The organism is Streptomyces sp. NPDC086554, assembly GCF_040686095.1.
Classification (GTDB): Bacteria; Actinomycetota; Actinomycetes; order Streptomycetales; family Streptomycetaceae; genus Streptomyces.
On sequence record NZ_JBFBJK010000030.1, the window covers coordinates 1 to 55,785 of the forward strand.

Genomic DNA, 55,785 nt, shown 5'->3' on the forward strand with positions numbered 1-55,785 from the left:
CGGGCGGGTACGGATAGAGGGATAAGATGTTGGCGAAGGCTACCAGCTCCAAAAGCACACCCGGGTGGCCCCCCCCCCCCCCCCCCCCCACCCCCCCCCCCCCCCCCCCCCCCCCCCCGCCCCCCCCCCCCCCCGGGGGGGCCCCCGGCTCTCCCTACGGCGACGGCCTCCCAGGAGAACGACGACGCGGGCGCCGTATGGCACCTCCCTGCTCGGCCTTCGGGTCGGACCTCGCGGGATGATCGAGGCGTGCGCGCGAGGGCAACCCTTGCCCAACTCCACGTGTCAGACAGGTGAACCCGCTGAAGCTGCGCATCACCTGTACCGAACTCCCCTTGCTCACGAACGAGTTGGAGCCCTCATGCCCCTGCGCACACGCACACGCCCCCGTGCCCTCGCCGTCGCCGCCACCGCGACCGCCCTGGCCGCCACCGGCCTCACCCTCCCCTTCGCGGCAGGCGCGAGCGCCGCGCCCACGCCTGCCGCCGCGCCCCTCACCAGCGACTTCAACGGCGACGGGTACGACGACCTGTTCGTCGGCGTGCCCAGCGGAACCGTCGACGGCAAGGCCAAGGCCGGTTACGTGAGCGTCGTGTTCGGCGGGGAGTACGGGCCGGGACCGCACAGCGTGCGGCGCATCACCCAGGCCACCGTCGAGGTGCCCGGCACCCCGGAGGCCGGTGACCGCTTCGGCGGGTCCGTCGTCGCCGCGCATGTGGACGACGACAAGTACGCGGACCTCGTCATCGGCGCCCCCGGCGAGGATTTGTCCGACAGCGGCTCCGCTGCGGGCGACGCCAAGACCGACGCCGGGTCCGTCACCGTCCTCTACGGCACCGGCGACGGCTTCGCCACGGCCAACACCGCCGCCCGCGGCGCGAAGTCCGGCGACGTGTTCGGAAACGCCCTGGCCGCCGCCGACTTCACCGGTGACACGGACGTCGATCTGGCGATCGGCGGCAAGGACCAGGTCGTCGCCAACTTCAACCCGTTCGCCGCCGACACCCGGCCCCTCATGGCCGACCGCATGGGCGGCCGCGCCCCGGTCCTGACGACCGGCGACTTCAACACCGACGGGCTTCCCGACCTCGCCCTCGGCTACTACACGCAGAACCAGCCCTACACCCAGTCCCACCTGCGCCTCTACGGCTGGAACAAGGACGAGGGCTCCATGGGCAACTTCTGGAACAACTCCAACGGCGCCGCGAACGCCCTCGCATCCGGCGACTTCAACGGCGACGGCTACGACGACCTCGCCGTCGGCAACTGCCGCGAGATCGCCGACGAGAACATCGACGACCCGTGCGGTCCGGAGAAGCTCACCAAGGGCGGCGGCATCCACATCCGCTTCGGCGGCGCCAACGGCAGCTTCGGCTGGGAGCAGCAGACGTTCAACCAGGACACCGCGGGCATGCCCGGCGTCGCCGAGACCGGTGACGGCTTCGGCGACGCGCTCGCCGTGGCGGACATCGACGCCGACGGCCACGACGACCTGATCGCGGGCGCCCCCGGCGAGGCCATCGGCAGCGCGGCGAAAGCGGGCAGCGTCACCGTCCTCAAGGGCGGCGAGATGGGCCTGCTCGACCCGGCGGGCGCGGCGAACGCGGGAACGGTCGCGTACCAGCAGAACTCCCCCGGCATCCTGGGCGTCGCCCAGGCGGGCGACCTCTTCGGCGGGGCGCTGGCCTTCGGTGATCACAACGGTGACGGCGTCCGGGACCTGTCCGTCGCCGCGCCCGGCGAGAACTCCTCCGCGGGCGGCGTCTGGGACCTGCCCGGCGCCAAGGCCGGCGGCTCGGTCGTCACGCCGAACTCCCTTGGCCTGCCCGCCTCTTCCAACCCCTTGGCGTACGGAGCGGTGCTCGGGAAGTAGCCGGTCACCGGCGCCACCGGGGACCCTGGGGTAAACCCCTCAGGGTCCCCCTAAGGGTTGTCACAGGTCAGCGGCAAAGCCGCTCTCCTCCTGGGGAGGGACGCCCCGGTCCCTTCAGACCAGGTACGTTCGATGCGTGGCTGGATTCAGGATCGGACGCGGCCGGGACAACCGCGCCCCGCAAGCGCGACCGCAACAACGACCGCGGCAGGAGCCGTACGGGCAGCAGGCCCCCCAGGGCCAGCAGCCGCCGTACGGCTACCCGCAGGCGCCCCCGGGCCCTCAGCAGTACGGGCGTCAGCCCTACGGGCAGGGGCCGGGCGGACCTGGTGGGCCTGGCGGGCACGGCGGGCAGCAGTGGCCGCAGGCGGGCGGCAATCACGGGGAACCGGAGTACTTCGGCGGACCGGATGACCCCGCTCACGGCGGACCAGGGGGACAGGGCGGCTACGACCCGTACGCCGCGAACAACCCGGGTCACACCCAGGCCTTCTCCATCGGCGAGGACCCCTACACCCAGGGCGACACCTACCGCGCGGGCCAGGCGAGCGCCCCGCCGATGGGCCCGCGGCTGCACTGGAAGGACCTGCTGCGCGGCATCGTGCTGAGCCCGGGCCCGACCTTCCTGCAGATGCGGGACTACGCGATGTGGGCCCCGGCCATCATCGTCACCTTCATCTACGGCCTGCTTGCGATCTTCGGCTTCGACGCGGCCCGCGAGGACGCGATCAACGCGACGCTCTCGTCCGCCGTCCCGTTCGTCCTGACGACCGGCGTCGCGATCACGATCAGCGCCTTCATCCTGGGCGTGGTCACGCACACCCTCGCCCGCCAGCTCGGAGGCGACGGCGCCTGGCAGCCGACGGTCGGCCTCTCCATGCTGATCATGTCGATCACGGACGCGCCCCGCGTGGTGGTCGCGATGTTCCTCGGCGGCGGCCAGCCCTTCGTACAACTCCTCGGCTGGGTGACCTGGCTCGCGGCGGGCGCGCTGCTCACGACGATGGTGAGCAAGTCGCACGATCTGCCGTGGCCGAAGGCACTGGGCGCGGCGTCGATCCAGCTCCTGGCGATCCTGGCGATCATCAAGCTGGGCACGTTCTAGCGGAGACAGAAACACGAGGAAGGGCCCCGGCGGACGACCGTCCACCGGGGCCCTTCTACATGTCTTACATGTCTCTGAATCGAGCCTCAGGCGCTCAGGCGCTCAGGCGCTCAGGCGTCGAGAACCTGCCCCGCACGCTTCACGACGGGCGGCTCGACACTCCACGGGAAGTTGATCCACTCATCGGTCCGCTTCCACACGTACTCGCACTTCACGAGGGAGTGCGACTTCTCATAGACAACGGCGGACCGCACTTCAGCCACGTGATCGAGGCAGAAGTCATGGACGAGCTTCAGCGTCTTCCCGGTGTCGGCGACATCATCAGCGATCAAGACCTTCTTGTCGGTGAAGTCGATCGCGTTCGGGACGGGCGCGAGCATGACGGGCATTTCCAGGGTGGTCCCGACCCCCGTGTAGAACTCCACATTCACCAGGTGGATGTTCTTGCAGTCGAGCGCGTACGCGAGCCCGCCCGCGACGAAGACGCCCCCGCGGGCGATGGAAAGCACGACATCCGGCTGGTACCCGTCGTCGGCAATCGCCTGCGCGAGCTCGCGGACAGCGCCGCCGAACTTCTCGTACGTAAGGTCCTCGCGCACGTCACTCACGCCGTCACTCATGCTGGATGTCACACCTGTGTCCGATGGAAATTGAGGAAGGAGCGGGAGGCGGTCGGCCCGCGCTGCCCCTGATAACGCGACCCGTACCGCTCAGAGCCGTAGGGCGACTCGGCGGGCGAGGTCAGCCGGAACATGCACAGCTGCCCGATCTTCATGCCCGGCCAGAGCTTGATCGGCAGCGTCGCGAGGTTCGACAGCTCAAGGGTCACGTGCCCGCTGAACCCCGGGTCGATGAACCCGGCGGTGGAGTGCGTGACGAGCCCAAGGCGCCCGAGGCTGGACTTCCCTTCGAGCCGGCTGGCGAGGTCGTCCGGCAAGCTGATGACCTCGTACGTGGACGCAAGCACGAACTCCCCCGGGTGCAGGATGAACGGCTCGTCGCCCTCGGGTTCCACGAGCCGCGTCAGGTCGGCCTGCTCGACGGAGGGGTCGATGTGTGGATACCGGTGGTTCTCGAACACCCGGAAGTAGCGGTCGAGCCGCACATCGATGCTCGAGGGCTGCACCATGGATTCGTCGTACGGATCGATCCGTACCCGTCCGGCGTCGATCTCGGCCCGGATGTCCTTGTCTGAGAGAAGCACGCACCGAGGATACGCAGAGCGCACGGGCCCGCCCCAATCGGACGGACCCGCGCGCCTCACTGCTGCCGCCTGCGACCGTCTCCGGTCGCGCCCCGCTACCGCCTCTGGGCCGTGACCGGCACGGCATGCCGCAGCCGGGCACATCGTGGACAGCGGATGAGACGGCCGGGCCCGAGCCGGTCGGCCTTCTGCATCGGGAACGAAGCGGTGCTGAACACGTGCCCTTCGGCACAACGGACGACGGTGCGCTCCATCAAGTCCTCGAGTCCCTTCCCCAAAGCCGTAGTTGAGCTCGCAGCTTCTCGCACGGTGCACGCACGGTGCACGCACGGTGCTCGTGCGCGAGCTGACGACGAAGGGCCACATTACGGGACGAAAGGGGCGCCCCTCCAGGCGGCACTCCGGCCCCCCACGGTACGCCCCAACTCCCGCGCCCCACAGCGCCATCCGCCCCCGGACGACACCCGGGCCCCGGGGAGAAAACACCCGGGGCCCGGCATGAGGTAGAGTGAGCGACGCTACGACACCGTCTCCGACGGCGTCTTTCGCGGGTGTAGTTTAGTGGTAGAACATCAGCTTCCCAAGCTGAGAGTGCGAGTTCGATTCTCGTCACCCGCTCCACAGTTGAGACCCAGGTCACCCGACCTGGGTCTCTTTTTTGTCCTCACCGTGCACAAGGAGCAACTTCACGTGCACCCGCCGTTACCCGGGTCCTGCTGCCTGACCTGTGCATCCGACTTTCCGGCTCAAGGCAACCCTTTGCGGTGCCTGTGACCACAAGGAGTCGGATCCGGCCGCTCCGGCAGCTGGATCCACCTTCCACCGGTGAACGGCACGCAAGGAGAACACCTCCCCCATGAAGAACCCCACGAACGGCGAGCGCCGCGGGCGTCACCGCCGTCGCTGGACCGCGACCGGTCTGCTGCTCGGCGTCCCCGCCCTCGTCGTGCCGTATCTCCTGTTCGCGCAGGAGGACTCGCAGGCCGCGACAGTCGACGGCAATGCCTACTACCGGCTGGTCTCCGTGCGCAGCGGCAAGGTGATGGACGTCAATGCCTTCTCCACCGCCGACGGCACCCGCATCCAGCAGTGGACCCACCAGAACACCGCCAACCAGCAGTGGAAGCTGAGACCCGCCGGGAACGGCTACCACGAGCTGGTGAACCGCAACAGCGGCAAGGTGCTGGGCATAGCGGGCGATTCGACTGCTCAGGCAGCTGCCGCCGAGCAGCAGACCGACAGCTCCGCCATCTCCCAGGAGTGGCGGATCGACGAGGTGGGCGGTTCCGGCGCCGTCACCTTCACCAACCGCAGGAGCGGCCAGGTCCTGGACGTCTCCAAAGGCTCAACGGCCGACGGCGCGGCAGTCGTCCAGCGTCCCGGCGAGGGCGGCAGCAACCAGCGGTGGAAGCTGGTGAAAACGGCCGAGCCGCAGGCGGCCGGGACCGGCGGGGCGCGGGCGACGGCCGCGGCCGGACCGTATGCGTGGAAGAACGCCCAGGTGGTGGGCGGCGGCTACGTCACCGGGCTGACGTTCAACCCGCGCGCGAAGGGTCTGCTGTACGCGCGCACCGACATGGGCGGTGCGTACCGCTGGGACGTCGCGGCCGAGCAGTGGATCCCCTTGACCGATCGGTTCGGCGAGAAGGACTGGAACCTGCTGGGCATCGATTCGCTGGCCACCGACCGCGTCGACCCCGACCGGCTGTACCTCGCGGCGGGCACCTACACCAACGACTGGGCGGGCAACGGCGCGGTCCTGCGTTCCACCGACCGGGGCCGTACCTTCCAGCGCACCGATCTGCCCTTCAAGCTGGGTGCCAACGAGGACGGCCGCGGCACGGGCGAACGGCTCGCGATCAACCCCGCGGACAACGGCACCCTGCTGCTCGGCACCCGCAAGAACGGCCTGTGGCGCAGCACCGACAAGGGCGTGACATGGCGTCAGGTCACTTCGTTCCCCGTCAAGGACGGCGGGAGCAGCGGCGCGGCCATCTCCTTCGTGACGTACGGCCCGGCCGGAAGCAAGACGATCTATGTCGGCGTCGCCGACAAGTCCACCTCCCTGTACCGCTCCACCGACGGCGGCAGCTCCTGGCAGGCCGTCTCCGGACAGCCCAACGGCCAGATGCCGCAGCACGGCGTGCTCTCCGGTGACGGCTCGCTGTACCTGACGTACGCCAACTCCGTCGGCCCCAGCGGCGCGACGGCGGGTTCGGTGTGGAAGTACACGCCGGCCGGCGGGGCGTGGAAGAACATCTCCCCGTCCAAGGGCAGCTACGGGTTCTCCGGTCTGGCCGTCGACCCGCGGAAGCCGTCCACGGTGATGGTCACCACCCTCGACCGCTGGTGGCCCGAGGACGAGCTCTACCGGAGCACCGACGGGGGCACGAGCTGGAAGGCGCAAGCCGCGAAGTCGGTGCGGAAGGCCTCCGCCGCTCCTTACGTCGGTACCGGCACCGGGCACTGGATGACCGCCCTGGCCATCGACCCCTTCAACTCCGGGCACGTGCTGTACGGCACCGGCAGCGGCATCTGGCGCAGCAAGGACGCCGATGCCACCGACAGCGGCGGCACCAGCCACTGGGCCGTGGGGGCCCGCGGCCTCGAGGAGACCGCGCTGCAGGACGCGATCGCCCCGCCCGGCGGCGCCACCGTCATCTCCGCCATGGGCGACCTGGGCGGTTTCCGCCACGACTCCCTGACCAAAGTGCCCGCCGGGCGGCTGAAGAACCCGATGATGATCACCAGCACCGACATCGATTTCGCCCAGTCCAAGCCCTCGGTGATGGTCCGCGTCGGCCGTGGCGGCGCGGAGGACGGCGCCTACTCCGCCGACGGCGGCAGCAGCTGGAAGGGCTTCGAGGCAGAACCGGTGGGCAGCGCCGACAGCGGCCGTGTCGCGCTCGCGGCGGACGGCTCCGCCATCGTCTGGACCGAGGCCGGTCAGGCGCCGTACCGCTCGACCGACAAGGGGGCGAGCTGGTCGAAGGTCGGCGGCCTTGGCACCGGCGCCGTGGTCGTCGCCGACCGCTCCTCGGCCAAGACCTTCTACTCACTGGCCGACGGCACCCTGCACGCCAGCACCGACGGCGGCGCGACCTTCACCGCCCGCGCCACCGGCCTGCCCGCCGGCCGGCTCACTGCCGTCCCCGGCATCGCAGGCGACCTGTGGATCGCCGGCGGCGACAAGGGGCTGCTGCACTCGACCGACGGCGGGCGCACCTTCACCACCCTCAAGACGGTGCGGTCCGCCTCCGCCCTCGGCTTCGGCAAGGCCGCGCCGGGCGCCGCCTACCAGGCCCTGTACATGATCGGTACCGTCAAGGACGTCACCGGAGTCTTCCGCTCCACCGACAAGGGCGCCACGTGGGTCCGCGTCAACGACGCCGCCCACCAGTGGGGCAGCATCGGCGCCTCCGGCGTCATCACCGGCGACCCCGACACCTACGGGCGCGTCTACGTCGGCACCAACGGACGCGGTCTCCAGTACGGCGACCCGTCCTGACCCCAGCGGGCAGCGGTCCGGCCGACAGGTCAGACGACGCGACAGGAGGTATCGCTGAATACTGCGTTGTCGCCGACCGTGACCGTGAGAGTCGCGCAGAACGAATCATTCCCGCCCGACTTGTGACTGTCGGTTCCCACGCGACACCCACCTGAGCTGGTGCAGATCTTCGATGCGTGATCGACCAGGTTCCCCTTCTCGTCTTCGAGTTGGAGCTCCATCAAGTACCCCGCCAAGGAGCCGCGGTAAGACCCGCTCGCCCAGTAGAGATCTTTCCGGTCGGCCTTGTCGACAAAAACGCTGAAGCAGGACGGATGTTCAGGCTGACTGCCATGGCAATCTGCCGCTTGGGCGGACTGAGTCGTCATGGGAGTGACGAGAAGCGCGAGAGCGCTGAAGGCGACGAGCAGAATACGGGACATGCTCATGGTCGTCCGGGACATGCGGTGACTCCGTTTCACGTACGGCGATCGGTTGCGGTGCGGCTGGTGTTCGCGTGGCCCGACTTACCAGGTCTTGGTGACGGTTTTGATCACCTCGCGATGGCCCGCACCTTCAATGCTCGTATTCACGGTGATGACGGCCTTCCACTTTCCGGTCGACCCAGGGGTGGACCCGGAAGTGGCGCCGCACGTGTCGTGCACCGGCATGCCGCAGGATGCCTTGCCCCTCGCCCGTAGGGTTTCTCCCTTGTACAACTTGACGTCCACGTCGGTCATGGTGAAGACCTTTCGGTCACAGCGGAGAGTTCCGCCGGCGTACGTAGACGTAGATCCGTCCTTTCGGTCCACGATTGCCGACACCTCGCAGTTGGCATCGTCGTAGATATCCGCGTCGGCCGGGGAAACCATGAATGTCCCGCCGCACACAACGGCGGTCGCCATGACGGAAATCGCCTGAAGCGCCGGACGCCGAGCGAACTCAGAGAGCTTCATGGGGCTCCTTTCGGTGAGCATCCTCGATGGACCTCCATGTGCCTGGAGGCCTTCCTGTGCGCCACCAACGCTGGCCGCTGCGCGCGGCGCCCGCCACCGCCGCCGATCACCCGGGGTGATGACGAGACGTCCCGGCCTCTGACCTGCAGAGATGTCGGCGGGAGGTGGGTTGCGGCGGGACGCCCGTGTCATGATGCGAGGCCAACAGGGGACGACAGATGAGATGGCCATGCCTCGCTGGAAGTACTTGCCCGCGTCACTCGGCCCACGGCACCGCGCATTCGTCACGGAGTTGCGCAGGCTGAAGGACCGCAGCGGCCTGAGCATCGCCGCGCTGTCCACCCGGACGGGATTCAGCAGCACGTCCTGGGACCGCTACCTCAACGGCCGCGTGCCGCCCCCGGCGGCCGCCGTCGAGGCTCTGGCCGGGATCTGCGGCGCGGAGCCCGCACGCCTGCTCGCCCTGCGCGACCTGGCCGTGGACGAACCGGAATCAGGACCGGAATCAGGAGCTGAGCCGGGTCTTGAACCGGGTCTTGATCCGGGTCAGGGTCAGGGGCCGTCCCGAGACGATCGCCCGAAGTGGTCGGAGCGGGCCGTGTCCTGGCCGGTCGCCCTCGCCTGCAGCGCGGCCGCGGCACTGCTCACGGCCGCGGCCACCCTGGCGGGGCTGTTCCTCCTCGCCCCGTGGGAGAAGGCCGGCGCGCAGGCCGCCGCCACGGACACGACCGACAAGCCGTACACCGGGCCGGCACATCCCCGGCTCGGAGAGTTCGTCTTCGAGGCGGGCAAGGAGTACGCCTGTGAGGTCGAACGGGACGACTCCGACGGCAAGCTCTACGCGGGCTACAGCCGTACGCACACGGAGATGATCGAGAAGGACGCGTCCCGCTGGTCGGTGGTGGAGACGCAGTGCCTGCTCACACACCACGGCATCTCCCCCGGAACCGCGGACGGCGCCTTCGGCAACAACACCGAGCGCGCGGTGAAGCGCCTCCAGGCAAAGGCCCGCATAGCGTTGGACGGCAAGGTCGGCCCGGATACCTGGAAAGTGCTGCGGAAGTTATCGGCATCATGGGCCGATGGAGATCCGGCCTGAGCCTGACTCCCTCACCACGCCTCCGACTCCGAAGCCGGCCCCTCCGGGATCGTGGCCTCGCCCTCCTTGGCCCGTACCCGGAGGGCGAGCAGCGGGAAGACCAGGACGGAGACCATGGCGGCGCCCACCAGGGCCGCCGCCTCGCCCTTCCCCAGGACCTTCTCGTCCAGGCCGATCGTGGTGATGGCGACGACGAGCGGCAAGCAGGTCGAGGAGTACAGGGTCAGCGCCCTGCGGTCGGCCGGGTTCAGGTCGCGTGGCGCGAGGGCGTATGCGGGGAGTCCTCGTACGACGAGGAACAGGAGCAGGAAGACCGGGAGCAGCAGGAGGGCGCGGCCGCCGTCGAGCAGCGAGGCGAGGTCGAAGTTGATGCCGGTGACGATGAAGAACAGCGGGACGAGGAACCCGAAGCCCATCGCCTCCACCTTGCCGAGGACCTCCTCGCCGCTCTCGGGAGCGGCACCCTGGAACACGAGCCGGGTGAGGAGACCCGCGGCGAAGGCGCCAAGGAGCACATCGAGGCCGAACGCGTGCGACAGGGCCAGCATCGAGACGAGCAGCAGCATCACGAAGCGGACGGCGAACTGTCCGCTGGTGTGCAGCGTCGTACGGATGATCTGGGCGAACCACGGTGGGTGCGGGCGAAGCGCCCAGTAGATCGCCGCCGCCGTGATGACCGCGAAGGCCGCGAGGACCACGGTGGACACCCCCGGATCGCGGCCGCTGAGCAGCACCGCCATGGCGATGATCGGCCCGAACTCGCCGACCGCGCCGAAGGCCATCATCACGGTGCCGAAGCGGCCGCGCAGATCGCCGCTGTCGCGCAGGATCGGCAGGACGGTACCGAGGGCGGTGCTGGTGAGCGCGGTGCCGATGACCACGCCCTTGGAGAGGTCGAGGCCGGAGAGGGCCAGCGCGATGCCGAGGCCGAGTGCGAGGGAGAAGCCCCAGGCCCAGACGGAGCGGCGCAGGGTGTCGCCGCGGATCGCCGCGAACTCGATCTCGTACCCGGCAAGAAAGATGAGCATGGAAAGGCCGAGCTCAGAGAGCACCTCGATGAGCTCGTCCTGATGGGCCAAGCCGAGCACATCGGGGCCGATGAAGATCCCGAGCACGATCTCGAAGATGACCAGGGGGATGCGTACCCAGCGGCCCGCGCCGTGCGCGAGGAGCGGCGCGAGCACGGCGACGGCCATGATCAGGATGAGGGTTCCGGGATAGTCCATGCCGCTGCCGGTCAGTCTTTGCCGACGGCGGCAGAGGCAACGGCGGCGGCAGCGGCAGCGGCCTTGGCGTCGACGATGCCGAGGCCCAGCTTGGCGACATCGTCCGGGTTCTTCGCCGTGTCGCGGACGGCCGCCACGGCGGAGACGTACGGGGCGGCCATGGACGTGCCGTCGAGTTCGCCGTAGCCGCTGTCGTCCTTCAGGGTCTCCTTCGTCCTGTACGTCGGCAGCGTGGAGAGGATGCCGACGCCGGGTGCCGAAACTGCTTGCTGCGCATCGAAGTTGGAGAAATCGGCAGGCGAGGTCGACGCCGGTGTCGACGACCGCGACGACCGTGTCGTCGCCCTGTCGTCCCCGCACGCGGTGGACAGCAGCAGGGTGGCGGCGATGGCAACGGCCAATCGTGTACGAGTACGGATACGTGTACGGGTACGGGTGCGGGTGCGCATGGTCCGAGCGTCGGGGTGATGGCGGCGTACCGCATGTGGGGGCGGACCGTGCGGGCGAATTATGGGGCGGAGTCGCTCAGGAGAGGGCGGCGAACGCCTCCACCGCCTCGATCCGGCCCGTCACGACCACGACGTCGCCCCGCTCCACAACCGTCTCGGCCGTCGTGGGCGATGCGCTCGCCCATCTCGTGCTCGGGCAGCACGACATGGTGCGCGCCGAGCCGTTCGAGGATCTGGCCGTGCCGTCGGCTGATGGCCTTGGCCCAGATGTCGGGGACCTTCGCGTCCAGGAGGTTCGATGTGACCAGGATGCCGGCCTCGATGGCACTGCCGATGCCGACGACCGCGCCTGCCGCAGGACGTGCGGGGAGAGCGCGCGCCGCATCACGACCGAGGCGCGCTCGCCGCGCACCTCCGCCGCGATCGCCGCGGCGAGTACCGCGAAGGTGGTGACCTTGATGCCGCCCGCCGTGCCCGCGCTGCCGCCGCCGATGAACATCAGCATGCAGCTCATCAGGAGCGTCGAGGCGTGCATCGCCCCGATGTCGAGGGAGTTGAAGCCCGCGGTGCGGGTCATCGCCGAGTGGAAGAGTGGAAGAAGCCGTTGCCCCTCGTGCTCGCTCCCTGTGGGGATCTGGCGTGAACATCTGAATGGTGCTTCACTCCTTGCATGGCCTACCGCAAGACCCCCGCCGAAATCCGTCGGCTCGAAGCCGCCCGGGAGCACCTGATCGCCTGTGCCACCTCGGTCGTCGCCGAGGTCGGCTGGTCACAGGCGTCCGTGACCGCCGTCGCCGACTCGGCCGGCATCGCGGCAGGCTCGGTCTACCAGCACTTCCCGTCCAAGGCCGCGCTCGCCGTCGAGGTGTTCCGGCGGGCCGCAGGACGCGAGGTGGAGGTGCTCGGCGAGGTGCTGCACGGCCCCGGCGACCCGGTCGAGCGCCTCGGCCGCGGCGTCGAGGTGTTCGCACGCCGCGCCCTGGAGAACCGCGGCCTCGCCTACGCCCTGCTCGCCGCCCCCGCCGAACCGGCGGTCGGCGCAGAGCGCCTCGACTTCCGCCGCCGCTACCGCACGCTGTGGGCCGAGGTGGTGCGGGAGGGCATCGCGGAGGGCCTGCTGCCCGCCCAGGACGGCGAGATCACCGCGGCCGCGCTCACCGGGGCGATCGGCGAGATCCTCGTCGACCCGCTCGGCACCGCGGACGAGAAGGCCACCGACGAACTCCTCACCGAACTCACCGCCACGGCCCTGCGCTGCGCGGGCGCCACCCCGACCGATTGACCCGGCCGACCGACTGACCCGACCCGGTTCTCCCGCAGGAGGCACCATGTCCACGCCGATAAGCCGCCCCACCTCCGTGACCCACGAAGTCACCAACCAGGCCCCGCCGTTGACCGGACACGACGCCGCCGACGACCCGGTGCTCATCGAGGGCGTACGCAGGGAGGGCGTCGAGTGGCACCTCGACGAGCTGCACCGCTTCGGGCGGTTCGTCGGCAGCGAGGAGGCGCGCACCTGGGCGGACCAGGCCAACCGCCACGAGCCCGAGCTGCGTACGCACGACCGGTACGGCAACCGCGTCGACGAGGTCGACTTCCACCCCGCGTACCACTCGCTGATGGAGGCCACCGTCGGCGCGGGCGCCGCCGGTACGGCCTGGGCGGACGAGCGTCCCGGCGCGCATGTGGCGCGCGCCGCGACCTTCATGGTGGCGACCATGCTGGAGCAGGGCCACATGTGCCCGGTCTCCATGACGTACGCCGTCGTCCCCGCGCTGCGGCGCGCTCCCGACCTCGCCAAGGTGTACGAGCCGCTGCTCACCAGCACGGTCTACGACCCGGGCCTGCGCACGCCGACCGGCAAGCGCGGGCTGCTCGCCGGGATGGGCATGACGGAGAAGCAGGGCGGCACGGACGTCCGCGCGAACACGACGGCCGCCGTCGAACAGGCCGACGGGACCTGGCGGTTGCGCGGACACAAGTGGTTCACGAGCGCGCCGATGAACGACCTCTTCCTCGTCCTCGCGCAGGCACCCGGCGGCCTGTCCTGCTTCCTGGTCCCGCGCGTGCTGCCCGACGGCAGCCGCAACACGTTCCGCATCCAGCGGCTCAAGGACAAACTCGGCAACCGCTCCAACGCGAGCAGCGAGCCCGAGTTCGACGACACGGTGGCGTGGCTCGTCGGCGACGAGGGCAAGGGCGTACGCACCATCATCGACATGGTGACGATGACGCGCCTGGACTGCGTACTCGGCTCCGCCGGGCACATCCGTGAGTCCCTCGCGCAAGCCGCGCACCACACCCGGCACCGCTCCGTGTTCGGCGCCAAGCTCATCGACCAGCCGCTGATGCGCAACGTCCTCGCCGACCTCGGCCTGGAGTCGGAGGCCGCCACCACGCTCGGCCTGCGCCTGGCGGGGGCGGCGGACCGGGCCCAGCGCGGGGACACCGGCGAGCGCGCGTTCCTGCGCCTTGCCACCGCGGTCTCCAAGTACTGGGTGTGCAAGCGGCAGCCCGCCATCGTGGCCGAAGCCCTCGAATGCCTCGGCGGGAATGGATATGACGAGGCGTCAGGCATGCCGCGTCTCTATCGCGAGGCCCCCCTCAACGGCATCTGGGAGGGCTCCGGCAACGTCAACGCCCTCGACATGCTGCGGGCGTTGACCCGCGAGCCCGAGTCCCTCGAAGCCTTCCGTACGGAGATCGAGGCGGCGTCCGGCGCCGACCCGCGCCTCGACACGGCCTGGCACGAGCTGCAGGGCGAACTCGTCCTCACCGAGGACGCACCCCTGCGCGCCCGCCGCGTCATCGAGCGGGCCGCACTCGTCCTCCAGGGCTCGCTCCTCGTACGCCACGCACCGGCGGCCGTCGCGGACACGTTCTGCGCATCGCGCCTCGCCGGGGACCAGGGCTTCGCTTTCGGGACGCTGCCGCCCGGCACGGACTTCGCGGCGCTGCTTGAGCGGCTCCCCGCCTGACGGGCGGCGGCCGTGGCGGGCCGAGCACCGGAGAGGTCAGAAGTTCGGTTTCCCGCCCACCTCATCGGCTTCCTCGTCCCGCCCCAGCGCCCGCAGGTTCGCCTCCAGACGACCGCGCGTGCGCTTGGTGGTCGAGTGGTCCCTTCCGGCCGCGCTCTCGAATTTCGGCAGCAGGGCCGCATTGATGGCGCGTGCCGCTTCGTGGTCGCCGAGTTTCTGGAGGGCGTTGGCTACGTTGGCCTCGGCGCCCAGCGTCAGCAGGGAGTTCTCGCCCGATGTCCGTCGGCGCCGCTTGTGGATGTCCCGGAAGCGGGCCAGCGCCTTGCGGAGTTCGCCGAGCCGGAGCAGGCTGCTCGCGAGGTTCCCACTGGCCAGGATCGTCGTCGCGTGGTCCTTGCCCAGGCGTCGCTCACATCGCCGTACGGTGTCCTCGTTCAGCCGGAACGCCGCACGGTGGTCGCCGAGTTCGATCAGGCACACGCCTACGTTGCAGGCCGCGAGGAGCGTGGCGGGATCGTCGTCGCCGAAGGTACTCGACCGCAGGAACAGCACCCGCTCGAAGAGGGGCCGGGCCTTCTTTGCGTCGCCCCCCGCGAACAGGCACGCGGCCAGTCGTTCCAAGGCCCTGAGCGTGTCGTGGTGCGACTCTCCGATCCTGACCTCCCAGTCGCGGTGGACGATCTCCGCCAGGAGGATGCCGGGCGCCGCGCCGTCGGCTTCGTACAGGTAGCAGAGGACCCGGATCAGCAACGCGCGGAAGCGCTCCGGCTCGCTGCTCGGTACGCCCGCCTCGCGCAGGTAGCCGATGAGCGTCTGTACGTCGTTCGTGATCAGTGCGTACGAGCTCCAGGTACGCGGATCTTGATTGTCGAGGGGCGGGAGCGCCGCGAGCCGATCCCTGGCCGCGCGGCACACGGCTGCCAGTTCGGCGGGACCGTCTGCCGGATTCTCGCGGAACAGGCCGATGACGTCCGCGTGCGCCTGCCGCACCGCGGGGTCGACGGGGTGCGTCATGACGCCCGCCTCCGGTCCGTGGTGCCGGTGGCGGCGAGTTGCGCCGGCCGTATGCCGTCCACGACTTCGGGTGCCGTGCCCTGCGGCGAGGTGCAGGCGAGACCGCGGGCGATGGCCGCGCCGAGCGTGGCGCCCGCGTCGGCGTCCCATGCGTCGATCAGGGCGTCCGGGACATGTTCGAGGAGCGCCATGGCGAAGGACCAGTTCGTCGAGGTGACTTCGTAGAACTTGCGCAGCGCGACCGCCGGGGCGCGCTCAAGGAGGGCGGGGAACAGGCGGGCGGTGGCATCCCGGGGGATCCACGTCTCGCCCGGCCAGGCGAACTCGCAGCGTTCGGCTTCACGCAACAGGCCGACGGGATCAATCAGTTCACCGATGACAGGCGCGGCCACCAGGGCGGCCAGTGCGTCCAGGCCGATCGCCGAACCGTCCCCGGCCTTCGCGACGATCTCGGCGGCCAGCTCACGGAGTTCGTTGCGGTTCTCCGGCCTGGCTTCCGCGCCGAACGCGAGCAGTTCGGCCGCCGCGGGCAGCGGCCCGGAGTCCAGCATCCCCCGCAGCCGCCGCGCGAACGCCGGGCTGAGGGGCGCTCCGGGAGCGGGTGTCACGAGGTCGATCGCGGCGGCGTAGATCGGGTCGTCGATGCGCACGCTCGCCGCGCGGAAGGCGTGTCCCTGCACCTCGCGGGCGATCCGGTGCTCGTGGTGCGCGGCCGCGGCCGCCGCGCTCTTGGCCATCTCGTCGGTCGGGTGCAGTCCCCGTACGGGGCTGAGGTTCTGGAGATGGAGCTCGCCGAAGATCTGCGGGGGGCGCCTCCCCTCGATCGCGTCGGCGGCATACACCTCGGACGCCCATGCGCGCCTGGAGTGCTGATGGGCGATGGACAGGTAGGGCAGCTCCTCGACGGCCAGCATGTCCGACTCCCGGCATCCCAGGGCGCGCACCGCGAGCTCGAAGCAGACGCGGTGGTCGGGACGCGCGTACGCCCATGCCTTCTTGTCCGCGTCATCCCCGAGGGGAACCGTCCACCGGTAGCGCGGCAGTTCGCTGAGCGCGCGATCGATCTCCTTGGAGAACGCCTCCGCATCGGGGCCGTGGTGGGACGCGCTGCCGGGGCCGTGCGCGGCCCGGTGCAGGTCGGCGAAGCCGATGGCCCGCTCTCCGGGGTCCGCGATCGACTGGATGAGGGCACCCGCCCGGGAGAGGTCACGCTGTGCGAGGCGCACCGCGAGGCGGCGTATCGCTCGGGCCATGCTGCTGTACGAGCCGATCTCGACGGCACGTACGACGTCGGCCGGATCGCGGTAGAAGTGCGCTCGCGCGCGGGCGGCCCAGTCATGGCTCAGGTTGAACAGGGCCGTGAAGCCGTGGATGTTCAACCGTTCCAGATCGTGCCTGGGAGCCGGTTCGAGCGACTCGGGCGAGGAACTCACGAAGGTCGCGCTGTCACCGCCGCCGCCACCGAGCGGTACGGGCCGCTCCCCGCTCCTCAGCATCTCTTCCAGAAGCACGGCGGCCTCGGCACTCTCGCCTCGGGCGACATGGACGTGGGCGATGTCCGCGAGGAGCGAGTACCGGTCGCGACCGACGACCTCCTGCTCCGAGCCCGCTCCGAGGTGCTCCGAGCCCGCGGTCCCGTCCCTGGCGTCGCGCCGCCATGACCACTCGTCGGACCAGGCGGTCCGGGCTATCCCCCGCGCCATCTCTGCCGCCCGGCCGAGATCGTGCCCGGCCATGCGCCGTGCCACCGCGGCCAGCTGGTCGTCACGCTCGTCGCTGCGCCATCCGTACGCCCGTGGATCGGCGGGCGGCGCCGGGACGGCGGCATGGACGCGCTCGACGATCCGCAGTTCCTCCGCCGGGTCCCACTGCCCCAGAGCCCTCATGACATCGAGCTGCACCCAGTCGCCGCTCGCCCACGCGCGATACCGGTCGACGAGAGCCCGCGCCCGCTCGGGCTCCCCCCAACGGGTCCACAGCCCCGCACCGGCGAGCGTGGCGCGGTCCACATGACCGTTGATCACGATCGTGTCGAGGCGCGCCAGCAGAGAGCGGGCGGTGGCCCGGTCCACATCCCCCAACACACCGGCTGCCGCGACCAGTTGACGGCCGAACCTGTCGTCCTGCGCACCGGCTTCGAAGACCTGCGCGCGCACCTCGGCGATGAACCACCGGCCGGTGTCAGGATCGTGGGCCGACCACGCCGCGGCCAGTCTCGCCAGTGCCAGGAGGCGGTCCGCCGCGCCCACGCCCGGCAAGGACGCCTCGGCCGCCCGCAGCAGCTTGAGAGCCGTCGCGGGCTGGTCGGCACGCTCCGCCAGGTCCAGACAGTCCGCCCAGCGCTCGCCGCCGATCCGGCCGATGAGGGTGCGGGCCCTGTCCATGTCCTGCCCGGCGGCGGCGAACGCGGCGGCGCGGTACACGTCGTCCGGCGCCGCCTCCGGCGCGGCGTCGGACCTCCGCGGCGACATCTCCTGCCCGTGGCGCCAGAGCCGCAGGGCGCGTTCGAGGTCGTGCGGCGCGAGCAGCCGTGCGGCCACCTCGATCCCTGCCCGTGTGTGGTGGTCGCGGCGGTCGCCGGTGCTGCTCAGCGGGATCGTCAGCGCGCACTCGACAAGGAGGTCGAGCAGTTCGTCGTACGAGGGGTCATCGGGGCCGGGACGCGCGTACCGCAGGACCTCCGCGAAGGCCTTGACCTGCCACAGCGACGGCGCGATCCCGGCCGCGTGCTCCAGCGCCTCCTTCAGGCGTCCCGTCCGGGCGAGCAGGCCGAGCGCACGGGGCGGCAGCGCGTTGCTGGACTGCGCGGCCTGGTGACGTACGACGCCGAGATACGTCAGGACGGACAACCCGGAGGCGACGGAACCGCTGTCCGCCACGTGGTGGGCTATTCCGTCCACCAGTTCCAGAAACCTGGCCTCAGCTCCGAACTCGGTTCTGACGGCCCGCCGCAGACCCGGACAGACCAGGTCGACGGCCTCGGCGGAGAGGACCGGGCCCGCGTTCAGTACGTGGGCGACGAGGTGGGCCAGGCCATAGCGATCCACCCGCGCCCACTCCACCTCCGCCCAGTTCGGCGCGGCGCCGCGATAGTGCCGCGCGATCTGTTCGTGCCATCTCGCCTCGTCGATCCAGCACTCCGGGTGCTTCTCGCGGGCTTCCTGTCCGACGAGGAATTCACTGATCGAGGTGTGGAAAAAGGCGATCCGGTCGCTTCGGCGGTCGAGCAGCCAGCGCAGGCTGCCGAGCACCTGCTGCGCGGGCGCCTCTCGTACGGGCGTACCGGACAGGGCGGAGAGCTGCCCCTCGGTCAGCGCCTCGCGCGCCACGGTGAGGATGCCGATGATCGGCAGCCCCACCCCTTCCCAGCCGACCGACTCGCCCGCTCTCCCCCTCCCCCTGGGCCGTGGCGTGAGTTCCTCGCGGACCAACTCCACGAAGAATCCGTAGAGGCCGGTCAGCTGTCCCGGTACGCCGTTGAAGACGAGCAGACGGTCGACAAGCTCCTCGTCCCCCTCTTCGGCGGCGTCATTCAACGCCCGTGCGTACGTGGCCAGATACAGAAAATTCCCGGCGGCCCTGCGCACGGCGTACCGCTTCGTACTGCCCGGGAGGTTGCCTCGGGCCCGCTCGGCGGCGATGACGGCATCCGTTTCCAACACCCGGTCCGCGTACGCGTGAAGATCGCCCACGACCTGGGGCGATCCGGCGTCGATGACGACATCCGTGAGCCGCTCCTCGCGGGCCGAGCGGAAGAGCCGGAGCCCGGAGTGCGGCCGCGACGTCATGACGACCTTTACATTGGCGGGCAGTTCGGGAGAGCGGGCCAGCCAGCGCAGCAAGCCCTTCCTGGGCTCGGTCGTGTCGTCGTCGGCTATCTCGTCGAGCGCGTCGAGCAGGATGACGATCCTGGCCTCGGGGTCCTGTGCGGCGAGGACCTGCGCGGGCCCGATCAGCGCGAGGTGCGCGAGGTTGTCGGGGTCGAGGAGCCGGGGCTCCAGATGGGCCGTGCCGATCTCGACGCCGACGGCCGTGCCCGCGACGGCGCCGATCCGCTGCTCCACCTCCAGGGTGGCGGTGCGGTGGAACGGGGACACCTTCAGGTCCTCGATCCTGATCCCGACCACGCGGCCATCGGCCTCGACGGAGTCGATGTGCTGCTGGACCGCCACCGCGAGGCGCTCCGGCTCGAAGAGATCCGGGTGCACGCGGGCGAGCTGATGCCCGATGGCAAGGAGGAAGGACTGGATGTCGCCGCCGGTGAGTGCGGTGCGGCTGTCCCGCCGGAAGAAGTAGCGGAGCCGGTCGGGGCGGGCCCGTGCCATACCGGCGAGCAGGCTGGTCTTGCCCGCTCCCGGCTCGCCCGTCACCAGGACGTACTGGCCGCGTTCCGACTCCAGGGCCCGCTCGATCTCGTCGTACAGCCACTGACGCTCGACGAAGTCGGCCTCTGTCCGGGCGCGGACCACGTCCTCGAAGGCGCGTACGCCGCCCGTCCGGGCCCGGCCGGCGGTCACTTCTCGCCTCCGGCGGTGCGGATGTCCACGCCGACGACCGTTCCGCCGGCCTCGACGCGGCCGATCTCGGCGGTGCTCTCGATGGTGCCGCCGATGGCCTGGTCTGTGCGTACGCCGGCGGCGTACCCAGCGACGTCGTCCGCGATGAGCTTTACGCGGACTGCGGGTAGGGCGGCTGCGGATTCACGCTGCGTACCGTCGGCATCGTCGGCACCGTCGGCACCGTCGGCACCGTCGGCTTCGGTGGCATCGGTGGCATCGGTGGCATCGGCAGCCTTTGCGGTCCCCTGCCGGGGCGGCCGCGGGCCAGGGGCCGCCTTCGGGCCGTCGCCAGGCTTCCCGTCCGGGTCCGGACTCCGCTCCGGGCCCGAGCCCGCCTCCCCACTCGACCCCGCCTCCGCATCCGCCCGCCGTACGCCCCCGCCGCCCGGCACCCAGATCCACGCCTCCCCCCGGTACTCCTTCTCCTCGATCCGCACCTGCCGGAACTCGTCCCTGCGCAGGCTGGTGTACGCCTCTCCCCGTACGACGTCGTGGAAGACGACCGCCGAGACCGCGACGGCCAGGCAGGCGTCCGGTGCCTCGGCCAGAGCGGTGCGCAGGGCCTTGGAGTCGAGGATGCGTCCGATCTCGACCGGGGCCGAGCCGACGAATCCGTTGGCGCCCAGCGAGGCCGGGCCGAAGTGGACGGCCGCCCGCAGCCGGAGCCAGGCCTGCCGCACCCGGTTGTGGTTGAAGGCCCGCAGCCCTGCGTCCAGGCCTCGCATGAACGCGTCGACCAGGACGGGCTCGGCGGCGTCCGCGTCCGCGGGCAGCACCGCGAACAGCGAGTCCCCGCCCTCCTGCGTCAGCCACCGCGCACGATCGAGCCCGGCGGCGTCTGCCGCCTCGCCCGACAGCCGCGTGATCGCCTCCTGGAACTCGCGCTGCGTCAGCACATCGGCGCGGCCGTAACCCTCCGCGTCGACCGCCAGCAGCAGCCTGCGCCCGAACTCTCCCATGCCGCCCCGCCCATCCTGACCGTTCCTTGCCATGACACCACTCGGGTTACACACATTCGTACACCCGCGCACCGCAGTGAACCCTGTGGAAATACGGATTGCAGAACCCACAGAAGTGACTGGTTCTGTAAGGGAGTTCGCGTCCTACTGGAGGGAGCAGAGGGAACACGCCCTTGCCGACCGGAGGAACGTCCATGGCACCGACCGGACAGATCATCACCGGCAACCGCCCCGCCCAGTACATGTTCACCGCGCTGCAGACGACTCACCAGCACGCGGACGCCAAGGCCGGAATCCTCTCGGCGGCGCAGGCGGGTCTTGCCGTCACGGCGGGATCGTGGAGCCGCCGAGCCGTGGTCATCTGCGAACAGGGCGGTGTGGCCGCGGTGGTGGCCGGGGCGCTGCTCGCGCTGTTCGTCTGCGGTCTGATCGGTGGCGCGGTGAGCCTGGCGGCAGCGCTGAGCCCGCGGCTGCTGCGGGGCACGGATGTCAACCGGTACAGCTTCGTGCACCTGGCCGCGGGCCCCGACATCCTGCCCACCACTCCCACCACCACCGAGGACGCGCGCCCCGACGAGGCCGCGGATCGCCGGGAGTTGTCGCACACCGTGCGGTTCCTCGCCCATGTCGCCGTACGCAAGTACCGCTGGCTGACGGCGGCGGTCGTGTGCACGGCCGTGATGGGCGTGAGCGCGGGCCTGAGTGTGACGTTGCAGCCGGTGCTGTTGTGAAGAGCCGGCGCCGCTGTGAAGAATCGGCCCGGCTACGACAACTCGCCCGACAGATCGCCGAGTTGTCGGAGGCTCGGCAGGTCGCGGATCGTGGTGGAGCGGTAGCCGGTCTCCAGGAGGCCCTCGTCGCGGAGTTCGCGCAGCACCTTGTGGATGGTCGTCTCGGCGGCGCCGACGAGCGTGGCCAGCTCCGGCTGCGTAAGTCGGCAGCCGATGACGACTCCGCCGTTGCGGGCGGATCCGTAGGACGCGGCGAACTCAACCAACAGCCGGGCGAGGCGCACCTTCGCCGGATATCCGCGGAAGTCGAGGCGCCGCCGGTTCGCCCAGCGCAGCCGGTCGGCGACAATGCCGGTCAGCGCGATGGAGACCTCGGGGCGGCGCAGCTGCAGCTCCCGGAATTCGCCGGTCTGCAGCACGCGGGCGGTGACCGGACCGCAGGCGGTGACGGTGGCCGAGCGCGGGGCGCCGTTCATGGCCGCCATCTCGCCGACCGTGTCCCCGGCGGCCCTGACCGCGAGGAGCGAGGTCTCGCCGTTCTCGACGCTCGCGGTGACCTTGACGAAGCCGGAGAGGAGGAGCAGTACGTGCCGGTCGTCCATGCCCTCGCGGAGCAGTACGTCACCGGCGTCGAACCGGACTTCGGTGCCCAGACCGAGGAGTTCCTGCCGCGCCGCGGGTGACAGCATCCCCAGCAGACTGCGGGCGGGCCACTGCTCGGGCTTGGACATGGACCCCAAGGTAGTTCAGGCACCGCCGATGAGCGCGAGGACCCGTTGGATCGCCGCGACCACGGGGGCTCCGACCTCGCCGACGACCGTCGCGACCCCGGCGATGGCGGCCAAGGCGCGACGCAGGGTACCCGGATCGACTTCGCCGCCGGGGGCGGTTCCGGCACCGATGGTGTTCAAGGAAGCGTCGATGACCTGTCGGTCCTCGGCCGAGATCTGCCCCCGCAGCACTTGAATTGCCTGCATCATTTCCCTGAAGGCCGCCTGCGGGTCGGCAGGCACCCCTTGGTTCTTGATGATTCCGGTATTCCCGACCCCTCCGGTCTGCGTGACCGAGTCCCCATAGTGATTGCCGCCGTTGCTCAATTTCCGACCCTCTTCCCCGTATTACCGACGCCACCGATCTGATTGATCTTGTCGCCGATGTGGCTGTTGTAGTAATTGGTGATCTCGGTCCGGAAGTTGGCCTGCGGATTCGATATCGCGTCCGTGATCTGATAGACGAGCCCACCCACCTCGCGTGGGTCCGCGCTGACCAGCACGGCGCGCGGCGTTCCCGAAGTCTCGATCACCAGCGCGTAGTACGTCCGCATCGCGAGCACCAGGAGCAACTGGATGGTGAAGGCGGCGGCCAGGACAAGCACGACGATGGTCACGCCGCGCATGACGTCCTGCTCCTTGCCGTAATCCCCGTCGGGCCATTCGACCCTGTCGCTCACGACCACGGCGGCCACCGTCAGAATCGCAAGCGTCAGGACGTACCTGAGAAATCGCCACACGGCCGCCTTGCGGTCGGGTTCGATTCTGATCGTCGTCGCCCGGGCGATGTTGTGCAGCGGATATGCCTCGCCGCCGACCCAGAGAATCCCTCGAACCACTTGAACAACAATGACCGTACGTTTGGCCATGCTGATCCCTCCCCCGAAGCGGACATGGTCCGCCGTGAGGGAGAGCATCCTCTCTAACGGCCATTGCTACAAGGGAATTTGAAGAGTACGACCCGGTTGAGGTACACGCGGAATCCCACCTTCCCTGACGGGCAAGGAGATGAGGCGGGCATTTGCGTGAACCATGCACGCGTCCGGAGTGTCAGGGCAGGTCGGTGTACCTGTGGCGGCTCACTCTGGAACGACGCGATGCGGGGCCGTCCCGCAGACCACCGCTGGAACGAGACCCATCATGCCTCCCACTCGTCGAGCCGTCCTGCGCTCCGGTGCGCTCGCCGCCGCCGGGGCCGCGCTGCCTCTGGGATACGCCGGCCGCCCGGCCACGGCCGCCGCGCCGTCCCGTACGGATCAGGCCGCCGAACCGGCCGCATGGCGCGAGCTGCGCCGGAAACTGAGCCCGGCCGCACGGCTGTACCGGCCCGGCCACCAGGACTACGCCTCCCAGGCGACGGCCGACAACCAGCGGTACGCCGACGTCCGCCCGGCCGGGGTCCTCGCCTGCGCCACCGAGGACGACGTACGAACCGCGGTCCACTGGTGCGCCGAGCACCAGGTGCCGTTCGTACCCCGCTCCGGCGGCCACAACTACGCCGGCCACTCCACCACGCCCGGCCTGGTCCTCAGCCTCCGGCCGATGCACGACGTGGAGCCGCGCGGGCGGCGGCTGCACCTGGGCGGCGGCGCCACCAACTCCGACGTGTACGCGGCCCGCGACGCGGACCTGTACTTCCCCGGCGGACGCTGTCCGGGCGTCGGTGTCGCCGGCCTCACCCTTGGCGGCGGCCTCGGCTTCAACGACCGCAAGTGGGGCCTGACCTGCGACCGGCTCACCGAGACCCGTGTCGTCCTCGCCGACGGCACCCTGGTACGCGCCACCGAGGATGAGAACGCGGACCTGTTCTGGGCGTGCCGCGGCGGAGCGGGCGGCAACTTCGGCATCAACACCGCCTTCGTCTTCGACGCCGTACCCGTCGACCGGCAGCGCGCCACCGTCTTCGACCTCTCCTTCCCCCTCACCGCCGGACCTGCCGTGGTCGACGAGCTCCAGCATCTCCTCGACACCGACGCCTCGGGCGACCTCGACGTACGCATCGGCTTCAAGCACGCCGGCGACGGCATCGCCGCGGTATGGGTGCTCGGCCAGCGCCTGGGCCCCGAGGACGCCCTGCGCCGCATCCTCACCGGGCTGCTGAAACTCCGGCCGACCAAGACCTTCATCGAGGAGCGCGGCTTCTGGGCGGCCCAGGACCACCTCATGGAAACCCCCGGTGCGAAGGACTGCTATGCCTCCCGCTCCCTCGTCCCCGACCGGTGGATGACCACCGACGCCGTCGCCCACATGACGGAGTGGACCCGCACCTGGCAGCCCGGCCCCGCCCAGGCGACCGGCTACCTCACGCTCTTCGCCATGGGCGCCGCCAACTCCGCACCACGCCCCGACGAGACCGCCTACCCGCACCGCGCGGCCACCTTCGTCATCGACATCGGCACCCACTGGAAACCCGGCACCCCGCCCGGCCAGGTCGACGCGCTCCTCGACCAGACCCGCGCCATCCACCACACCCTGCGTCACCGGCTACGCACCGACACGGCCTACGTCAACTTCCCCGACCCCGACCTGCGTAACTGGCAGCACGCCTACTACGGCACCAACAACACCCGCCTGGCCGAGATCAAACGCCGCTACGACCCCGCCGGCCTCTTCCGCCACCCCCAGGCCATCGGCACGCACTGACAGCGGACACGCGCGAGGCAGCCGGAGGAACCGGACCCCCAATGGGGGTGATGATCACGACCCGAGGCGTGACGGCCCCGGGCGGCGGCCGCGAGGTGCCTAGGCTCGCGGCCGGCCCCACTGGACTCCGACCCGGGAGACGCACCGTGGCCCTGTGGCTGCTCAACCACCTCAGCACCCTCGCACTGACCCTGTTGATCGTCGGCGGCACCGTCCTTCTGGCGGTGGCAGGAAGCCTGCTGGTCCGCAGCCGGTTTCCGAGGCTGGCCGAGGGTGAGCACAACGAGATGGTCGGCGTGGTGCTCGGCATGTTCGGCGCGATCTACGGGATCATCCTCGCCTTTGTGATCGTGACCCTGTGGACGCAGCTGGAGACCACCCAGGCGGTGGTCGCCGCCGAGGCCACGGATGCCGCGGTGATCGTGCGCGATGTGGGCGCGTTCCCCGAACAGGCGGAGACCCACGTCAAAGAGGCCGTCGGCCGCTACCTCCACCACGTGGTGGAAGTGCAGTGGCCGAACATGCGGACCGGCAGGATGACCCTCTCCTCGGGGTCGCAGATGCAAGGAATCTACGACGCCCTTCAGAACTACGAACCCGTCACAGAAGCGCAGAAGACCTACTACGCGGAGGCGGCCGACAGTCTCGACGACATGACCACCCAGCGCCGGGCCCGGCTCACGATCGCCGGCCAGGAACTGCCGCTGCTCCTCCAGGTGCTCGTCTTCGGCGGCGCGCTCGTGATCCTCCCGATGACCTTCCTCTACGGCACGCGGAGCCGGAAGATGCAGCTGATGTTCGTCGCAGCGGTCGCTGCGCTGATCGGATTCAGCCTGCTCCTCGTGGTGGTTCTCGACCGTCCCTTCGCCGGAGACCTGAGCGTCAGCCCGGAGCTCTTCCAGCAGGGGAAGCTCGAACAGTTCTGGCCGTCCCGCTCGTAGGACTACGGGCCGGTGGTGGTCCTCCGCTGTGCCCGCGTGCTCGCAGCGGCGCGTTAGCGGGACGTCAGCCCGACGTGAGTCGGACGGCAGCGGGCCTCGGCAGAGTGGTGTTCACCGCGGGGACATCGCCGCGGAGACCCAGACCACCGCACGGGGGAACTCAGCATGCGTACCAACCGAATCCGCGCCACCGTCCTCGCCGCAGCCGCCACCGCCCTCGCCCTGGGCCTCACCGCCTGTGGCAACGATGGCAACAGCGCCAAGGGCGACAGTGGCAAGAGTGGCAAGAGTGGCGGCACCACCGTCGGTGACTCGAAGGGCTCGGAGAAGTCCGGGGAGTCCGGCAACTCCGGTAGCACCGTGCAGGCCGACAGCGGGAAGGGTGACGGAGCCGCCGCCAGCGCCCAGCAGCCCTGCAAGGGCGACGAGTTGTCGTACTCCGTACTGCACCGCTTCCCCGCCGAAGAGGGCGAGCACCTCCTCATCACCGCGACGAACGCCGACACCAAGCCCTGCTGGGTCACCTCGTACCCGTCCGTCATGCTCGGGGACACGACCACCGTCCTGCCCCATTCCTCCAAGGACGCCGACGGCGGCACCGCCAAGGTCACCATCAAGCCCGGCGGCAAGGTCTACTCCGCGGTGAGCCTCTTCACCGACGGCGACAAGACCAACGCCTCCTCGAAGCTCTCCCTCGCCCTGCGCGACCAGACCGGCGACACCGGTCCGGGGTACGACAACGAGGCCTTCGACGGGAAGGGCGCGCCCTCGGAATTCACCTGGGACACCGCCGAGGTCACCAACTGGAACACCGAGAAGCCGTACGACTTCTGACCCCGTTACAGTCGGATGATCCCGCTGGACAGGTCCAGCGGGGCCAACCACATGGGGGATTGTCATGGCACTGTTCGGGAACGCGCACACGATCAATCCGGGCAAGGCGCAGCAGGACTACGCGCGGCTGCTCGGGCACGGTGAGCAGGTGCAGGCCGCGTATCTGCTGATCCGCGACACGATGCTCTTCACCGACCGGCGGCTCGTCCTCGTCGACAAGCAGGGGATAACCGGCAAGAAGATCGAGTACCACTCCGTCCCGTACCGAAGCATCACGCACTTCGCCGTCGAGACCGCCGGGCACTTCGATCTCGATGCCGAGCTGAAGATCTGGATCTCCGGCGGCCATGAGCCGATCCAGAAGACCTTCACGAAGGGCGTCGACATCTACGAGGTGCAGGCGATCCTCACGCAGTACGTGGCCCGGTAGCCGCCCGCACCGCCGGGACGATCTCCTCGGCCCAGCGGCCGAGCGAGACGTCCAACGGGGTGTCGCCCACCGGGAAGTGGATGATGCCGGACGCGCCGTGTTCGAGGATCGCGCCGGTCAGTTCCTCCGTCCACTGGGCGACCGAGCCGCCGAGCCAGCGGCCTTCGGCGTCGCGGGTGGTGGCGAGCGGGGTCTCGGTGATGACGCCGGGGATGTTGTAGACCGTGGCGATGTCCTCGGGGGAGCGGCCCGCCGCTGCCGCCGCCTCGTCGATGACGGGGCGGGACTCGCGGTAGCGGGGGCTGAGCCAGTCCGCCGCGTGGCCCGGGATCCAGCCGTCGGCCACCCGGCCGGTCGCGGCGAGGGACTTCGGGCCGACCGAGCCCGTCCAGACCGGGGCGGCCGCGGCGGCAGCCGGTTCCAGGCCTGTGACCTGGTAGAACTCACCCTCGAAGGTGACCGGTTCGCCGCCGCCCGACAGGAGTTTGACCAGCGTGATCGCCTCCTCGAAGGCGCGGACTGCCGCCCCGGGGCCAAGGCGCGGCGTACCGAGCCGGGTGATCTCGTCCCAGAGGCCGCCGACGCCCATGCCGAGCACGATCCGGCCGCCGGACAGCGCCGACAGCGAGGTCACCGTGCGCGAGAGCATCGGCGCGGGGCGGCTCGGCAGGTTCGTCACGCTCACCAGGCCCGCGATGGACTCGGTGCGGCCGAGGATGAAGCCCAGCTGGGCGTACGCGTCGAGCCGACCGCCGTAGTAGGGATGGTCGGAGACCGTGAAGAGGTCGAGCCCCGACCGGTCCGCGCGGACCGCGAGCCGCAGCGTCTCCTCGATCTCGTCCACCGCGGTGCTGATGCCGACTCCGAAACGCGCCATGTCACTCATGTCGGTCGATGCCTTTCTCGTGAGTAGTTCGTGGTACGAATCTCATCACGCCGCCCTGCCGTATTCTGAGGCAATGGGGAATTCCGAGGGTGAAGAGATGAGGATCGCGACCGCACTGGTGCGCTCCTCGTTCCTGGTGAACGCCGTGTACGCGGAGGCCGCCCGGGAGTACGGCATCACCGCTCAGCAGGGGCAGTTGCTGTGCGTGTTGATGGGCCGGCCGCTCGGGATGAGCGAGCTCGGCACCATGCTCGGGCTCGCGAAGTCGAGCCTCACGGGGCTCGTGGACCGCACCGCCCAGCACGGGCTCGTCCGGCGCGAGCCCGACCCCCGGGACGGGCGGGCGGTCCAGGTAGTACTCACCCCGAAGGGCCGCGGCGTCGTCGAGCCGTTCTACGCCGAGACCTGCCGCCGCGTCGACGAGCTGCCGGTCGGCTTCAGCGAGGCCGACCGCGCCAAGCTCGTCGAGCTCCTCGCCCGCGTGGTGCGGGACAACAAGGTCCCCGCGGTCTTCGCCGACTGAGACGGCCCCTGGGTCACGCCGTGCCGAACAACTCCGCGAAACGGCCCGCGAAGAGGTCCTTGCCCTTGTACTCGCTGACCGCCTGGGCCGGCAGGACGGTCGGCCCGTCCGGCGTCGGCACCTGACCCACACCGCCGTCCGGGCCCAGCGGGAGCAGGACCGAGGGAGTCGGCGCAGGGGCGTAGGCGGCCGTGGGGCCCTCGCCCCGCAACTGGGCGGTGATGTTTTCCGCGATCACTTCGGCGTGCTTCATCGCGTACCCGGCCATCTTGGCCTCGGCGATGGCGGTGAGGTCGCCGAGCGCGTAGATGTGGTCGTGGCCGATGACGTTCAGCGTCTCGGTGACTTCGACCTGCCCCTGCGGGGTGCGGGCGGCGGCGAAGGCCTCGTCCCCGAGGTAGCCGCCGTTGACGCGTACGCCGTAGCAGCGGAACCAGAGGTCGGCGGTGACGGAGCCGCCGGTGGTCGTCGCCACGGTGAAGGTCTTCGTACGCCCCGGCTCCGACGGCGGCTCCTCGGCAAGCGCGGTGCCGAGCCGCACATCAACCTCCAGGGCGTCGAGTTGGCGGTGCAGCTCCTCGCGCACCTCCGGCAGGAATCCCGGCATGAGCTGCTCGGCCGGGTCGATGACCGTCACCTGCTTCTCCGGCCAGACCGCCTTGATCTCACCCGACAGCTCAAGCCCGACGGGTCCGGCGCCGACGAGCAACACCCGCTCCGCACGCGACAGTTCGTCATGCGTCGCATGAAGACGCTCAAGCGCCTCGCTCGTCACGTCGGTGTCCGTCTTCGCGGGGAAGGGGTATCCGGAGCCGGATGCGAGGACGACGTAGTCGGCGTCCACTCGGGCGCCGGAGGCGAGGGTGACTCCTGCGACGTCCACCGATGCCGCCCGCTCCCGTATGACCTTGCCGCGCCGCAGCAGCCTGTCGTACGGGAAGAACATGTTGTCGCCCGCCCAGTCCGGCTGGACCAGGGCCCGCAGCGATCCGGCGGCGTGCACGAAGGCGTCCTTGGGCTCGATGAGGATCACGTCGGCCTCGTCGTCCAGGGCCTTGGCGACGGCGGCGCCTCCGTATCCGCCACCGATGACCGCGACGGTACGACGGCTGCCGGCCTGTCCATCACTTGTTGCACGACTCATGGCTCTCGCTCCTGGTAACCCGAAGAAGAAGTAGTTCGTCCCACGAACCATATTAGTTCGTGGGACGAACTGCAATCGGGTCAGGCCGATCAAGCCGCCGGAACGCGGTCCAGGAATCCGTGCACGGTGCGGATACGGCCGTCGTCGGCGAGCGCGATGACGTCGAAACCGGCGACGGGAGCGGAGCCGTCAGCCACCGACACCAGCTCCCAGCCGAAGCGCGCGATGTGGTGGTTGCCGTCGACCGCGCCGGTCTGCCGGAACTCGAAGCCGGGGAACTGCTCGTGCGCCCCGGCGATCACGGCGGCGATGGCGGTGTGCCCGGTGACGTCGGCCAGCGGGTCGGTGTAGCAGCCGTCCTCGGTCCAGGCGGCGGCCACGGCCTTGGCCACGTCATCGACGCTCGTGGCGTTCCAGGCCTCGAAGTAGCGGGCGACGGCGGTCTCGTACGCGGCGGTGTCGTGTGCGGTCATGGGAATCGACCTCCTGTGAGTCAGTAGCCAACCGGCTTGGTGTGGCGATGAGTTGAGCTTGCCGGGTGGCTCGGCACGGGTCGATTACGTCCGGGGTAATGCGGCCCCCTGCGGACGGTGCCCGGTGTCTTCTCACACGGGTGCGACTGTGCTTGCCTAGGTGACCCTTTCGGTCGCTGGGGCGGGAGTTGACGTATGCGCAAGCCGTGGATCGGTGGGGTCATCGCCGGTGTGCTGCTGCTCGGGGCGTGTGGCGACCCCGGGTCCGGCACCGGGGCCGCGCCGGCCGACGCCCCGCGCGCCGAACCCTCCGAGCTGCCGCCCCCTTCGACCACCCAGCAGCGGGCCGCCGAGAAGCCCCGGCCGAAGGCCCCGAAGGTGCTTTACCTCGGGGACTCCCTCGCCATGGAGAACCAGAACGTCCTGGGCGGACTCCTCCGCGACGAACTGGGCGCGGCTTACCGCAGCGCGCCCTACTCCGGCACCACCCTGTGCGACTACCTCGACGACACGGGCAAGGACTCCCTCGTCCCCGACAAGCACAAGGCGGCCGCCCTGGTGCGCGCGGAGCGGCCGGATGTCGTGGTGCTGCAGTTCTGGGGCAACGCGTGGGGCTATACGCCGTGCATGGACGGCATCACGTACGACAAGCAGCGCGAGAAGTACTTCGAGCGGTACGCGGCCGATGCGGAGGCGCTGGCCGCGCAGATCGATGGGGCGGCAGGTGCGGACGGGCCCCGTGTGGTGTGGGTGCTGCAGGGCCCCGACCCGATCACGCCGGACCGCGTGCGGCGTGTGAACGGCATCTACGAGAGGCAGGCGCGGGCCTCCGGCGGGCGCGTGGCCGACGCGGGCCGCGCGGTGGCCCCGACGTCGGGTAGGTACACCTGGGTCGAGAAGCTGCCGTGCACGGCGTACGAGCGGGAACACCCGGAGTACTGCACGGATTCTGGCCGCACGGCCCTGCACCGGGCGGACGACTACCTGCACTTCTGCCTGGCACCGACGACACCCAAGTCCCGGCCCTGCCCGACGCGTTCACCCGGTATCCGCAGGATGGCTGCCGAGATCACGCGGGCCGTGGCGGAGGTGTCCTGAGCCCCGGACGGACGTCAGAGGGGAAGGTCGTCCGGCAGAACGCGGAACGCCTTGTGCCGACCGAGCGGGCGTACAGCACGGAAGTCGCGGCGGTCCAGGGTGAGGATCGCGTCGGTATCGAACTCGGCGGCGAGGGCCACGTTCACCACGTCGGTGAGGTCGAGGTCGAGTGACCGGTAGCGGGCACGTACGGACTGGGCGATGCCGAGGTGGTCCTCAGTGATCTCCGGGGCGACTACCCTGCCCCGGCGCATCCAGCCCCGGATGTCGTCGACCGCGCTGATGGCGGCCTCGCGGCCGAGTTCACGGGTGGCCACGTGGTCGAGCTCGGCGAGCAGCAGCGGGGACATGACCAGGAGTCCGGCGGACATGATCGCTTCCTGCGCGGCCTCGCACTCGGGGTGCGTGGAGTCAAGTGCGGCCAGCAGGCCTGAGGTGCCGGCGACGACGATGATCACGCGGCACTTCCGGGTTCGGGCTCGGCTTCACGCGTCACTGCGTCGGCCACGGCGTCACGGACCTCGCTCTTGGCCAGGGTGCGCCCCGACCCCGCGAAGGTCCGGGAGAACAGCGGCTCGTCCCAGACGCGATTGGCCATGGCGGCGAGATGGATGCCTTGCCGGATGATCTCGGCCTCGCTTATCCCCCGGCGCTTGGCCGCCTCCTTGATGATCGCCAGGTCCTCCGGGTCGGCGTATACGTTGGTGCGCTTCATAGACATGTACCAAGGGTAGCCCATGTACCAGTTTGATGTATGTTTCGGCGGCTTTGCTGGGCCGGTGCTTGATTGGCGCCGGGGCCGCCCGGTTGTCCGGAGAGTGGCGGTTCCGGGCTGGGAGTCAAGGGCGCTCCGCTACGCTGCGCGTCGGCTTCGCCGATTCCGCTGCGCTCCACCCTTGACACCCACCCCTCCACCGCGAGAAGCGAGATGACCGGGCGGCCACGAAACGGGGCTCACGGGGCAGCGGGGATGGGTCATCCGGCTTGAGCGCCGGGTGCGGACTAGTTCGTTTCACGTGCCGTCCGTCCGGCTGGAGGGGTGCGCGGCCGCTCCGGGATGGGTCCCGGCTTCGTCAAGCGGCTGCGGACCGGCCCTTGTGGGTGTGGGCGCGGGTGTGGGTTTGCTTCGGGTTCGGGTTCGCGGGGAGCCGTGCCGTGCCGCAACTGGCAGTCCGGCGGGGTCGGACTCGATCGGGCGGGTCGGCGCGGGTGTGGGCTGGGGGTGGGGGACCTACTTTGGGAAAGTTGTGTTCTGGCACAAGGGGGGCGCGCGGGATTCGAAACGCAACTTTGCCAAAGTAGGTCCCCCACACCCCCCTCGCCAGCCAGCCCCGGGGGTCAACTGGCCACCGGCTTCAGTGAGTTGCACACCTGACACCCGGCGCCCTCGCCCCGGAAGATCCGGTCGGCGGACGCTTGACGAAGCCGGGACCCATCCCCGAGCGGACCGCGCGCACCTCTCACCCGGTGCGCTGTAACGAACAAGTCCGCACCCGGCAGGAAAGCCAGATGGCCCGACCGGTGGTCCCCGTGAGCCCCGCTTCCAGGGCCGCCCGGTCGTCTTCCCTCGCGCAGTGGAGGGGCGGGTGTCAAGGGTGGAGCGCAGCGGAATCGGCGCAGCCGACGCGCAGCGTAGCGGAGCGCCCTTGACTCCCGGCCCGGAACCGCCAATCTCGGGACAACCGGGCGGCCCCGGCAACTGACTACCTCAGGGCGCCGGTGGCTGCCGCCTGCACGAAGCTGGCGAAGGCGCCCGGGGCAACGGTGAAGGCGGGGCCTTCGGGGTTCTTGCTGTCGCGGACGGCCACCGTTCCCTCGCGGGGGGCGATTTCGATGCATTCGCCGCCGGTCCCTCCGCTGTAGGACGACTTACGCCACGCCGTGCCGTTGAGGGGGGCGCATTCGATGCAGTCGCCGCCGGTGCCGCCGCTGTACGTCGACTTACGCCACAGGGCGTCCGTCAGCCTCTGGTTGGTCCCCATACCGCTCCTCCATTACGCGGGCGATCAGCGCCGCCGACGCCTCCACGGAGAGGGCCGCGGCCTGCAAATGATCGTAACGGTGGGCGCAGTCCCTGGTGGTCTCTGGATTGGCGAAAACGTGGGCGGAGCCGTAGCTCTCGGCGTAGGTGATATCCGGTTCGCTATCGAACCTCAGGACATTGAACGAGCCTACGGTTGCAGGGTGTTGAGCCGCATCGAAGGGGAGGACTTGGATGCGGACATCACGTCGGTCCTGGAAATCCAACAGGTGCTGGAGTTGGTATCGCATGACCTCGCGGCCACCGAACGGCCGGTACAGCACCCCCTCGTCCAGCACCACCCAGACCAAAGGCGGGCGTTGACGGCTCAGGATGCGCTGGCGCTCCATCCGCGCCGCGACCGCTTCCTCAACCTTGTCAGACCACCCGGCGCGAAGTACTGCCCGCGCGTAACTCTCTGTCTGCAACAGCCCGTACACCAACTGGCACTGATACGTGGAGATGTACGTAGCCCGAGCCTCCATCTCCGCGTACGCCTGGAACCAATGCGGCAGCTGACTCTTCAGAACCAGCCCCACCAACCGCGAAAACACCCCATCAGTCCCCAGCGCCGCATCCACCCGCTCCGAGAAATCCCTCGTCGGCACCTTCTTCGCTGTCTCGATCTGGCCGACCAGAGACGCCGTACAGAAGATGCAGCTCCCCAACTGCCCCTGCTTAAGGCCCGCGGCCTCGCGCAGGCGGCGCAGCTCTGAGCCGTAGTAGTCCAGCGGCGACGCGCTGGGGTCGAGGTCGCGGATGTTGACCATACGAGGGGCACCCCCAAAACCAACGCCCTGCGGCGTGCAGTTCATGTCGTAGCCCAGCGTAATCAAACAACTCCACGCTGGTGACATGAATCACGTAACTCCCCCTCCACCCCTGCCAGTTCGCGGCACTTACCGCATGAGCCTCACGCTCGGTGAGCACTCCGCACGGCATCTGCGGTTCATCCTCCGGGCCTATCTGGGGAGTTGGGGCATGGCAGAGCTCCGGGACTCCGCCGAGCTGGCCCTCACCGAGCTCGTCGCCAACGTCGTACGCCACGTGCCCGACCGCCACTGCGAACTCCTCATCCTGCGCCGCCCGCAGGGCCTCCGTGTGGAGGTCAAGGACCGTTGTCCCCGCCTGCCCATGCAGGGCAAGGGCGAGGAACTGGCCGAATCCGGGCGGGGGTTGATCATCGTTGCTGCGGTCACCGACCGGTCCGGGTTCCTCGCGGAGCCGGACGGCACCGGAAAGACGGCCTGGTTCGAGTGCGACGCCAAGAGCCAGTGAGCGTGGCCGTCACTCGAACGGGCCAGGCCCGGTCGCGGTCGAGCCGGGGGCGCCCCAGGCTCGGACACACCCGTACAGACTGAAAGAGGGGCCATGAGCAGCGGCAGCGCGTCCAGCAATCCCACGTCCGGAGGCGGCGCGCCCCGCCGAGGTGCCAGCGCCGAGAACATCTGGGCTTCCGGCGGCACCATGTTCGCCGGTGTCCTGATGCTCCTGAACGGCGTCCTCGGCCTCCTCGAAGGCATCGCCGCCGTCGCGAAGGACGACGTGTACGCCCGCATCGGGGACTACGTCTACAAGTTCAACCTCACCACCTGGGGCTGGATCCACATCGTCCTCGGCATCCTGGTGGCGATCGTCGGCTACGGGATCCTGAAGGGCACGTCCTGGGGCAGGGCGAGCGGTGTCGCGCTGGCCACGGTCTCGGTGCTCGTGCAGTTCCTGTGGCTGCCGTACCAGCCCGTGTGGGCATTCATCTCCATCGCGATCGGCGTCTTCGTCATCTGGGCGCTGTGCACGGACGCACCCTGACCTCGCCGCTCCGTCGAACGGAACCGCACCATGAGTGCCAGTGCCAGCTACCCCGCGAGCAACCTGCCCTTCGACGACACCGCCGACTTCGAGAACGCCGACCGCGGGTTCCTCGGCGCTCTCGTGCCGGCCGTCGTCAGGGCCGACGACGGGCGGGTCGTCTGGGACAACGACGCGTACCGGTTCCTCAGGGGCGACTGCCCCGACACCGCCAACCCCAGCCTGTGGCGGCAGGCCCAGCTTTGCGCCCGGCAGGGTCTGTATGAAGTCACTGAGGGGATTTACCAGGTCAGAGGGCTCGACCTGTCGAACATGACGCTCGTCGAGGGCGACCGCGGCGTCATCGTCATCGACCCGCTGATCTCCGCCGAGTGCGCGGCCGCCGCCCTCGGGCTCTACCGCGAGCACCGCGGGGACCGCCGCGTCACCGGCCTCATCTACACGCACTCGCACGCCGACCACTTCGGCGGCTCGCGCGGCGTCCTGCCGCGCGGCATCGGCGACGGCGTACCGATCCTGGCGCCCAAGGGGTTCCTGGAGCACGCGGTCAGCGAGAACGTCTACGCGGGCCCGGCCATGACACGGCGCGCGAGCTTCATGTACGGCGACCGGCTGCCGAAGTCGCCCGACGGGCAGATCGGCGCGGGCCTGGGCATGACCACGTCGACCGGAACCATCACACTCATCCCGCCCACCGTGGACGTCACCCGCACCGGCCAGGAGGAAGTGGTCGACGGCGTACGCATGGTCTTCCAGCTCACGCCGGGGACCGAGGCGCCCGCCGAGATGAACTTCTCCTTTCCCGACAAGCGCGCCCTGTGCCTGGCCGAGAACGCCACGCACAACATGCACAACATCCTGACCCTGCGCGGCGCGGTCGTCCGCGACGCCCGCGTCTGGTCCCGCTATCTCGACGAAGCCATCGGGTTCTTCGACGAGACGTACGACGTCGCCTTCGCCTCGCACCACTGGCCGACGTGGGGCCGGCGGAACGTGGTGAGATTTCTTGCGGAGCAGCGCGATCTTTATGCCTATCTGCACGACCAGACGTTGCGCATGCTCAACCAGGGCCTGACCGGCGCCGAGATCGCCGAGGAGATGCGGCTGCCGCCCGCCCTGGAGCGGGCCTGGCACGCGCGCGGCTACTACGGCTCGGTCAGCCACAACGTGAAGGCGATCTACCAGCGGTATCTGGGGTGGTTCGACGGGAATGTCGCGCATCTGTGGGAGCATCCGCCGGAGGAACTTGCCCGTCGTTATGTTGAGTTGGCCGGTGGGGCGGATGAGGCGCTGGTGAAGGCGCGGGGCTACATCGACGGCGGTGATCTGCGCTTCGCGGCCACGCTCCTCAACCACATCGTCTTCGCCGACGCCGGGAACGCTGCGGCGCGCGAGACCCTGGCGGGCGTGTACGACCGGCTCGGCCGCGGCGCCGAGAACGGGCCCTGGCGCAACTTCTATCTCACGTCCGCCCTCGAGCTTCGCCAGGGCGCCGGGTCCGCACAACTCGACCTGTCCAACCCGGAGGTGGCAATGGCGCTCACCACCGAGCAGCTCATCGACTCGATTGCGGTCAGGATCGACGGGCCGCGTGCCTGGGACGACAGCTTCACGATTGACCTCGTCCTCACCGACGAAGAGTGCCGCCACCGTCTGACCCTGCACAACGGCGCCCTCACCCACCGCGACACCCCGTTGGGCGAGTTCCCGCACGCGTCCGCGGGACTGACGCTGACCCTCACCAAACCCCAACTCCTTGACGTACTCGCCGGGAAGGGCCTGGGCAGGATCATGACCGAGGGTGATCCGGAGCTCCTTGCCCGCCTCTTCTCGTACGTGACGAAGCCGAACACCTCCTTCGGCGTGGTCACTCCCTGACCGCGTCACTCGCGCTCCAGGCCGGGCACCCCTAGCTCGTAGAGTCCGTCGAGGAACAGGTCCACGCCGACGGCGGCGAGCAGCAGGCCGAGCAGCCGCCCGAAGAGTTCGACGGTCGCGTGGTGCGTGCCGCGCAGGAGGCGGGCCAGGACGATCACGCAGACCAGGTCCACGGCGATCACGGTGACGTACGCGCCGACGACCGTCGACCGCCACGACCAGGAGTCACGGGCCGCCGCCTCGATGAGCACGGCCGTCATGGCGAGCGGACTCACGGTGTACGGCATCAGCAACTGCCGTACACCGCTCACGAGATCGGGCGTGTCCTGGTCCGAGCCGTCCGAGCCCAGGTGGAGTCCCAGGACAAGACCCACGGCGTAGATGAAGAAGATGAGGCCGCCCGCGAGCCGGAGCGCGGGCGTGCTGATGTGGAAGAGGTCGAGCAGCCACGGCGCGGTGATCCCCGCGATCAGGCCCACGAAGATGGCGGCACCCGACGAGACGAGGGCGATCCTGCGCAGCTCGGCGGTCGGATGGTTCTGCGCGAGGCCGCCGAAGGCGAGCAGCACCTTGGGCGGGCCGACGACGGAGAAGAACGTGATGAATGCGGCGGAATAGCTCAGAGCGTTCACATATGGAATCTTCGGTGCAATTCCGGCTAGAACGGGGCCGGACCGCCGTTCGCCGCGACCGTGTCGCGGACCGCCTCGGTGAACGCGTCGATGCGCGGATTGGAGCTTGCGGTCGCTGTGCGCCAGATCAGTGCGACGTCCGCCGACGGGACGTCCATCAGCGGTACGAAGGTGATGTCCGGCCGCGCGTAGTACTTCTCCACGGACGCCGCCACCGGTGAGATCCCCTGCCCCGTCGCGACCAGCGTCAGCATCTCCTGGAAGCCGGCGACGGTACGGCCGCGGCGGATCGGGCGGCCGCTTGGCGTGCGGGGTGGGACGTGGAAGTCCCACCAGTAGGCGGGGGCGCCGTTGACCACGCCGAAGAACGTCTCGTCCGCGAGCTCCTCCAGGGAGACGCTCGCCCGCCCGGCGAGGCGGTGGCCGAGCGGCAGGGCGAGCGCGCGGGGTTCGTTGATGACGACGGGGCCGACGGTCAGATCCGGCTCCTCGACGGGCAGGCAGGTGAACAGGACGTCGACCGCGCCGCCTCTCAGCGCGCCCAGCGGGTCCTCGTACTGGCTCTCCCGCATCCGCACCTCGCAGCGCGGGCAGCGCTGCCGGAACGTCTCCAGGATCGCGTTCGTCAGCGTGCCCGCGCCCGAGCCGAGGAAGCCGATGGTCAGCTCGCCGTCGACGCCGCGCGCGTGGTCCTTGGCGCGGGCGAGCGCGGCCTCCATCTCGCGGTGCAGCGGCGCGAGATCGTCGTACAGCTGACGGCCCAGGGGAGACATCTGCACCCTGCGGCTCGTGCGCTCGAAGAGCGGGGCGCCGATCTTGCGCTCGATCCGCTTCACGGTCTGGCTGACGCGGGCCTGGGAGAGGAGGAGACGCTCGGCGGTGCGGCCGAAATGCAGCTCCTCGGCGAGCGTGAGAAAGGTTTCGAGCTCCTGCCGCTCCACGTTCCCCCCAGGTGAACCGCTGTTGGACCGCTTCCGGACCGCTTCCGGACCGCTTGCTAGACCGCTTCTGACCTGCATCGATAAGTCCGGCCGCGGTAATCGTTTCATGGATCGCCGTTGATCGGGCGGGGATGTCGGCGGATCTTTGAGGAGTCCGGTCCTCGGACTCGGTTGTTCCTCGTTGTTTCCTCAACTCCCCGGAGATTTCCATGCTTTCGCGTACCCGCAAGTCCGCTGTCGCCGCCACCGCCGCCCTCGCCCTGACGGCGGGCCTCGCCGTCACCGGCGCGCGGGCCGCCTCCTCCGCCGGTCACGAACCCCGCAAGGAGGCCGCCTGGACCGCCGCGTGGGCCGCGTCCCCGCAGCGCGCGAGCACCGGCTTCAAGCCGAACTGGTCGGAGGACGGCTTCTCCGGCCAGACCCTGCGCCAGGTCGTCCGCGTCACCGAGGGCGGCGACAGAGCGCGCATCCGGCTCTCCAACGCGTACGGCACGTCCCCGCTGCACATCGCGGGCGCGACCATCGCCCGTACGAAGAAGGGGGCCGCGGTCGAGGAGGGCTCGATGCGGCGGCTCACCTTCGAGGGGAGGCGGTCGGTTTCGATCCCGGCGCACGGCCAACTCTCCAGCGACAAGGCCGGGTTGGACCTGAAGGCGTTCGACTCGGTGACCGTCACGCTCCACCTGGCCCGGACGACCGGTCCTGCCACCTTCCACTCGCAGGCGTTCGCGACGAGTTATCGGGCGGAGGGTGAGCACACCGGGGACACGGGGGCGTCGGCGTTCGACGCGTCGACGGAGTCCTGGTACTTCCTCTCCGGGGTCGACGTGGGCAGCGCCAAGCCCCGCCGCGGGGACGGGAACGGCAAGGGGGACGGGATCGTGCTCTTCGGCGACTCGATCACGGACGGCTTCGCCTCCACGACCGATCGCAACCGCCGCTGGTCCGACGCGCTCGCCGAACGCCTCGCCGATGAGGGCTCACCGCGGCCCGTGCTCAACGCGGGCATCGGCGGCAACCTCGTCCTCAACGACTCCGCCTGGTACGGCGAGCGGGGCACGGCGCGGATCGGGCGCGACGCGCTGTCCCTGCCGGGGGTGGGCACGGTGATCGTCCTTTCGGGGCTCAACGACATCGGCTTCAGCGAGAGCGACACTCCTACGTACAAGCCCGCGCCGAAGGTCAGCGCGGCGGAGCTGATCGAGGGCCACCGGGCGCTGATCCGTGCGGCGCACGCGAAGGGCGTCAAGGCGGTGGGCGCGACGCTGCTGCCGCTGGGCGGCTCCGACCACTACGGGGAGCGGGCGGCAGCGGTGAGCGAGGAGTTCAACGCCTGGGTGCGGAGTTCGGGCGAGTACGACGCGTACGTCGACTTCGACAAGGCGCTGGCGGACCCGGCGGACCCGGAGCGCATTGCTCCGGAGTACGACAGCGGCGACCACCTGCACCCGAACGATGCGGGGTACCGGGCGATGGCTGCGGCGGTGGACCTGGCGGTCCTGTAGAGGCGGCCCTGTAGAGGCGGTCCTGTAGAGGCGGTCCTGTAGAGGCGGTCCTGTAGAGGCGGTCCTGTAGAGGCGGTCCTGTGGGGCTCTCCCCAACTGGGGAGAGCCCCACAGGGTTGCTCCAGCTCCCGGTCAATCGGTCTACTCGCGCGTGTAGTAGCGGTAGAACGTCACCATGAACACCGCCGTCGCGATGCCCAGCGCCATCATCGTCGAGCGCAGGACACTCGGGCCCGGCATCCCCTGGCTGTAGAGGTAGCCGACCGCGACCCCGGCGAACGTCGCCCACGCCGTGGCCCGCAGCTCCCGCGGCAACCGCGGCGCCACGCTGTGCAGGCCCATGAAGACCGCCGCGAAGACGACACCGGACACGATGCCGAGCCACGCGTTGCCGTCGGCGATCGAGCCGGCCTCCCGCTGGACCACCACCAGGGCGTAGGCGAGTCCGATGACGACCGCCGAGACCCCGGCCCAGGTGGTGCCGGATCCGGCCCGCAGGCGTGGTGCCGGTGCGGATGAGGTAGGTGCCGCGTGTGTCATGGCCATCCTCCAGCTCTCCCCCACCTACAGGGCACACCCTCACCCGCCGACAGGCAACTCGGCGGCATCAGTGGTAGCGGTTGCAGCCGTCGGACCCACGCTCCACCGGCCGATGAGTTTGCGCCGCGGCGCAAGTCTGACCTCGTGACGGAACGCACTGACCTGGAGAGGGCGTACGGACATGAACAGCGTGGCCATCGAGACCGCGGGCCTGGTGAAGACCTTCGGCGACACCCGCGCCGTGGACGGCGTGGACCTCACCATCCCGGCGGGGACCGTGTACGGCCTGCTCGGCCCGAACGGCGCCGGCAAGACCACCACGGTGAAGATGCTCGCCACCCTGCTGCGGCCCGACGGGGGCGACGCCCACGTCTTCGGCCACGACGTCGTGCGCGAGGCCGACGCCGTACGCAGCAGGGTCAGCCTGACCGGTCAGTACGCATCGGTCGACGAGGATCTGACCGGCACCGAGAACCTGGTGCTGCTCGGCCGCCTCACGGGACACGGCAAGAAGGCGGCGTACGAGAGGTCGGCGCAGCTGCTGGAAGCCTTCGGGCTGAGCGACGCGGCCGCCCGCCAGGTGAAGAACTACTCCGGCGGCATGCGGCGCCGCATCGACATCGCGGCCTCCATCCTCAACACACCTGACCTGCTGTTCCTGGACGAGCCGACCACCGGTCTCGACCCGCGCAGCCGCAATCAGGTCTGGGACATCGTGCGGGCGGTCGTCGCACACGGCACGACCGTGCTGCTCACCACCCAGTACCTGGACGAGGCCGATCACCTCGCATCCCGCATCGCCGTCATCGACCACGGCAAGGTCATCGCCGAGGGCACCAAGGGCGAGCTGAAGGCGTCGGTCGGCGCGGGCTCCGTGCACGTGCGGCTGCGGGACGCGGAGCAACGGGCCGATGCGGAACGGGTGTTGCGGCTCGCGCTCGACGCGGAGGTCCAGCTGGAGCCGGACCCGGTCGCGCTCACCGCCCGCGTCGGCAACGGCGAGCGCAACGGCAGGGGCGCGGCCGAGAAGGCGTCCCGGGCGCTGGCCGAACTGGCCCACGCCGGGATCACCGTCGACAACTTCTCCCTGGGGCAGCCGAGCCTTGACGAGGTCTTCCTCGCCCTGACCGGCGCCCCCCATCACGCAACGGACACGGCTGGCACGGCTGACACGGCTGACACGGCGAAGAAGGAAGAGGCATCGGCATGAGCACCGCCACCACCACCTCCGAGGCCCAGGACCTCGCGCCCGTCAAGGCCGAGTCCCTCGCCGAGCTCCTGATCGCCGGTGACCGGCCGCCGCGGCCCAGCGCGCTCTCCGCGTCCCTGACGTTCGGCTGGCGGGCCATGCTCAAGATCAAGCATGTGCCTGAGCAGCTGTTCGACGTGACGGCGTTCCCGATCATGATGGTGCTGATGTACACGTACCTCTTCGGGGGCGCGCTCGCCGGATCACCGAGCGAATACATCCAGTACCTGCTGCCGGGCATCCTCGTGATGTCCGTCGTCATGATCACGATGTACACGGGCGTCTCGGTGAACATCGACATCGAGAAGGGCGTCTTCGACCGCTTCCGTACGCTGCCGATCTGGCGGCCATCGGTGATGGTCGGCTATCTGCTCGGCGACGCCCTGCGCTACGCGATCGCGTCCCTGGTCATGCTGGCCGTCGGCATGGTCATCGGCTTCCGCCCGGAGGGCGGCGTACTCGGCGTCCTTGCCGGAGTGCTGCTGCTCCTGGTCTTCTCCTTCGCCTTCTCGTGGGTGTGGACCATGTTCGGGCTCCTGCTGCGCACCGAGAAGTCGGTGATGGGCGTCAGCATGATGGTGCTGTTCCCGCTGACGTTCCTGAGCGACATCTTCGTGAAGCCCGAGACGATGCCGGGCTGGCTGCAGGCCTTCGTGAACAACAACCCGATCACCCATGTCGCCTCCGCCGTCCGCGATCTGATGGCGGGTACGTCACCGGGCTCGTCGCTGGTCTGGGCACTTGCCTGGGCTGTGCTGCTCGTCGCGGTCTTCGGCCCTGTGACGATGCGGCTCTACAACCGCAAGTAGCTCAGGAGCGGGAAGTACTTGCCCCATATAGCGGGAAGTAATTGCCCCATATGCAGTCGCCCCGGTCGCGCATGGCGTGACCGGGGCTTTGTCTTGGGCGCGTGCCCCGCCGCTCTCTGCTCTCCGCCGTGCTCCTCGTCCTGGCCTGCCTGCTTGTGCCGCTCGGCGCGATCTCGACCTGGGCGAAGTACGAGATCGAGGACGCGGACGCGTACGTCGCGACGATGGCGCCGCTGGACGGTGACGCGGCGGTCCAGGACGCGGTGGCCGGTCCGGTCACGGATGCGGTGGTGAAGGAGATCGACGCGGGCCCGCTGCAGGGCACGGTCGAGTCCTTCGTACGGGACGCGGCGCGGTCGTTCACGGAGACGCCGGCGTTCGAAGCGGCGTGGGAGGCGGCGAACCGTGCCGCCCACGACGCGGTGCAGGCCGCGCTGAACGACGAGTCCGACGGCCGGGCGGTCACCTTCGACCTCGCGCCGGTCACCGAGCAGGTGAAGCGGCAACTGTCGCAGGACGGTGTGCCGTTCGCCGACCGGATCCCGGTCAGACACACCGAGGTGACGCTCCTGGAGTCGTCGGACCTCGGCCCGTTCGGAAAGGGGTTCCACATGCTCCAGGTCGCGGGCCTCTGGCTCCCGCTCGCCGCGGTGCTGCTTGCCGTGGCGGGCATCCTCCTGGCCCTGCACCGCCGCCGGGCCGTCATCCGCACGGCCCTCGGCACGGCCCTCGCGGGGGCGTTCCTCGCACTGGCCGTCACGGTGACCCGCGGCATCACCCTGGACGACCTGCCCGCCACCGTCTCCAGGGCGGCGGCGGGCGCGGTGTACGACGCGTTGACGTATTCGCTGTGGGTGGCGGCGTGGGTGATTCTGGGGGTGGGTCTTGCGGTCGCGCTCACCGCGTGGCTGCTGCGGCGCCGTCAGTCACCCGCTCCGCCGAGTCCGTCCGCAAACGCCGGTCAGGCTGAGACCACCCCGAGTGGGACTACTCCTTGTCCCAAGTGACCGGCAGGCTGACCACCCCGTAGATATTGGCGTGTTCGCGCATCCGCACCTCCTGCGGCGGCACCGCAAGGCGCAGTCCGGGGAAGCGGGCGAACAGCGCGGGAAGCGCGACAGTCATCTCGACGCGGGCGAGCTGCTGGCCCAGGCACTGGTGGGGGCCATGGCCGAAGGCCAGGTGCCCGGTGGCCTTGCGGTGGATGTCGAGCAGGTCGGGGTCGGGGAACTTGTGCGGGTCGCGGTTGGTGGCCTGCACGGAAATGGTCACCGTCTCGCCCGCCTTGATGACTTGGCCCGCCACCTCGATGTCCTCCAACGCCGACCGAAGGAGCGGGTCGGCGACGCTGAGGTAGCGGAGCAGTTCCTCCACGGCCGACTCGGCGAGGGCGGGGTCGGCGCGCAGGGCATCGAGCTGGTCGGGGTTGCTCAGCAAGGCGAAGGTGCCGAGGCCGAGCATGTTCGCGGTGGTGTCGAGCCCGGCGGCGAGCAACAGCCCGCCGATTCCTGCCAGTTCCTCGTCGGTGAGGTCGGACGTGGTCAGATCGCTGAGCAGGTCGTCGGTGGGCTCGGCGCGCTTGGCGATGACGAGCCCGGCCTGGTACTGGAGCAGCTCCGTAAAGGCCTCTCCCTTCGCCTCCGCCTCCGCCGCCTGGTCGAAGATGGTCGCCACGTGGCTCTGGAAGCGCTCCCGGTCGGCGTACGGCACACCGAGCAGCTCGCAGATCATGAGCGCGGGCACGGGCTGCGCGAACGCCTCCACCAGGTCGACCGTGGGCCCGGCCTGCTCCATGGCGTCCAGGCACTCGGTGGTTAACTGCTCGACCCGCTCGGAGAGTTGGCGCATCCTGCGGACGGTGAACTTGCCGACGAGCAGGCGCCGGTAGCGGGTGTGTTCGGGGGCGTCGAGGCCGATGATGTCGCCGACGGGCGCAGGCGGTACGTCCCCCGTGTGACCCGGCACGGGCTCCGGCATGTGCAGGAGTTCGTAGCGGGAGCTGATGCGCGGGTCGGCAAGCAGCTCACGGGCGATGGCATGGCCGGTGACCAGCCAGCCCAGGTGTCCGTCGGCGTAGCGCATGCGGCGCAGCGGCCGGTCGCTCAGCGCGGTGAGTCCGGCGGGCGGATCGAAGGGGCAGCCGGTGTGCCGGTCGGTGGGCAGGGTGGGCGGCTCATCGGCGGTGCTGTCTTCGGCGGTGCCGGCGGCGGCCGTCGGCTCGTACGACATGGGTCCTCCAGGGAGCGGTGGCGGGGTGTGGATGGTGCGCACCGGTGCAGATGCCATCATGACGCCTCGGCGGCGCCATTGCGAGCCAACTTGGCACTTTTTTGGCGCCATTTGAGCGTCAGCTTGAGGGGCAGCCAGCGCGTCGGCTCGGCGTTGCGCCCGCTCAGCGGGGGAAAAGGAACCCTTTCCCCGCATCCAGCCGTCTCTCAGGGAAGATTCGAGAACCACCCCCGACGGAGAGGCCGGTCCTTGGACAGCATGACGGCGGCAGCAGCAGAGCGGCAGGCGGACCGGGCGCAGGACGAGCCGGGGCGCCGGCGGCTCCGGAGCCGTGGCTGCGCCTACCTCGCCGCCCTGCTCCTGACCGGCGTCACCAGCCTCCTCGGCTTCCGCATCGCCGACTCCGACGGCTTCACCCCGGTCCCCCAGCTCCTCGCCTTCCTCCCCTGGCTCCTCGCCCCCGCCGTCGCCGCCCTCCTCCTCGCCGCCCTGGCGAGGTGGCGCATCGGTCTGCTCTGGAGCGTCATCGTCCTCGGCGTCATCGCCTGGTTCCTGGAGCCGTACGGCCGGGCCGACGCCCCGGACGGGCCCGCCGTCGCCGAGATACGCGTCATGGCGTCCAACGTCGAGTTCGGGCGGGGGACGCCGGGTCTGGTCGACGCCGTCCGAAAGGAGAAGCCGGACCTGCTCTTCGTCCCGGAGTGCGACTACACGTGCTCCGACACGCTCCGCGACAAGCTGCCCCGCTCCGAGTACCCGTACCGCAGCGGCAGTGAGGCAAGCGGCGCGGAGGGCTCGCTCATCGTCAGCAAGTTCCCGCTGAAGAAGGCAAGCGGCATCCCCGGCACCCTCGGCATGCCCGGTGCCGTCGCCGAACTGAAGGACGGCCACGAGGTCCGCGTCCAGCTCGCCCACCCGATGCCGCCGCTGCCCAAGCAGGTCCACGTATGGCGCTCCGAGCTCGCCGGTCTTCGCGACTACGCCGCCGCGGGCAAGGGCGGCTCCACCATCATCGGCGGCGACTTCAACGCCACCCAGGACCACGCCGCCTTCCGCGACATCCTCGACACGGGCGGTCTGCGCGACGCCGCCCGGCTCGCGGGATCCGCCCGCACCCCCAGCTGGCCGTCCTCCCTGATGTCCCCGCTGGGCACCCAGATCGACCACGTGCTCGCCACCCCGGACTTCTCGGCCCGTGACGCCCGCTTCCTGGAGATCGGCGACACGGACCACCGGGCGCTCGTGGTGGACCTGACCCTGCATCGGGAGCGGGACCGCTGAGGGAAGGGCAAGTTACGTAAAGCGGCGATAATGGGCGCATGCCCCGTCCCGAATCACCTGGCCCCGCGGGCCCCTGGGGCACGCTCGCCCCGCCCGGCTGGCTGGTCAGGACGCTCAAGCCGCAGTCCGCGCCCATCCCGTGGGCCGCGGTCGCACGTGCGTCCGTCGCGATGGCGCTGCCCCTCCTCATCGGCCTGGCGGCCGGAAAGCCCGCGTACGGAGCGCTCGCCTCCATGGGCGCGCTCTCCGGAGTCATCGGCGACACCGCCGACGCGTACCGCATGCGGATCTACAACATCGCCGTGCCGCAGCTCTTCGGCGCGCTCGGCGTCACCGTCGGCTCGCTCGTCTTCGGGCACGGCTGGGTCGCCGTCGGGGTCGTCACGCTCGTCGCGCTCGTCTCCGGGATGATGTCGACGATCGGGGCCGTCGCCTCCGTGTCGGGGCTGCTCCTGCTGCTCAACTCCGTGGTGGGGGCGGGGCTTCCGATGCCGGGGGAATGGTGGCTCGCGCCCCTCCTGATGACCAGCGGCGGGCTGCTCGTCCTCACCCTCGCGCTGCTCGCCTGGCCGATGCGGTCCGGCATCCCGGAGCGGGCCGCCGTCGCCGACACGTACCGCAGCGTCGCCGCACTGCTCGAAGCAGCGGGCACGGCCGGGTACGGCGATGCGCGCACCGCCGTCACGGCCTCGCTCAACCATTCGTACGACCTGGTCCTCGCACGACGCACCCGCTCGCACGGCCGCAACCCCGATCTGGTGCGCCTGATCGCCCAGTTGAACGCGATCACCCCGGTCGTCGAGGCCGCGCCCGCCGCGCACCAGTACGGCGTACCGCTGCCGCCGGAGGTGCCGGACGAGGTGCGGCGGCTCGCGAACGTGGTGGCGGGGCCTGGCGGTGCGACCGTCCCCGAGCCCGTGCTCCCCGAGCCGGGCAACCCCTCCGCCCGCGCCGTCGACCACGCACTCCGTCACGTCGCCGAGACCCTCAACGACCCCGACCCGCACGGCATCGTCAACATCGACGACCGCCTCGGCCGCCCCGCCGCCCTGCGCGTACGCGCCCGCCGCGCGGCCCGCAACGTCCTGCTGACCGGCGCGTCCTGGCGCTACGGCCTGCGCCTCGCGCTCTGCATCGGCATCGCCCAGTCCCTCGTCTCCCTCATCGAGGTGCCGCGCTCGTACTGGGTGGCGCTCACCGTCACCTTTGTCCTCAAGCCCGACTTCGGCTCGGTCTTCTCGCGCGCGGTGCTGCGGGCGCTCGGCACGGTGGCGGGGCTCGTGGTGGCGGCGGCCGTTCTCGCGGAGGTGCCGCGGGGCTGGTGGGACGTGCCGGTGATGATGGTCCTTGCGGCCCTCATCCCGGCGTTCACGCCGCGCGGCTACGGCTACCAGACGGCCGCGATCACCCCGGTGATCCTGCTCCTTTCGGACGTCCTGAACCGCCAGGGCTTCGGCCTCGTCATGCCACGCCTCGTCGACAGCCTGATCGGCTGCGCGATCTCGCTGGTGGCCGGATATCTGCTCTGGCCGGAGAGCTGGCACACCCGGATCGGGGACCGGCTCGCGGACGCGGTGGCCGATACGGCTTCGTACGTGGAGTGCGCGTTCGGCTCCACCGAGGACCCGGCGGCACGGGCGCGGATGCGGCGCCGCCTCTACCGGGATCTCTCCGTCATCCGTACGGAGTTCCAGCGGGCTCTGACCGAGCCGCCGCCGGTGGGGACGCGGGCCGCGGCGTGGTGGCCGCTGATGGTGGCGGTGGAGCGGGTGGTGGACGCGACTACCGCCGCGCGGGTGCGGATTCGGCATGGGGCCGGGGCGCCTTCCGCCGCGGAGGTCGGCGAAGTGGCGGCTCAGCTAGGGGAGTTGGCGCAGGGCCTGCGGTCCTCCGAGACCCTGGAGGAGGTCTCGGCCGATTTCACGGGGCCCAAGGACAGCGTCCTTGAGCCCCTCCGCCAGGAGGTGGCGGCGGCGCGGGCGATCGCCTCGCCGCGGGGGTGAGGGGCCCCGCGGGCCCCTCACTTGCCGCGTGACGAAATCAGCTCACCTTGTCCATCTTGTCCAGCTTGTGCAGGGCCTTGGCCAGGCCGTTGGCCCAGAGCTGGTCGACCCGCGCGCGCTCATTCGCGTCCGGCTGCGAGTTGGTGCAGGAGGGGCCGGGGCCACCCCCGGACATCAGCTCGCTGCAGGGGCCCTCGTAATGGTCCGGGAGACCGAGGACGTGCCCCGTCTCGTGCGCCGTCACGCGCGTCGAGTCGTACTCCTGGTTCTGCGCGTAGTCCAGGAAGATGTACCCGTTGCCGTGGCCGTCCGTGCTCGCGTACGAACCACGCGGGTCATTCCCCTCGCGGTACTCGAAGCTCGCACCGCCACTCCCCTCCTGGAGCTTCACATTGGACACCGCGCTGTTCCAGATGGAGGTACTGCTGGCTATCTGCTGCGCGAAGGTCGGCGCACCGGAGGCGTCGTACACCACGGTGACCTGCTTCGCGCCGGGGTTGGCCGCACGCTTCTGAGCGACCGACTTCAGGACGGCATCGAAGAACGCCTTGTTGGCCGCGGCCTCCTCGCCGGACCCCGCGTACTGCGCGTACGAGGCGGTGCCGGAAGAGGAGGACGTGGGGGTCGCGGCCGTCGCCGACGTCGTGCCGAGACCGGCGACAGCGAGGCCGATGACGGACGCGACGGAGAGGTAACGCTTGTTCATGTGGGGGGCTCCCTACTCGTTCGATGAAAGGTGAACGGTTCGGTAGGGGGAGTGTCGGGGAGCCGGTGGCGTCTGGGGATGATGGCAACCAGCGATAGCGCGGAGCTATCACCCGCCTTCCGGACACGCCCAACTCGCGTGCTTCCCGTGGGGTTTGTGAGTCTGGTGCGGCGCCGCCCGCCGCTCTACGCTCACTGACCATGGAGCTCGAGGTGAGGCACCTCCGCGCGCTGTGCGCCATCGCCGACACCGGCAGCCTGCACAAGGCCGCGCGCCAACTGGGCATGAGCCAGCCGTCGTTGACCACCCAGCTGCGGCGCATCGAACAGGCCGTCGGCGGCCAGCTCTTCGCCCGCGAACGCACCGGCTGCCGCCCTACCCCGCTCGGCCGCGTCGCCCTCAGCCGCGCCCGCCCCCTCGTCAGCGAGATGCGGGCGCTCATCAGCGAGACCAAGGCGGCAGCCGCCCGCGCCGCCGAGGGCCGGCAACTGCGCATCGGCTCCACGGCAAGCCGTGCCATACCGGGCTGGCTGCGCCGCCTGCGCGTCCACCTGCCCCCCGGCACCGAGACCTCGCTCCAGATGGACGTGTCCGCGAACGCGCTGCTCCGCATGGTCGCCGAAGGCCAGCTCGACATCGCCTTCGTGCACGAGGTGGAGGGCAGCCCGCTACGACTCCCCGAGGAGCTGCGAACCCGCGTACTCGTGCAGCGCGAGCCCCAGTTCGTCTTCCTCGCGGCCGACCACCCGGCGGCGGCGCAGCCCGTCGTACACCTCAGTGATCTCGCCGACGACCGGTGGATGGTCGACCCGACCGTGGACGGCGAGTGGGACGGACTGCTCCGCGTCCTGCGCGCGGCCGGGATCAACCCCCGTGTCCTGCACGGCGATTACCTCACCGCGTCGTCCCTCGTCGCCACCGGCGAGGTCGTCACCGTCTGCCAGCCGACCTCGCGGGCGAGACCCGACATGGCGGTCCGGCCGCTGCACGGCGACCCCCTCGGCGTACGACTGCTCGTGGCGGCGCGCACGGAGCGGGAGCTCGACGCGGTGTACGGCGAGCTGGAGGCCGCCTACTGGGAGGCGGCCCGGCAGGCGCCCGCGTACGGGGAGTGGCTGCTGCGGACGGGGCGGGCGGGGGACGCGGCGCCCGCGGCGTGACGTGACGTGACCTTGGTCCCGGGCAAGGCAGGACCTTCGGCAAACCGCCCCTGACCTGCACTTTTGGCCGTTTTACGGTCTTGCGCCCCGACATGCGGCTGGTTGTTACATTTCCTACGGATGACGCACACACAGCGCCCGTAGCTTCATGTCTGTCGCCACCGCAAAGGGGCACAAAGACGGACAGCCAGCCCGATCAGCACCAAGCACCAAGGGACCTCCGCTATGCGCGCCACCCGCCGTACCTTCCGCACCGCCGCCATCGCCACCGGAGCGATCGCCGCCCTCGCCGTCCCGACCACGGCCGCCTTCGCCGCGGACGCGCCGTCCACCCCGCAGGATCACCAGGTCGCCACGGACGACCAGGGACAGGATCAAGGGCAGGACCAGGACACGAACCCTGGTACGGACACCGACACGGAGACGCCGCAGCCCGGCAGCTGGGAGTCGAAGGGTGTGACCGACCTCGGCAAGGGCTGGACCGCGAACGTCGAGGTCAACGCCTCCGCGCGCACGGCCAAGGCATCCATATCCCTCGACGGCGTCGCGAAGGGCTCGCTCACCGCGTACGAGAGCGCCTCAAGCACCACCATCGAGGGCAACACCTTCACCCTGACCCCCGACGGCACGGTCACCGCCAAGCTGGTGGACAAGGACAAGGACAAGCCCGTCCCCGGCGGCTGGGTCTCCAAGGGTGTGACCAACCTCGGCAACGGCTGGACCGCGAAGGTCGACGTCAACGCCTCCGCCCGTACCGCCAAGGCGTCCATCTCCCTCAACGGCGCCGCGAAGGGCTCCCTGAAGGCCTACATCAACCCGGCGAGCACCAAGATCGACGGCTGCACGTTCACGCTCTCCGCCGATGGCACCATCACCAAGAAGGCGGCCCCCAAGCCCAAGCCCAAGCCGCAGCCCGACGGCAAGCGTGTCTACGTACGCAGCGCCAAGCTGGCCGACGGCTCCCTGGCCAAGATCTACAAGCTCGGCAAGAACCATTACCAGGCCGACATCTACGCGCACGGCGCCAAGCTCGACACCCTCGACGCCAACGGCAAGTCCGCGACCGGCCAGAACAACGGCCTGTACGTCGTCCTCAACCCGGACGGCACCATCAAGTCCTGGGTCGAGGGCAAGACCAAGCCGACCCCGAAGCCGCAGCCCCACACCCAGCAGCCGCAGCAGCCGCAGCAGCCCCAGCACAAGACCGGCTCCGGAACGTCCACCACGGTCGTCCCCAAGGGCGGCGTCAAGGCGGGCTCCGAAGGCGTCACCCCGGCCGCCGCGAGCACCCCGCTGATCGCGGCAGGCGGCGGCATGGCGGCGCTCGGCGCGGCAGGCCTCGGCTTCGCGATGTACCGCCGCAAGCAGAACGACTGATCTGATCGCCTGAGTACGACGATGGGGCACCCCGCGCCTGCGGGGTGCCCCATCGTCGTACTACATCCGCGTTCTACATCCGCCCCGCTCAGACGCCGATGTCGCAGCCGTCCTTGCGCCACACCGAGACCACCGACGGGCGGACGATCTTGCCCGGTCCGTCGGGCCAGACGCTCGCCGGCTTCTCGACCGACGCCCCGTCGATCTCGCCCGGGTGCTGCACGGCGACGATCACGCGGCGGTCCTGGACGATCGGGCCGCAGGTCTCCGCGCCCTTCGGCATGGTGAGGAACTGCTTGAGCTCACCGCGCCGGTCGCCCTTGGTCGCGACGCCGAACAGGCCGTCGTGCGAGCCGAGTTGGGCGCCGTCCGTCGAGATCCACAGGTTGCCGTGCGGGTCGAAGGTGACGTTGTCCGGGCAGGAGATCGGGCTGACCTTGTCCTTCGGGAAGCCCGCGAAGTACGTCGCCGGGTCGTTCGGGTCGCCCGCGACGAGGAACAGCGACCAGGCGAAGGTGGTCGCATCGGCGCGATTGCGGCGCTCGGTCAGCTCAAGGATCTGCCCGTGCTTGTTCAAGTTCCGCGGGTTGGCCTCGTCCGCGCCTGCCTTGCCCGCCTTGCCGCGGTCGGAGTTGTTCGTCAGCGCGACGTACACCTTGCCGGTGTGCGGGGACGGCTCGATGTCCTCGGGACGGTCCATCTTGGTGGCCCCGACCTTGTCACCGGCCAGGCGCGTGAAGACGTAGACCTCCTCGGCGGTCATGCCGTCGACGTGCGAGACGGCCTTTCCGCCCGGTCCCGCGGTGGCGAGCGGGATCCACGTCCCGCTCCCGTCGAACTCGCCGTCGGCCGGGAGCGTGCCCTTACCGTCGATCTCGCTCGCCGGGGAGTCTCCGGTCAGCTTGGCGACGTACAGCGTGCCCTCGTCGAGGAGGGTGAGATTGTGCTCGTGCGCGGCGCGGGACTTGCCCTTCGCCACGCTCTTGCTGCTGACGAACTTGTAGAAGTAGTCGAACTTCTCGTCGTCGCCCATGTAGACGACCGGGCGGCCGTCGTGGGTCAGGCGCGGCTGCGCGGCCTCGTGCTTGAAGCGGCCGAGCGCGGTGCGCTTGCGCGGGGTCGACTCCGGGTCGTACGGGTCGAGTTCGACGACCCAGCCGAAGCGGTTGGCCTCGTTGGGCTCCTTGGCGAGGTCGAAGCGGTCGTCGTACCGCTCCCACTTGCGCTCGGAGGCGGCGCCGATGACGCCGTACCGCTTGAGGCGCGCGGCGGCGGTCGGGTCCGTCACCTTCTCGGCGTTGCCGAAGTACTGATTGAAGTTCTCTTCGCCGTGCAGGGTCGTGCCCCACGGGGTGGTGCCGCCCGAGCAGTTGTTGAGGGTGCCGAGGACGGTGACGCCCTTCGGGTCGGCCTTCGTACGGACGAGCGCGCTGCCGGCGACGGGACCGGAGAGGTGGAAGGGGGAGGTGGCGGTCAGGCGCCGGTTGAGCTGGTGGCGGGAGACGGCGGCCAGCTTCCCGCTCTTCCGCTCCTCTTCCACGACCACGACCGACAGACCGTGCGCGGCCCAGGCGATCTCGACCTGCTCGCGGGTCGGCTTCTCGGGGTCGTACCCCTTGAACATCAGGATCTCGTCCGTGTACTCGTGATTGGCGACGAGGACCTGACGGCCGTGCTCGCGGTGCAGCGGCAGCAGGGAGAGGAAGTCGTTGTTGTACCCGAACTGTCCTGCCTGCGCCTTCGCGGTCTGCTTGTCCGCGTCGAAGGCGGGGGCGCCGCGGAGGATGGGCTCGCCCCAGCGGATGACGACGTTCTGGGCGTAGCCGTCGGGGATGGTGACGGCATCGGTGGTGTTGGGCGCGACGGGCGTGAAGCGGAGTCCGCGCGCCCCCGTTTTGCTCTTCTGCGACCACGGTTTCTGAGGCGCCGCGGCAGCCTCGGGGGCGGCAGGACCGGCGACGACGGCGGCGCCGCCCGCGGCGGTGGCGACCGTCACGACGGCCGCGGCGCGCATCATCGAGCGGCGGCTGAGCGCACCGGCTATGACGTCACCGACGTACTCGTTGTCGCTGGTGTTGGGCACCTCGTGGAAGCAGGCATCACCACAGCGGAAACGGCAGGTCATGGCGGAACGGCCGCCGCTCCCCTGGTGCGAGGTGATGATCGGCAGCAGCTTGCGCACGGTTCCTCCGTTTTGTGGGCGTGGCTTGTTTCCGCGGCGACGCTAGGGGCGGAGGTGTGCAGGGCGGCGGACGCCGGGTGAACGGGAGGTGAACCGGGGGCGCACATAGGGCAGTTGACGTGCGGGTGAGTGATATGGGTGATGCTGCCGACGGCGTACGGCGACCCTCGCCAAGATCGCGGAATGCGGCGGCTAACCTTACGTGTCCGCCCTGGCCAGGGGTTATCGGGAATCAACTCACGCGAAGGGGTGCACCCATGGGCATTCTGAGTGTCCTGCGGAATGCGTTCGGACGGTCGTCACGTAAGGGGGCTACGGCTGAGGCTGCGGCCACGCCGGAGCGCGAGGTTGAGCCGGAGCAGAAGGTCTCGCTGCCGGCGCCCAGCACAGAGCCGACTCCGTCGGAGGCCGATGCGCTCGTGGCGGCGGCGTTCGACAAAGTGTCGGTCCCGGCCCAGCAGTCGACTGAGCCTGAGCCGAGGCGTGCGGCTGAAGCGGCTGAAGCGGCTACGGAGCCGGTGGCTGAAGCAGCTACGAAGCCGGTGGCTGAAGCAGCCCCGAAGCCCGATGCCGACGCTGCTTCTGTGACCCCCGAGCCGGAGCCGGTGACCGAAGCAGACGCCGACGTCGAAGCCGCCGCTGTGGGCAGTCGTCCCGCTGGGCGGGACGGGTGGGCACAGCCCGAGACGCCGGTTGCCGATGAAGCGGCAGAGGTGACCGTGACCCCGGCACAGCCCGAAGCTGCCCCCGCCGATGAAGCGGCAGAGGTACCCGTGACCTCGGCAGAGGTCGAAGCCCCGGTTGCCGAGGAAGCAGCCGAGCTCCCCGTGACCGAGACGGAGCCCGAGACGCCGGTTGCCGACGAAGCGGCCGAGGTGACCGTGACCCCGGCACAGCCCGAGACGCCGGTTGCCGAAGAAGCGGCCGAGGTGACCGTGACCCCGGCACAGCCCGAAGCCACCGCTACCGAGGAAGCCGCAGAGGCCCCCGCGACCGAAACGGAGCCCGAGGCTGTCGCCACCGGGAAATCCGCCACCACCCCCGCCGAGATCAAGTCCAAGGCCCCGGGACTGGCCGCCGCCTACAAGGCAGCCGGCGCCGCGCTCAAGAAGAGGGACCTCACGGGGACCCGCGCCCCCGTGTACCTCGTACTCGACCGTTCCGGATCCATGCGCCCGTACTACAAGGACGGCTCCGCCCAGAGCCTGGGCGAACAAGTCCTCGCCCTCGCGGCCCACACGGACCCCGAAGCCACCGGCCCCTCCGTACACGTCGTCTTCTTCTCCACGGACATCGACGGCACCGGCACCCTCACACTCGCCGAGCACGAGGGCCGTATCGACGAGCTGCACGCCGCGGCGGGCCACATGGGCCGCACCAGCTACCACCGCGCCGTCGAAGAGATCGTCACCCACTACGAGAAGTCCGACCACAAGGGCAGCCCGGCCCTCGTGATCTTCCAGACGGACGGGGCGCCCGACGCCAAGGGCCCCGCCACCCAAGCCCTCGCGGAAGCGGCCGCGCACCCCCTCTTCTTCCAGTTCGTGGCCTTCGGCGACCACGACGCGAAGGGCTTCGACTACCTCCGCAAGCTGAAGGCGGACAACGCCGCCTTCTTCCACGCGGGCCCGACGCCCAAGGAGCTCACGGACAAGGAGCTGTACGAGGGCCTGCTTGCGGCCTGGCGCCCGTAACGAATCCTTCGACCAGGGGGTGGCACCGGAAGCACCGGGTCCACCCCCTGGAATCGATGTGAGTCGATCTCCATCCGGCCGTTAGGATTTCGACCATGGCGGCCACTGGATCCGAGAAGCAGGGAGCGGACGAGAACGCGAAGGCGTTCTACGTCTCGACCCCCATCTACTACGTAAACGACGCTCCTCACCTGGGCCACGCCTACACGACCGTTGCAGGGGACGTGCTCACGCGCTGGCACCGTCAGCGCGGCGAGAAGGTGTGGTACCTCACCGGCACGGACGAGCACGGTCAGAAGATCATGCGCACGGCCGAGGCGAACGGAGTCTCCCCCCAGGAGTGGTGCGACAAGCTCGTCACCGAGGCCTGGAAGCCCCTCTGGGAGCA

The 55,785-nt window shown here is 70.0% G+C and carries 52 protein-coding genes and 1 tRNA gene (1 of these 53 only partly in view); 27 read left to right on the top strand and 26 right to left on the bottom strand.

The window, feature by feature from the left end; genetic code table 11:
• The first annotated feature begins 361 nt into the window (after nt 1-361).
• Nucleotides 362-1,873 (top strand): FG-GAP and VCBS repeat-containing protein, encoded by a 1,512-nt coding sequence (locus tag AB0O76_RS36225; protein ID WP_365500589.1) that lies wholly within the window; start codon nt 362-364, stop codon nt 1,871-1,873.
• Nucleotides 1,874-2,009: 136 nt separating this feature from the next.
• Nucleotides 2,010-2,978 (top strand): Yip1 family protein, encoded by a 969-nt coding sequence (locus AB0O76_RS36230; protein WP_365500592.1) that lies wholly within the window; start codon nt 2,010-2,012, stop codon nt 2,976-2,978.
• 110 nt (nt 2,979-3,088) lie between these two features.
• On the opposite strand, the gene AB0O76_RS36235 is transcribed toward AB0O76_RS36230, so the two are convergent.
• Nucleotides 3,089-3,586, bottom strand: coding sequence for a phosphoribosyltransferase (locus tag AB0O76_RS36235; RefSeq protein ID WP_365500802.1), 498 nt, complete (start codon nt 3,584-3,586; stop codon nt 3,089-3,091).
• A 20-nt stretch (nt 3,587-3,606) separates the two neighbouring features.
• Nucleotides 3,607-4,182: a dCTP deaminase gene (gene dcd, locus AB0O76_RS36240; RefSeq protein ID WP_121787742.1), complete on the bottom strand. Its 576-nt coding sequence runs from the start codon at nt 4,180-4,182 to the stop codon at nt 3,607-3,609.
• Between the two features lie 547 nt (nt 4,183-4,729).
• Between dcd and AB0O76_RS36245 the strand changes: the two genes are divergently transcribed.
• A tRNA-Gly gene (locus AB0O76_RS36245) sits at nt 4,730-4,803 on the top strand.
• Between the two features lie 235 nt (nt 4,804-5,038).
• Complete coding sequence (locus AB0O76_RS36250) at nt 5,039-7,690, top strand: RICIN domain-containing protein (RefSeq protein WP_365500595.1); 2,652 nt, start codon at nt 5,039-5,041, stop codon at nt 7,688-7,690.
• Nucleotides 7,691-7,719: 29 nt separating this feature from the next.
• Here AB0O76_RS36250 and AB0O76_RS36255 read toward each other — a convergent pair whose 3' ends face one another.
• On the bottom strand, nt 7,720-8,133 hold the full coding sequence (locus tag AB0O76_RS36255) for a hypothetical protein (protein WP_365500598.1): 414 nt from the start codon (nt 8,131-8,133) through the stop codon (nt 7,720-7,722).
• Between the two features lie 63 nt (nt 8,134-8,196).
• Nucleotides 8,197-8,625, bottom strand: a complete 429-nt coding sequence (locus AB0O76_RS36260) for a hypothetical protein (protein ID WP_365500601.1) — start codon at nt 8,623-8,625, stop codon at nt 8,197-8,199.
• A gap of 229 nt (nt 8,626-8,854) precedes the next feature.
• Here AB0O76_RS36260 and AB0O76_RS36265 point away from each other — a divergent pair, with 229 nt between their 5' ends.
• Entirely contained in the window at nt 8,855-9,724 is an 870-nt protein-coding gene (locus tag AB0O76_RS36265) for a helix-turn-helix domain-containing protein (RefSeq protein WP_365500604.1), read from the top strand.
• Nucleotides 9,725-9,735: 11 nt separating this feature from the next.
• Here the strand turns inward: AB0O76_RS36265 and AB0O76_RS36270 are convergent, their stop codons facing one another.
• The 3 genes from AB0O76_RS36270 to AB0O76_RS36280 all read right to left on the bottom strand — a co-directional run bounded on the left by AB0O76_RS36270 (nt 9,736) and on the right by AB0O76_RS36280 (nt 11,976).
• Nucleotides 9,736-10,950 carry a cation:proton antiporter gene (locus AB0O76_RS36270; RefSeq protein WP_365500607.1) on the bottom strand — a complete coding sequence of 405 codons (1,215 nt, stop codon included), beginning with the start codon at nt 10,948-10,950 and terminating at the stop codon, nt 9,736-9,738.
• Between the two features lie 11 nt (nt 10,951-10,961).
• Nucleotides 10,962-11,399, bottom strand: a complete 438-nt coding sequence (locus AB0O76_RS36275; protein WP_365500610.1) for a S8 family serine peptidase — start codon at nt 11,397-11,399, stop codon at nt 10,962-10,964.
• Nucleotides 11,400-11,475: 76 nt separating this feature from the next.
• A complete protein-coding gene (locus AB0O76_RS36280) occupies nt 11,476-11,976 on the bottom strand; it encodes a potassium transporter TrkG (protein WP_365500613.1) in 501 nt (166 codons plus the stop codon).
• Nucleotides 11,977-12,069: 93 nt separating this feature from the next.
• On the opposite strand from AB0O76_RS36280, the gene AB0O76_RS36285 reads away from it, so the two are divergent.
• Both AB0O76_RS36285 and AB0O76_RS36290 read left to right on the top strand, forming a co-directional pair.
• A complete protein-coding gene (locus tag AB0O76_RS36285) occupies nt 12,070-12,681 on the top strand; it encodes a TetR/AcrR family transcriptional regulator (protein WP_365500616.1) in 612 nt (203 codons plus the stop codon).
• A gap of 46 nt (nt 12,682-12,727) precedes the next feature.
• On the top strand, nt 12,728-14,377 hold the full coding sequence (locus tag AB0O76_RS36290; protein ID WP_365500619.1) for an acyl-CoA dehydrogenase family protein: 1,650 nt from the start codon (nt 12,728-12,730) through the stop codon (nt 14,375-14,377).
• A 36-nt stretch (nt 14,378-14,413) separates the two neighbouring features.
• Here AB0O76_RS36290 and AB0O76_RS36295 read toward each other — a convergent pair whose 3' ends face one another.
• The 3 genes from AB0O76_RS36295 to AB0O76_RS36305 are packed head-to-tail and all read right to left on the bottom strand — an operon-like array spanning nt 14,414 to nt 20,909.
• On the bottom strand, nt 14,414-15,391 hold the full coding sequence (locus tag AB0O76_RS36295; protein WP_365500621.1) for a tetratricopeptide repeat protein: 978 nt from the start codon (nt 15,389-15,391) through the stop codon (nt 14,414-14,416).
• A complete protein-coding gene (locus AB0O76_RS36300; protein ID WP_365500623.1) occupies nt 15,388-19,908 on the bottom strand; it encodes a hypothetical protein in 4,521 nt (1,506 codons plus the stop codon). Before AB0O76_RS36300 ends, AB0O76_RS36295 begins: the two co-directional genes overlap by 4 nt.
• Nucleotides 19,905-20,909 (bottom strand): hypothetical protein, encoded by a 1,005-nt coding sequence (locus tag AB0O76_RS36305; protein WP_365500625.1) that lies wholly within the window; start codon nt 20,907-20,909, stop codon nt 19,905-19,907. The genes AB0O76_RS36300 and AB0O76_RS36305 overlap by 4 nt, the downstream gene beginning before the upstream one ends.
• Before the next feature lie 194 nt (nt 20,910-21,103).
• Here AB0O76_RS36305 and AB0O76_RS36310 point away from each other — a divergent pair, with 194 nt between their 5' ends.
• Nucleotides 21,104-21,640, top strand: a complete 537-nt coding sequence (locus AB0O76_RS36310; protein WP_365500627.1) for a Pycsar system effector family protein — start codon at nt 21,104-21,106, stop codon at nt 21,638-21,640.
• Nucleotides 21,641-21,672: 32 nt separating this feature from the next.
• Here AB0O76_RS36310 and AB0O76_RS36315 read toward each other — a convergent pair whose 3' ends face one another.
• Genes AB0O76_RS36315 through AB0O76_RS36325 form a run of 3 tightly spaced genes read right to left on the bottom strand, consistent with a single transcriptional unit; the run spans nt 21,673 to nt 23,279 of the window.
• On the bottom strand, nt 21,673-22,371 hold the full coding sequence (locus AB0O76_RS36315) for a Crp/Fnr family transcriptional regulator (RefSeq protein ID WP_365500630.1): 699 nt from the start codon (nt 22,369-22,371) through the stop codon (nt 21,673-21,675).
• A gap of 15 nt (nt 22,372-22,386) precedes the next feature.
• Nucleotides 22,387-22,737 (bottom strand): hypothetical protein, encoded by a 351-nt coding sequence (locus AB0O76_RS36320; RefSeq protein WP_365500633.1) that lies wholly within the window; start codon nt 22,735-22,737, stop codon nt 22,387-22,389.
• Nucleotides 22,734-23,279: a DUF6232 family protein gene (locus AB0O76_RS36325; protein WP_365500636.1), complete on the bottom strand. Its 546-nt coding sequence runs from the start codon at nt 23,277-23,279 to the stop codon at nt 22,734-22,736. Before AB0O76_RS36325 ends, AB0O76_RS36320 begins: the two co-directional genes overlap by 4 nt.
• Before the next feature lie 271 nt (nt 23,280-23,550).
• Between AB0O76_RS36325 and AB0O76_RS36330 the strand changes: the two genes are divergently transcribed.
• From AB0O76_RS36330 to AB0O76_RS36345, 4 genes are all read left to right on the top strand, one after another.
• On the top strand, nt 23,551-25,053 hold the full coding sequence (locus AB0O76_RS36330; RefSeq protein WP_365500639.1) for an FAD-binding oxidoreductase: 1,503 nt from the start codon (nt 23,551-23,553) through the stop codon (nt 25,051-25,053).
• Nucleotides 25,054-25,199: 146 nt separating this feature from the next.
• Nucleotides 25,200-25,994 (top strand): DUF4239 domain-containing protein, encoded by a 795-nt coding sequence (locus tag AB0O76_RS36335; RefSeq protein WP_365500642.1) that lies wholly within the window; start codon nt 25,200-25,202, stop codon nt 25,992-25,994.
• A 165-nt stretch (nt 25,995-26,159) separates the two neighbouring features.
• Complete coding sequence (locus AB0O76_RS36340) at nt 26,160-26,828, top strand: DUF4232 domain-containing protein (protein WP_365500645.1); 669 nt, start codon at nt 26,160-26,162, stop codon at nt 26,826-26,828.
• A 64-nt stretch (nt 26,829-26,892) separates the two neighbouring features.
• Nucleotides 26,893-27,258: a PH domain-containing protein gene (locus tag AB0O76_RS36345; protein WP_266864213.1), complete on the top strand. Its 366-nt coding sequence runs from the start codon at nt 26,893-26,895 to the stop codon at nt 27,256-27,258.
• Here AB0O76_RS36345 and AB0O76_RS36350 read toward each other — a convergent pair.
• On the bottom strand, nt 27,236-28,144 hold the full coding sequence (locus tag AB0O76_RS36350) for an LLM class flavin-dependent oxidoreductase (RefSeq protein WP_365500649.1): 909 nt from the start codon (nt 28,142-28,144) through the stop codon (nt 27,236-27,238). The genes AB0O76_RS36345 and AB0O76_RS36350 overlap by 23 nt on opposite strands.
• A gap of 97 nt (nt 28,145-28,241) precedes the next feature.
• On the opposite strand from AB0O76_RS36350, the gene AB0O76_RS36355 reads away from it, so the two are divergent.
• Nucleotides 28,242-28,667, top strand: a complete 426-nt coding sequence (locus tag AB0O76_RS36355) for a MarR family transcriptional regulator (protein ID WP_360775357.1) — start codon at nt 28,242-28,244, stop codon at nt 28,665-28,667.
• 13 nt (nt 28,668-28,680) lie between these two features.
• Here AB0O76_RS36355 and AB0O76_RS36360 read toward each other — a convergent pair whose 3' ends face one another.
• The gene (locus AB0O76_RS36360) at nt 28,681-29,811 is read right to left on the bottom strand and encodes an FAD-dependent oxidoreductase (RefSeq protein ID WP_365500652.1); all 1,131 of its coding nucleotides are present in this window, start codon (nt 29,809-29,811) and stop codon (nt 28,681-28,683) included.
• A gap of 89 nt (nt 29,812-29,900) precedes the next feature.
• Nucleotides 29,901-30,284, bottom strand: a complete 384-nt coding sequence (locus AB0O76_RS36365) for a nuclear transport factor 2 family protein (RefSeq protein ID WP_365500655.1) — start codon at nt 30,282-30,284, stop codon at nt 29,901-29,903.
• A gap of 195 nt (nt 30,285-30,479) precedes the next feature.
• Between AB0O76_RS36365 and AB0O76_RS36370 the strand changes: the two genes are divergently transcribed.
• Nucleotides 30,480-31,382 (top strand): SGNH/GDSL hydrolase family protein, encoded by a 903-nt coding sequence (locus AB0O76_RS36370; RefSeq protein ID WP_365500658.1) that lies wholly within the window; start codon nt 30,480-30,482, stop codon nt 31,380-31,382.
• Between the two features lie 14 nt (nt 31,383-31,396).
• Here AB0O76_RS36370 and AB0O76_RS36375 read toward each other — a convergent pair whose 3' ends face one another.
• From AB0O76_RS36375 to AB0O76_RS36390, 4 genes are all read right to left on the bottom strand, one after another.
• Nucleotides 31,397-31,840 carry a PIN domain-containing protein gene (locus AB0O76_RS36375; RefSeq protein ID WP_365500661.1) on the bottom strand — a complete coding sequence of 148 codons (444 nt, stop codon included), beginning with the start codon at nt 31,838-31,840 and terminating at the stop codon, nt 31,397-31,399.
• Nucleotides 31,837-32,103: a CopG family transcriptional regulator gene (locus tag AB0O76_RS36380; protein WP_365500663.1), complete on the bottom strand. Its 267-nt coding sequence runs from the start codon at nt 32,101-32,103 to the stop codon at nt 31,837-31,839. Before AB0O76_RS36380 ends, AB0O76_RS36375 begins: the two co-directional genes overlap by 4 nt.
• 982 nt (nt 32,104-33,085) lie before the next feature.
• Nucleotides 33,086-33,364, bottom strand: a complete 279-nt coding sequence (locus tag AB0O76_RS36385; protein WP_365500666.1) for a DUF397 domain-containing protein — start codon at nt 33,362-33,364, stop codon at nt 33,086-33,088.
• Complete coding sequence (locus tag AB0O76_RS36390) at nt 33,324-34,172, bottom strand: helix-turn-helix transcriptional regulator (protein ID WP_365500669.1); 849 nt, start codon at nt 34,170-34,172, stop codon at nt 33,324-33,326. The genes AB0O76_RS36385 and AB0O76_RS36390 overlap by 41 nt, the downstream gene beginning before the upstream one ends.
• Nucleotides 34,173-34,308: 136 nt before the next feature.
• Here AB0O76_RS36390 and AB0O76_RS36395 point away from each other — a divergent pair, with 136 nt between their 5' ends.
• The 3 genes from AB0O76_RS36395 to AB0O76_RS36405 all read left to right on the top strand — a co-directional run bounded on the left by AB0O76_RS36395 (nt 34,309) and on the right by AB0O76_RS36405 (nt 37,089).
• Nucleotides 34,309-34,680, top strand: coding sequence for an ATP-binding protein (locus AB0O76_RS36395; protein WP_365500672.1), 372 nt, complete (start codon nt 34,309-34,311; stop codon nt 34,678-34,680).
• Nucleotides 34,681-34,869: 189 nt separating this feature from the next.
• Nucleotides 34,870-35,211, top strand: coding sequence for a hypothetical protein (locus AB0O76_RS36400; protein WP_365500804.1), 342 nt, complete (start codon nt 34,870-34,872; stop codon nt 35,209-35,211).
• Nucleotides 35,212-35,241: 30 nt separating this feature from the next.
• A complete protein-coding gene (locus AB0O76_RS36405; protein ID WP_365500675.1) occupies nt 35,242-37,089 on the top strand; it encodes an alkyl sulfatase dimerization domain-containing protein in 1,848 nt (615 codons plus the stop codon).
• A gap of 5 nt (nt 37,090-37,094) precedes the next feature.
• On the opposite strand, the gene AB0O76_RS36410 is transcribed toward AB0O76_RS36405, so the two are convergent.
• Together AB0O76_RS36410 and AB0O76_RS36415 are read right to left on the bottom strand one after the other, a co-directional pair.
• Complete coding sequence (locus AB0O76_RS36410; RefSeq protein ID WP_365500678.1) at nt 37,095-37,721, bottom strand: MarC family protein; 627 nt, start codon at nt 37,719-37,721, stop codon at nt 37,095-37,097.
• A 26-nt stretch (nt 37,722-37,747) separates the two neighbouring features.
• Complete coding sequence (locus AB0O76_RS36415) at nt 37,748-38,662, bottom strand: LysR family transcriptional regulator (RefSeq protein WP_365500681.1); 915 nt, start codon at nt 38,660-38,662, stop codon at nt 37,748-37,750.
• 209 nt (nt 38,663-38,871) lie between these two features.
• Here AB0O76_RS36415 and AB0O76_RS36420 point away from each other — a divergent pair, with 209 nt between their 5' ends.
• Complete coding sequence (locus AB0O76_RS36420; protein ID WP_365500684.1) at nt 38,872-40,167, top strand: SGNH/GDSL hydrolase family protein; 1,296 nt, start codon at nt 38,872-38,874, stop codon at nt 40,165-40,167.
• Between the two features lie 141 nt (nt 40,168-40,308).
• Here the strand turns inward: AB0O76_RS36420 and AB0O76_RS36425 are convergent, their stop codons facing one another.
• Nucleotides 40,309-40,713, bottom strand: coding sequence for a hypothetical protein (locus AB0O76_RS36425; protein ID WP_365500687.1), 405 nt, complete (start codon nt 40,711-40,713; stop codon nt 40,309-40,311).
• A 175-nt stretch (nt 40,714-40,888) separates the two neighbouring features.
• On the opposite strand from AB0O76_RS36425, the gene AB0O76_RS36430 reads away from it, so the two are divergent.
• From AB0O76_RS36430 to AB0O76_RS36440, 3 genes are all read left to right on the top strand, one after another.
• Nucleotides 40,889-41,917, top strand: a complete 1,029-nt coding sequence (locus AB0O76_RS36430) for an ATP-binding cassette domain-containing protein (protein WP_365500690.1) — start codon at nt 40,889-40,891, stop codon at nt 41,915-41,917.
• Nucleotides 41,914-42,765 carry an ABC transporter permease gene (locus AB0O76_RS36435; RefSeq protein WP_365500693.1) on the top strand — a complete coding sequence of 284 codons (852 nt, stop codon included), beginning with the start codon at nt 41,914-41,916 and terminating at the stop codon, nt 42,763-42,765. Before AB0O76_RS36430 ends, AB0O76_RS36435 begins: the two co-directional genes overlap by 4 nt.
• Before the next feature lie 101 nt (nt 42,766-42,866).
• A complete protein-coding gene (locus tag AB0O76_RS36440; protein ID WP_365500695.1) occupies nt 42,867-43,772 on the top strand; it encodes a hypothetical protein in 906 nt (301 codons plus the stop codon).
• Here AB0O76_RS36440 and AB0O76_RS36445 read toward each other — a convergent pair.
• Nucleotides 43,753-44,994 carry a cytochrome P450 gene (locus AB0O76_RS36445; protein WP_365500697.1) on the bottom strand — a complete coding sequence of 414 codons (1,242 nt, stop codon included), beginning with the start codon at nt 44,992-44,994 and terminating at the stop codon, nt 43,753-43,755. The genes AB0O76_RS36440 and AB0O76_RS36445 overlap by 20 nt on opposite strands.
• A gap of 258 nt (nt 44,995-45,252) precedes the next feature.
• Here AB0O76_RS36445 and AB0O76_RS36450 point away from each other — a divergent pair, with 258 nt between their 5' ends.
• Entirely contained in the window at nt 45,253-46,275 is a 1,023-nt protein-coding gene (locus AB0O76_RS36450; protein WP_365500806.1) for an endonuclease/exonuclease/phosphatase family protein, read from the top strand.
• A gap of 38 nt (nt 46,276-46,313) precedes the next feature.
• Nucleotides 46,314-48,278, top strand: coding sequence for an FUSC family protein (locus AB0O76_RS36455; RefSeq protein ID WP_365500699.1), 1,965 nt, complete (start codon nt 46,314-46,316; stop codon nt 48,276-48,278).
• A 37-nt stretch (nt 48,279-48,315) separates the two neighbouring features.
• Here the strand turns inward: AB0O76_RS36455 and snpA are convergent, their stop codons facing one another.
• Nucleotides 48,316-48,984: a snapalysin gene (gene snpA, locus AB0O76_RS36460; RefSeq protein WP_365500701.1), complete on the bottom strand. Its 669-nt coding sequence runs from the start codon at nt 48,982-48,984 to the stop codon at nt 48,316-48,318.
• Between the two features lie 200 nt (nt 48,985-49,184).
• Between snpA and AB0O76_RS36465 the strand changes: the two genes are divergently transcribed.
• Nucleotides 49,185-50,144 (top strand): LysR family transcriptional regulator, encoded by a 960-nt coding sequence (locus AB0O76_RS36465; RefSeq protein WP_365500703.1) that lies wholly within the window; start codon nt 49,185-49,187, stop codon nt 50,142-50,144.
• 225 nt (nt 50,145-50,369) lie between these two features.
• On the top strand, nt 50,370-51,521 hold the full coding sequence (locus tag AB0O76_RS36470) for a hypothetical protein (RefSeq protein ID WP_365500705.1): 1,152 nt from the start codon (nt 50,370-50,372) through the stop codon (nt 51,519-51,521).
• An 88-nt stretch (nt 51,522-51,609) separates the two neighbouring features.
• Here AB0O76_RS36470 and AB0O76_RS36475 read toward each other — a convergent pair whose 3' ends face one another.
• A complete protein-coding gene (locus AB0O76_RS36475; protein ID WP_365500707.1) occupies nt 51,610-53,703 on the bottom strand; it encodes a PhoX family protein in 2,094 nt (697 codons plus the stop codon).
• Nucleotides 53,704-54,287: 584 nt separating this feature from the next.
• Here AB0O76_RS36475 and AB0O76_RS36480 point away from each other — a divergent pair.
• Together AB0O76_RS36480 and metG are read left to right on the top strand one after the other, a co-directional pair.
• Nucleotides 54,288-55,397, top strand: a complete 1,110-nt coding sequence (locus AB0O76_RS36480; RefSeq protein WP_365500709.1) for a VWA domain-containing protein — start codon at nt 54,288-54,290, stop codon at nt 55,395-55,397.
• A gap of 95 nt (nt 55,398-55,492) precedes the next feature.
• Nucleotides 55,493-55,785, top strand: partial view of a methionine--tRNA ligase gene (gene metG, locus AB0O76_RS36485; protein WP_365500711.1) — the beginning only. Its footprint extends 1,339 nt past the window's final position; the window shows 293 of its 1,632 coding nt (coding positions 1-293); it begins with the start codon at nt 55,493-55,495; its stop codon lies off the right edge, out of view.

Bases quoted from the DNA above. Each gene is read 5' to 3' on its own strand.
- AB0O76_RS36450 (WP_365500806.1), top strand. From the start codon at position 45,253: ATGACGGCGGCAGCAGCAGAGCGGCAGGCGGACCGGGCGCAGGACGAG.
- AB0O76_RS36330 (WP_365500639.1), top strand. From the start codon at position 23,551: ATGCCTCCCACTCGTCGAGCCGTCCTGCGCTCCGGTGCGCTCGCCGCC.
- AB0O76_RS36385 (WP_365500666.1), bottom strand. From the start codon at position 33,364: ATGGGGACCAACCAGAGGCTGACGGACGCCCTGTGGCGTAAGTCGACG.
- AB0O76_RS36365 (WP_365500655.1), bottom strand. From the start codon at position 30,284: ATGACCGCACACGACACCGCCGCGTACGAGACCGCCGTCGCCCGCTAC.
- AB0O76_RS36400 (WP_365500804.1), top strand. From the start codon at position 34,870: ATGTTCGCCGGTGTCCTGATGCTCCTGAACGGCGTCCTCGGCCTCCTC.
- AB0O76_RS36305 (WP_365500625.1), bottom strand. From the start codon at position 20,909: ATGGGAGAGTTCGGGCGCAGGCTGCTGCTGGCGGTCGACGCGGAGGGT.
- AB0O76_RS36295 (WP_365500621.1), bottom strand. From the start codon at position 15,391: ATGACGCACCCCGTCGACCCCGCGGTGCGGCAGGCGCACGCGGACGTC.
- AB0O76_RS36270 (WP_365500607.1), bottom strand. From the start codon at position 10,950: ATGGACTATCCCGGAACCCTCATCCTGATCATGGCCGTCGCCGTGCTC.
- AB0O76_RS36370 (WP_365500658.1), top strand. From the start codon at position 30,480: ATGCGCAAGCCGTGGATCGGTGGGGTCATCGCCGGTGTGCTGCTGCTC.
- AB0O76_RS36430 (WP_365500690.1), top strand. From the start codon at position 40,889: ATGAACAGCGTGGCCATCGAGACCGCGGGCCTGGTGAAGACCTTCGGC.
- AB0O76_RS36455 (WP_365500699.1), top strand. From the start codon at position 46,314: ATGCCCCGTCCCGAATCACCTGGCCCCGCGGGCCCCTGGGGCACGCTC.
- AB0O76_RS36260 (WP_365500601.1), bottom strand. From the start codon at position 8,625: ATGAAGCTCTCTGAGTTCGCTCGGCGTCCGGCGCTTCAGGCGATTTCC.
- AB0O76_RS36445 (WP_365500697.1), bottom strand. From the start codon at position 44,994: ATGTCGTACGAGCCGACGGCCGCCGCCGGCACCGCCGAAGACAGCACC.
- AB0O76_RS36350 (WP_365500649.1), bottom strand. From the start codon at position 28,144: ATGAGTGACATGGCGCGTTTCGGAGTCGGCATCAGCACCGCGGTGGAC.
- AB0O76_RS36340 (WP_365500645.1), top strand. From the start codon at position 26,160: ATGCGTACCAACCGAATCCGCGCCACCGTCCTCGCCGCAGCCGCCACC.
- snpA (WP_365500701.1), bottom strand. From the start codon at position 48,984: ATGAACAAGCGTTACCTCTCCGTCGCGTCCGTCATCGGCCTCGCTGTC.
- AB0O76_RS36290 (WP_365500619.1), top strand. From the start codon at position 12,728: ATGTCCACGCCGATAAGCCGCCCCACCTCCGTGACCCACGAAGTCACC.
- AB0O76_RS36405 (WP_365500675.1), top strand. From the start codon at position 35,242: ATGAGTGCCAGTGCCAGCTACCCCGCGAGCAACCTGCCCTTCGACGAC.
- AB0O76_RS36425 (WP_365500687.1), bottom strand. From the start codon at position 40,713: ATGGCCATGACACACGCGGCACCTACCTCATCCGCACCGGCACCACGC.
- AB0O76_RS36280 (WP_365500613.1), bottom strand. From the start codon at position 11,976: ATGACCCGCACCGCGGGCTTCAACTCCCTCGACATCGGGGCGATGCAC.
- AB0O76_RS36325 (WP_365500636.1), bottom strand. From the start codon at position 23,279: ATGGCCAAACGTACGGTCATTGTTGTTCAAGTGGTTCGAGGGATTCTC.
- AB0O76_RS36275 (WP_365500610.1), bottom strand. From the start codon at position 11,399: ATGCGCACCCGCACCCGTACCCGTACACGTATCCGTACTCGTACACGA.
- AB0O76_RS36250 (WP_365500595.1), top strand. From the start codon at position 5,039: ATGAAGAACCCCACGAACGGCGAGCGCCGCGGGCGTCACCGCCGTCGC.
- AB0O76_RS36315 (WP_365500630.1), bottom strand. From the start codon at position 22,371: ATGTCCAAGCCCGAGCAGTGGCCCGCCCGCAGTCTGCTGGGGATGCTG.
- AB0O76_RS36380 (WP_365500663.1), bottom strand. From the start codon at position 32,103: ATGTCTATGAAGCGCACCAACGTATACGCCGACCCGGAGGACCTGGCG.
- AB0O76_RS36390 (WP_365500669.1), bottom strand. From the start codon at position 34,172: ATGGTCAACATCCGCGACCTCGACCCCAGCGCGTCGCCGCTGGACTAC.
- AB0O76_RS36285 (WP_365500616.1), top strand. From the start codon at position 12,070: ATGGCCTACCGCAAGACCCCCGCCGAAATCCGTCGGCTCGAAGCCGCC.
- AB0O76_RS36465 (WP_365500703.1), top strand. From the start codon at position 49,185: ATGGAGCTCGAGGTGAGGCACCTCCGCGCGCTGTGCGCCATCGCCGAC.
- AB0O76_RS36470 (WP_365500705.1), top strand. From the start codon at position 50,370: ATGCGCGCCACCCGCCGTACCTTCCGCACCGCCGCCATCGCCACCGGA.
- AB0O76_RS36265 (WP_365500604.1), top strand. From the start codon at position 8,855: ATGCCTCGCTGGAAGTACTTGCCCGCGTCACTCGGCCCACGGCACCGC.
- AB0O76_RS36255 (WP_365500598.1), bottom strand. From the start codon at position 8,133: ATGTCCCGGACGACCATGAGCATGTCCCGTATTCTGCTCGTCGCCTTC.
- AB0O76_RS36225 (WP_365500589.1), top strand. From the start codon at position 362: ATGCCCCTGCGCACACGCACACGCCCCCGTGCCCTCGCCGTCGCCGCC.
- AB0O76_RS36360 (WP_365500652.1), bottom strand. From the start codon at position 29,811: ATGAGTCGTGCAACAAGTGATGGACAGGCCGGCAGCCGTCGTACCGTC.
- AB0O76_RS36355 (WP_360775357.1), top strand. From the start codon at position 28,242: ATGAGGATCGCGACCGCACTGGTGCGCTCCTCGTTCCTGGTGAACGCC.
- AB0O76_RS36310 (WP_365500627.1), top strand. From the start codon at position 21,104: ATGGCACCGACCGGACAGATCATCACCGGCAACCGCCCCGCCCAGTAC.
- AB0O76_RS36420 (WP_365500684.1), top strand. From the start codon at position 38,872: ATGCTTTCGCGTACCCGCAAGTCCGCTGTCGCCGCCACCGCCGCCCTC.
- AB0O76_RS36395 (WP_365500672.1), top strand. From the start codon at position 34,309: ATGAGCCTCACGCTCGGTGAGCACTCCGCACGGCATCTGCGGTTCATC.
- AB0O76_RS36435 (WP_365500693.1), top strand. From the start codon at position 41,914: ATGAGCACCGCCACCACCACCTCCGAGGCCCAGGACCTCGCGCCCGTC.
- AB0O76_RS36345 (WP_266864213.1), top strand. From the start codon at position 26,893: ATGGCACTGTTCGGGAACGCGCACACGATCAATCCGGGCAAGGCGCAG.